This is a genomic window from Bdellovibrionales bacterium (assembly GCA_019750295.1).
GTDB lineage: Bacteria > Bdellovibrionota > Bdellovibrionia > Bdellovibrionales > JAGQZY01 > JAIEOS01.
The window spans coordinates 57,672-109,137 of sequence record JAIEOS010000009.1 but is presented as its reverse complement, the minus strand read 5'-3'; the positions used below and the strand labels follow the sequence as shown (position 1 = coordinate 109,137).

The window sequence follows — 51,466 nt, the reverse complement described above, 5'->3', positions numbered from 1 at the left end:
AGATTCGATTTAAGAAGATAGCTGTACTCAATTCCCGCTAAATATTGCATTTGCATCGATAGATTCTGCATCTCGGAAGCCTTACCCAAAAAGATCCCCGTGGGAGCCACATTCGCACGAATTCTTAAATATTGTCGCGAAGCCAAATTGAAATTAAAGTTAGCTCCCATCAAGACTTTTAATGTGTCCATTTTAAGAAGTTGTGCTCCAGCCACTCCCGCATCGTAAACTAAACTGCCGATAGAACCTTGGGTTCCTATCACCAAATCAAACCATCTCGTTAACGAATATCCCGCGCCGATGTTGAGAACTTTGCGATCGTAACTTTGCTTGGACTGTCCCGCTGGAGTGACGACACTTACGCTGACGGGATTGTAATCAAAGCCAGAATACACATGCATAGTGTCTGTCAATCTTCGCTCGTAATTGATGAAAAAACCTTGGGTGAGAACCGCCTCATACGTCGCCGATCCAAAACTTGAAGTTTGCGAGGCGGTCTGCTGTAGGAAACGAGATCCCAAAGAGAATTTGTTTTTGCGGTCGCCAATTTCTACGACTTGCATTTGAGATTCAACTTGCGACGCCGGAGCTCTTTTTCGTTTCGGTTTAGGTGCGGGTAACGGCTCCGACTTTAAAACGGGCTCGGGCACAGGTTCTGGCTCCGGTTCGACTTTCGCAATTCGCATCTGCGGTTGTTTGATCGTTTTAAAATCGTCTTCGGTAATCTGTACGACGGATCTCTCGCTCTCGGCTTCGAAGTCCTGATGCTCCTCTTGAACGAGCACGAGCTCGTAGTTTCCAGGCTCATTAGGACGCCATTCGTCGTCGTAAACTGGAGTCCAATTCACATCTTCCGTTTTTTTGACATAAACTTGAGCCCCTTGTTTTAAATTGCGAGAGACTGTCACCTTAGGAGCGATTTGTGTCGGAGACGCTTTGTAACTTTCTTTTCTGTAGGAAATGTTCAAACCTTTTTGATTTTCAAGCGTCACCACCACCGGCACCGCTTCCCGTCCGTCTTCGGTTTTTGCAGTAATTCTATATTGTCCCGCCGGAACTTCGACAGACACATCACGAGACTTACTCATAAAGGGCTTATCTGTAACATCACCCGTACTGAGATCTTCGATCTTGAGAGATGTAATGACATCGGTCGCTAGGATTTTAATTTCCTTATTCTTTTTCCCAAGATAAATGCGACCGTTATTTGCCGGGGAAACGATTTTAAATTCCTCTTTACGAATCGGAGGGGCAGTTGCAAAATCCAGTTCCTGATCCTGCTTAATGATTTGCGCAGCCGGTGTCCCATTTTTCTCTTTAACTTCAACGTCTCCGCGCAAAGAGATGACTTTCAGCTTATCGCTCCCCTTGTCCTGAATGATCTTTACTCTGGAATCATTGAGGTTAACAACCATGTCTTTGTTGTTAATTCGAAGAACGATGGACTGCTTAGATTTACTATCAAAAATAAGGGAGCCGAAGCTCATGTCCAACGTCTTAACCCCATTCGGTCTTTCGATTTTAACTAAGCTGTTTTCATTAATTGCAACTTGAACGCCTTCGATATTCAAATTGGCTTTGGCATTTTCGTGAGTGAACACCGTACTCTGATTGACCACATCACGCTTTTGCTTAACGCCAGACCAACTGCTATAGGTATCTTCTTTATACTCGACTGTCCCAGTTGTAGACGTAAATTCACCAATCACTTCGCGATCACTGCCACTGCCACTGAGATACTTATCAAATACGATAAGGCCAAGGCCGAACACCATGATCAAAATGAAGACCACAAATATAGATTTATTTGTCTTTGTTTTATTCACATTTAAAGTCTATGAATTTTAACGGGAAATTTATACTGACCTTCCACAGTTTCTAGTCCAAAAGCCGTCTCTCCTTGAGACAGAGCGACTAAATCCTTAACTTTTCCATACCTTCGCCGATAAGACCTATATGAAAGTACTAACAATTACCGGACTAACATCACTGCTTTTTTTTAAACATGGCCTGCTCTAAGTCGCAAAACGTCGAGCGCGACCTCAATCCGAACAGCTACACTTTTAAGGTTTTGTCGCAAACGACAGCCAAAGCCGATGGCTTTTCGGACCTCACCGTAGAAATGCAAGTCATGGATTTCTATGGAAAGCCCTTGGCAGGACATGTGACGCAATTCACAACTTCGGTCGAAAGCGGAATTAATTATTCCTCATGCAGCCCATCAGATTCTTCGGGCATGACCGTGTGTAAAGTTCGCTCTCATCGGGATGGAATGAAGAGCTTAAACATTCCGTCGACAACTCAAGCCTTGCAAGTGGAATTTGAACCCGCAAAAGACTCTAACGCCATGCTGTTTGATGCCGTGAGCGGCGGGCACGCCAAATTGGCGGCGGGAACGGACACCGTCACCGGCACTGCTGGAAAAGCCTACAACGTTCCTCGTCAGGAAATTCCTTCTATTATGGGTGCCATCCGAACTGACGTTTCCATTCGTCAATAGTCATATCCTGACTTGAGTCTGCTCACGACTTCATTTACTTTGAAGGCGTGAGTCACGAGAGTTCTTTTTTTAATCTGAATCCCGAAGGCGTATTAAAATTCGTGGAAAGCTACGGCTTCACGACGACGGGCCGTTTTATGCAATTGAACTCTTATGAGAATCGCGTGTTTGATATTTTTTTGGAAGCCTCGCCAGAAGCTCAAAAGTACCAGGAGCGCGTTGTTGCGAAGTTCTATCGCCCCCACCGCTGGCCTCATGCCTCCATCGACGACGAGCACCTTTTTCTGAATGAGCTCCATGCCAGCGAAGTCCCCGTCTTGCCTGCGATCGCCTCGCCGAGGGGCCGAACTCTAGAAGATGTCGACGGAATCTGGGCCTGCCTATTCCCAAGAAAAGTGGGACGTATGCCCCAAGAATTTCTCGAGGGAGATTTAGAGCGAGTCGGTCGACTCCTCGCTCAACTTCACAATATCGGCGCTCAACAAAAGGCAAAACATCGACCGACTTTTGGCTCTGACGATCACCCCGGTTGGTCGGCTTTGGAAATCCTTGACGGCTGGATCGCACCGGAAGTTTCTCAACGTTACATCACAGCGGCCGAAACTATTCTCGACTACCTTGAGGACTATCTCATTCCCAAAAACTTTATCCGCATCCATGGAGACTGCCACCGCGGGAATCTTTTATCTGACGGAAATAAATTCTTCTTTGTCGACTTTGATGATTTTTTAAATGGTCCTCCGATTCAAGATTTCTGGATGCTTCTTTCTGGAGATCCTGAAACCGCCTCTCAAGAAATGGATCAACTTGTAAAAGGTTACGAAAGTCTGCGTGAATTTGATGATCGCGAAATCCAATTGATTCCCGCGCTTCGTGGTTTTCGCATTTTATCCTATGCGGCGTGGATTGCTCAGCGTTGGGCGGATCCCTCATTCCCGAGACTCTTTCCCAACTTTAACTCTTACCTCTATTGGGTGGAAGAGGCCGAAGCCCTCGAAAAAATAGCGTGGTCCCTCCGCTAGGCCGGAGTGGCTAAATCCTGATCACCTGTTGTCGAGATTCAACATGTCCGTCGACGTCTCAGTCTGAAACACGGAAATGCCTATAAAATTCAACAGCTTGAGGCTCATTTTTTGCCACCCTTTGGCCACCCTTTTGCAGCTTCCCTGGTAGGGGGACTTTATGCGTATCTTATTAATTCTGATCATGCTCTTGGGGCCAATAGCGTCGATCTTGGACATCTCAAAGCCGCAAACAACGGCAACGACAAGAGGTATCGCTTCCACTGAAGATTACCAAACGTGCAGCTTTGAATCCGGCGAAACTGGAAAAATTAAATTTAAAGGCGCTACAAAAGAAGAAGCCTTCGAAAGAACAGCAAAAGCCTGCTTAAAAGCTCGGATGGCTTTCTACGTTACTTCTCGCGGCAGCGCTCCATCCACCGAACGCCAGATTCTTTTTGCCGAAGATTGTGTGAATAAAACCTTTTGCAAAAGATAAGTGACCCGGCTATTTTAAACTTATGTTAAAAGCCATCGCAGATTTTTTATTTGGAAAAGACGCTAAGATCTTTAACGCCAAAGGCAAAGTGGAGCACGATCTCGGTCCACAAAAGTGGAACAAATGGGGCGAGCGCTTCTCCTCCAATCCCGATTACAATTGGAAAAAACACAAAGGCCGCGAATTCAAACGTAAATAAAAAAAGTACGCCAAAAAAAAGGTACGCCGATCCTTTTTTTAGTTGATGAGTTTTTGGATGTGCTGGAGTAGGATTTTTTTGTCGGTGATTTTTTCAAGAAATTGTTTCTTATGAGCGGCTTCCAGGTATGTCTTCATCTCGGGTCCTGATGACACTCCCATTTTGATGAGATCGTCACCCTTAACTAGGGGTTGAGGAAGCTGACCCGCTTCGAAGTATTCCTTAAAATAATGATCGAGTTTTTCAAAGTGAGCTGCGGTTTTTCCGAAAGCTAAAACTTCCGTGCGCCAGAAGTCCACACTGCCCTTTTCTTTTTGTCGTCCCCAAACAAACAAATCCTCAAGCTGGATCTGATCGGCTTTCACCCACAGAGCCCCACTCTTAATCGTCGCCCAGATTTGTTCTTTTTCGGAGTTAGCGAGCTTCATTAAATCCATTTCCGTCTTTAAGCGAACCTCAGCCTCACCGGGAGATCCGGTCTTTTGCCGCCAAAACCGATAACGATAAAGATAAAGATGCATCCACCCCTGCAGGTAATTCCAGTTGGCCTTATCCGCGCGCTTGATAAAATCCTGCCAAGCTTGCGGGATGGACTTTGGAGTCACCTCATTATTATCAATGCTGAGGTTGTAGTCTGTCATGTCGAAATACATCGCCATCACACCCAAATCTCGGGCGCTTTCAAAAAAAAGTTTTCTAAAATTTCTGGGACTTCCGCTTCGGCCGAGGACCGAGTCGAATTCCATCTTCACTCGCTCCATAGAAATCGAACTGAGGCCGGGCACATTGTTCTTCATCGCTTCGAACGTCTTGGGCTCAATCGCGAATTCGAGGATCGCCGAAAATCTTAAACCGCGAAGGATCCGGAGATAATCTTCTTTAAATCGAACATCGGGGTCACCGACGGCTTTTAAAATCTTGTTTTGAACATCCTCGACACCTCCGACGAAATCCATCAGCTGATCATTGAGAGGATCGTAATAAATCGCATTTACAGTAAAGTCTCTGCGATAAACATCCTTGTCGATAGTGGTGTATTTTACACTTTCCGGATGGCGCCCATCGCTTTTTTGAGAATCTTCGCGAAAGGTGGAAACCTCAAAACTTTTTTTATTGATAACCACCATACTGACGCCAAAACTTTTCCCCACCATCTCGACTCGATCAAACAAGGCTTGAATGTCCTCGGGTGTGGCATCTGTCGCAATATCTAAATCGCCGGAAGACGCCCGCTTTCCCTCGATCAGGGCATCGCGAACACACCCTCCCACAAGAACGGCTTTAAACCCCTGACTTTGTATTTTTTTAAGAATCTCTTCGACTTCGGGCCAATCACTGTGAGAGGTAAAAATTGCTCTATCCATGATCCCAAGTATAGACTATATTCCGATCATGCCAACGGATAATTCTGCAATCCTCTCCCACGTTCTTCGACAACACGGCATTTCTCATTTTGGATTCTCATCTCTCAATGAACCGCTGAGTTTAAGTATTTATCAAAGTTGGCTCGATCAGAATTATCATGGCGACATGGAATATCTCAAAACGCATCTTCCAATTAAACAGTCACCCCAAACAAAATGGCCCCGTGGCCAATCGGCCATTGTGCTGAGCTTTCCTTATAAAAATGAATACACCCCAAAAGACAACCCCTTCCCGAATCTCAATATCGCTAGCTACGCCCGAGGTCCCGACTATCATTTTACATTGAAAAAAATCATGGGATCCCTATGTGAAGATCTAAAAAAAATTTTCCCGGACGAAGAATTTTTAGGTTTCACCGACTCTTCGCCGATCCTCGAGCGAGATCTGGCGTATCGGGCCGGCCTGGGATGGTTCGGAAAAAATTCCTGTATTATCGATCGTCAACGGGGCAGCTTTTTCTTTATCGCCGAAGTGATCACCTCCCTCGAGCTCTCCGGCAACGCATCTCTTGTGAGTGATCATTGTGGCACTTGCCGAAGATGCGTCGAGGCGTGCCCCACAGAGGCCATTTTGCCCAACCGCACTCTCGATGCGACCCGGTGTATCTCGTACTGGACCATCGAGTCCAAGACGCAAGCGCCCGACGCCCTCAAAGAGAAATTCGGCGACTTATTTTTTGGCTGTGATATCTGCCAAGACGTCTGCCCCTGGAATTTGCGACTTCACAAAGAGTCCGCACCGGCGCGGGAGCGACAGAACACCATCGAAGACCTCAAGTGGATTCTGGAGTCTTCGCACAATCAAATTTTAAAGCGGGTTTACGGTACCCCCTTGGCCCGCGCCGGAGCCCTCGGTCTCAAACGGAATGCGGTGATTGTGGCGGCGAACATTCATGCTCAGGAGCTTCGACCCGCGATCCAAGCCTACGTCGACGACGCCAAAATAGGAAAAGTGGCCGAGTGGGCTCTTTTAAAACTCGGCGTTTAAGCCCATTTTTTACGCAAAAAGCACGGCCAAGGTCAGCATTTTGAATTGATCCTTAAAAACCCGTCACTTTATCTCTGATTTAAGTATAAACCTAAGAGATAGAATCTAACTAAGGAGAAGGTATGTCTAAAGCGTGGAAACTTCTGACAACCAAAACCGGTGAAACCGTAAAAATTGATAGCGAAGATTACGATCGCGTGGCCGAGAAGAGCTGGCGGGTCATCTATCGTGGTAAAGAAAAGAAGCCTCTCGTCGTCACAAGTATCCGTACAGGTAGCTCGTCGCGAACGATGTCCCTCGGACAATTCTTAATGAAGCCCCGTAAGGGAAAAATGGCCTATCCTCGCCGCTGGCAGAATGGTCTCGACTACCGCAAAGAAAATATCGTCGTTTGCAGCATGAAGGAACGTCAGCGTATGCTCCCGAAGCGCGCCGAAAAAACCTCCTCTCGCTACCGTGGCGTTTCGTTCATTCGCTCGAAGAGAGTGTGGCGTTCGCGGATCGAAAAGAATAACAAAGCTTATTTCTTAGGAGATTTTGCCACCGAGGATCTGGCCGCGAAAGCTTATAACAAAGCCGCCCAGGAACTTTTTGGCGATGTGGCCTACCAAAATCGCATCGAACCTAAAAACCGACGCAATAAATAGTTTTTATCCACTACAAATAAAAAAAGCCAACTCTAAGAGTTGGCTTTTTTATTTTCCAAAGACAACAGATTACTGAGCCGCAGGTGTGTCTGAAGAAGAGCTAGTTCCGCCACCGCAGTTAAATCCAGCACCTTCAAGATTTGTTTTAATCTTATTTGTGACGGTATCGCAATAGTTCATGTCCACTTTAGCGAGAGCTACAGTTTTATCTTCGCCCGCTTTATTGTAAACAACACCGCATCCACCATCAGTTACATTTAATGTTGTGATTTTGCGAGTATCGCTTTTGTTAGTGCAAGTGACTGCAGATTTTTCTGTGCCGGTGATTGAAGGAAGACCACTGCCATCTGTTGATGGGGTTGTTGTCGTTTCCTCAGTAGAAGCTGTTTTTTGCTTCTTAGACTTTTTCGCAGTCTTCTCTGGAGCTGCATCTGTCGATGTTGTCTCCGCTTTTTCAACAGTCGTTGGAGCTTCTGTCGAAGTTGTTGCAGTTTCTGTTTTCTTTGTTGAAGAGCAGGCTGTAAATGCCACAGCTGCGATGATCAAAATGATAGATTTCATGTTGGACCTCTCGGTTTAATGGTTAAAGTTGCACTCCAAATAATACATTTTACGCCTCTGAAATACAGCTAAAACTGGGCTCCTAATACCGCGCATTACAGCGTCACGAAGGTCGACATCGGCTACTGTTTCTCTCTACACTTTCCCTATGACCTACAGATTCCAACGTGTTTCAAAAATCACACTCCTGTGTTTTGCAGGTCTATGGGCGCTTCTTTTCGCAACCTACAGCGGCGCTTTGACCGGGGAATTTCTTTTTGATGACGAGTTCTTGGTCATTAAAAACACGTTCATTCATCAATGGCCGTCGTGGAAAACCATCTTCACGTCCTCAACCACGATGGGCTCAGGCGGGATCGACTCCTTTTACCGTCCCCTGCAAACATTGATTTATTATTTTGTTTATCAAGTGGCAGGGGCCTCGGTTTTAGAGTTTCATTTCCTGAATATTTTTATCCACGGACTCAATGCCTGCCTAATTTATGTGCTAGGCATCCACCTCCGCTTTTCCCGCCTTGCTTCTTATATCGGAGCCTTAATCTGGATGTTGCACCCTCTTCATACGGAGTGCGTGGCCTACATCAGCGCCACGGCCGACTCTCTCTATGTTTTCTTTAGTCTCGTGGGCCTGATCTCTTTATTCCCGACCTTCTCCGTCAGGAGAATAGCAATGGCTTCGGTATTTTTTGTTCTTGGACTTCTCACCAAGGAGTCCGCCATCGTTTTTCCCGCACTTGCCTTTGTGTCACTTTACGTCAGCCCCGAACGACCCTCTCGGTTTGCCCGAGCCGCCCTCCGAACACTTCCTCTTTGGATCATTGCGTTCACCTACTTGATTCTTCGCAAAACTGTGCTCGATTTTGATAACAGCTTTCAATTTTATGCCACTCCCAATATTTATACGGAAAACATCCTCTTCCGATTTTACACTTTTCTGGCGACGATTCCCGCCTATCTGCAGTTGTTGGTTTTTCCCACAGAGCAACACTTCGACCGACACTTTATGGTTTTTACTGATCCGTTAGCCACTCAGGTCCTGACCGGAGCCGCCTTTCTCGTGGCCGCAACTTTCTACGTGCTGATTCCTTGGCGAAATAAAAACAGAGCCCTCGTGTTTGGTTTCTTGTGGCTCGCCTGCGCCCACTTCCCTCACACGGGAATATTCGTCCCGGTTAATGCCCTTATTCTAGAGCACTGGATGTATTTCCCATCGGCGGGACTCTTATTAGGAGCCGCCTCCGCGTTGGGACTTTGGCTTCAAAAACTTCATTTCGCTTTGAACCTTCCCCGCCTCTTTGTTCCGGTGCTGAGTGTGGTGGCCGCAGCGCTCGTTCTCGGAGCTGAGAGCTATCTCACTTTTCAGCAAAACAAAGTCTGGGCCAACCCTATCGCGCTCTATTCTAACAACATTCGTTATAATCCATCGGGATCGGCCCGCATTTACAACAACCTCGCCATGGCCTATGACGAAGCCGGCCGAGTCTCCGAGGCCATTATGACTTACAAACAGGCCATCGCTATTCAAGACAACTATCCTCAGACCCATCACAATTTGGGTCGATCTTACCTTCGACAAAATAATACCGATGATGCCATCAAAGAATTTGAAACCGCCATCGCTATCGATCCCAACTTTTATCATTCCTACGCAATGCTGGCGCAGGTCTACGAAAAGCTCGGAGATGTCCAAAAGAGCCAAGACTATTATAAAAAGTTTCTAGAGATTCGAAAAAAGTTTTTCCCCTAAGCCGCGGGAAATCGCCGTTTTGCATTCGGCATTTTTTCTTTGTGCTGAAGGATCTTCTGCATCATTAAGAATTGATCATTATGATAACGACGTTGCGAATCAAGAATCAATCCGACTCCGACAAAAACCGCAGAGAGAATCATCAAGCTCGCCGCCAGAATGGCTCTTGGCACCGTCGAGACAAATCCCGTATGCACATAATCCATGATGGGAGCCCAACCAGCGACAAGGCTCAAGCCGACGCAAAACAGAGAGATGAAAAAGAAAAAGTGAAGCGGTCGATAGTCTTTCATTAATCTAAATATAAAACTCAGAATTAAAAACCCATCACCAAATGTCTGAAGCTTCGATTCACTGCCGTCGGGTCGCTCTCGATAGGTGATCGGAATTTCTACGACCGAATAGTTTTTAGAAAGCGCTTGTAACGTCAGTTCGGTTTCAATTTCGAAAGCTTGGGAATGGAGCGGCACTTGGGCCACGAAATCCTTTGAGAACACTCGAAACCCAGAGAGCATATCCGTAATTTTCTGATGAAAAAAAGAACTGACGATTTGGGAAAGCAGGTGATTCCCGAACAGATGAAAACGGCGGAAAGCCCCGGGAGCAAACGTTTTTAATCGTGTGCCCACCGCCATATCGTAACCCCCCGCCCGCAAAGTCTCAATCATCATCGGTGCTTGATCCACGGGATAGGTATCATCCCCGTCGATCATCACATACACATCGGCATCGACCACTCGAAAGGCGTGGCGGATGACATTGCCTTTGCCGCGCAAGGGGGAGAACACAACGGTGGCACCTGCTTTATGGGCCCGCTCTTTCGTTCTGTCGGTGGAATTATTATCGAAAACAAAAATCTGGGATTGAGGGAGAGCTGCACGCGCGTCTTGAACCACCTTGGCGATGGTGATCTCTTCGTTGTAACAAGGAATGATCACGGCGACTTGCATTTTTTAGAACTCCTACTCTGTCTCATTTCGGTATAAATCGGACGAGAGTTAACTCGACTTTGACCTTGCCACTTCTCAGGCCTTACTTATATTAGAACTTTAGGAGATTTTTATGGCAAGAAAAGCTTTGGCTCTGTTCGCACTCATCATCGCGATGCTTGTCTCTATTTACGGTCCTCAGCTTTTCTCCGATGGCGATCTGGAAAAACGTCGAGTGGAAGAAATACTTCAACAGGGGAATCCTGCAAAAGCCAAGGTGATCGACAAACGCATCGAACGCATTCGTCAACCGGCAGAGGGAAATCAGGAAACTCGACTCTTCATCGTTTTAGAATACGAGGGACAGATTCACGAGCAACAATTTCTAAAGGGCTTCCCCGAAGTTCGAAGCGAATGGGAAAAAGTGAAAATCGGAGACACGGTGAACATCCGGGTGCATCCCGAGCATCGAAGCTCTTTCGTCGCACCCGATTATTTGGCTCAATAATATATTTCTTACGAATTTACTCGCCCGCGTCTTCGCTCGGCTGCCCGATCGTGTCGTCCGGATCTTGGGGGTGCGAGGCGCTCGCATTTAAACAGAATTCCTTGAGGCTTTTCATATCCTCTTCGACGCTGTCGGCGTTAAGAAATGGAGTTTCGAAGCTCGGCTGTTGTTTAAAAATATTGAGCATGCTTTGCATGAGAGTGGATTGATAATAGCAGTAGTTGTACTTTGCGACGAGTCCGCAGTCGCTTGATTGCTGGTTGACCGCAAGTTTTGCAGAAAGTACGTCGATCTTAGTGGCCTCGCCATTTTTCTCTTTCTCTTCCACTTCCGCTAAATTTTGCTTTTCGGCTTCAATCTTATCCCAGCATTTAAACTGAGCGAACGCCTGTGTAGACCCAACCATGAACCAAAGAACTAACAATAAACGCATGAATCCTCCCCAAAGAATAGAAGATGGAGATAGCCCAATTCACCCGAAAGGAGAAGCGGGGCTTTAACGATGACATGCTTTGTAAAAATTCCCTAGATTAACACTCTGGGGAATTGAATTTCGCGTCTAGGCAAAATTTTGAGCAAAAATCTGCGCGAAAATTTGGTAGCGGGAGAGGGAATTGAACCCCCGACACGCGGATTATGATTCCGCTGCTCTAACCAACTGAGCTACCCCGCCATCGGTAAAATGAACTCCGTTTGTAGAACTCGTGGCCGTTGGAGTCAAGAATCAATTGCAGGATATGTCCTAAAACTGTTAGTAAAGAACAGTGTTTTCAAGCATTTCCTATTTATTAGCCCTAGTCCTCTTGAACCTCGCGGAAGCCACCGAACCTCTGCCTTGGGACGACTTTTTAGCGCAGATGCAGCAATCGGAGTTCTCCTCTAAACCGATAAGTTCATCCTCCACCCTCCCCCTCAAAAATAACCTGTATCGATCTAAAAATGAGTCTCCTGTGGCCGTGGTCTTCACACCGGGAATGGGCGAACCCACCCTTAAGTATTACGAACTGGCCACGGCCTTCGCTCCCTTAAAGGCCACACTTTATTTTTGGGATCACATCGGACAAGGCTTTTCCTCCCATCAACTCACCGATGATCGCGGAAAAACTCACATCGACAATTTTGACACTCACGTCGAAACTTTAAAAGAGTTCCTCAAGTCGATCCGCTCTCGGCACCAGAAGATTTATTTTGTGGGGCACTCGATGGGAGGTCATGTCGGGTTAAGGCTCCTCAGAGAATCTCCCGAGCTCATCGATAAAGCTGTTGTGTCCTCTCCCATGGTGGATATCCGCCGATACTATTTGCCGATCCCGGCGATTCGAGCCCTGTTGTCTTTTTTAAACCCGACAAACTATATGTGGGGAGCCCCGGTGAAAAAATCAGGACACACCGTTCTCCTCACCCACTCCGAAGAGCGCAAAAAAAACTACCAACGAATTTTAGAGAAATATCCCGAGGTTTTACGTCGCTGGGTGACGGTTCAATGGGTCAGCGAGTCGCTGGCCTCCATCCAAAAACTCAATGCGCCTCAGGCCCGGCCCATAGAAAAACCGATCCTTATGCTCACGGCGGAACACGAAGTCTTGGTGAGCCCCAGTGCACAAGAGGAATTCTGCTCCCAACAAAAGAATTGCAAACGACACCAGATCAAAGATGCTTACCACGAACTCTTCGTGGAAGAAGATCCTCTCCGACAGGAAGCTCTCCGTTTGACGTTGGATTTTTTAAAAAATTAAAAAACTGGCCCCTTACCTTGTGTTTTTAAAACCGAATAGTCTCGGTTTAATATTTGCTCTTTTCACACCTCATGAAAAGACACTGCCCCTATTGCACAACTCAAAGCTGTTCCTCCGAATTCAACCCCAAATCTATCCGTCAGGGACGCTTTTATCGAAAATCAGACTCCCAGTGGATTTTAAGATTTAAATGTTTGAGGTGTAAAAAAACATTCTCCTATGCGACTTTCCATCCCTGCTTTAGACAACATAAACGACATAAAAACTTAGCCTTAAAAAAACTGATCTGCTCTGCGGTCTCCCAGCGACGAGCCGCAAGGATTCTGTCCATTAATCGGAAAACCGTGGCGCGAAAGCTCATTTTTTTATCTCAAATTTCACAAAATAAATTTAAAACTGACTTAGATCAAATTAAGATCCCATTTCAAGTCATTGAATTTGATGATCTAGAAACCTTCGAACACACCAAGTGTAAACCTCTCTCGGTGACCTTAGCGGTAGAAAGTCGAACGCGAATCATCTTAGGTTTTCGAGTCGCCGTCATGCCCGCCAAAGGACGACTAGTTCACAAAGCCTTAAAAAAGTACGGACCTCGGAAGGATCAAAGAACTTTGGCACGGCGAGAGCTTTTTAAAGAATTAGCTCCGAGACTATTCCCCTATGCGACAGTTAAATCCGACTCTAATCCGCACTATGTCTCAGATGTTCAAAAGTATTTTCCCAAAGCGTTTCATGAGCGGCACATAGGTCAACGTGGATCTACAACCGGACAAGGGGAGCTTAAAAGAATCCGTTTTGATCCGCTATTTAGTCTGAATCACACCTGCGCGATGTTGAGAGCGGATATTTGTCGCTTGGTTCGTAAAACATGGTGCACGACGAAGAAGAAAGAACGACTGACGGATCATCTTCACGTGTATGTTAATTTCCATAATGAGAAGTTGGGAATAAAAACAGCCGTGATGGGTGTTTGAATGTTCTTGCATCCTGCAGGTCTTTCTCCCCGCCATCCGGGCGCGGAGACTTTCAATTTAGGTTAGAAAATTTAAAATGGCATCGATTGGAAGGAAGGCCGCTCAAAAATGACCAACGCCATCCGCTATAATGGCTACGGCCTAGAAGAAAAACCACAGCCAAAGGGATCAGTTCTAAAAATTAATTCCGCTCGAGAAGTTTAAAAGTCTGTGGCAGAAGGTCCTTAAACTGCAACTTCTTTTTGATTCCAGAAAGATTGCCGAGATAGACCGGAAAGTCCATGGCCACAAATTCACTAAGGACCTGCAAACACATTCCACAGGGTGTCGCCACAGGATCCTGCGTGTCTGTCACCAAAACCAGCAGTTCTAACTGAGAGTTCAAGCGATGTTGGCTGACCCAATTCCATAGCGCGACTCTCTCGGCACAGACGGTGGCTCCAAAGCTGGCATTTTCGACGTTACATCCAGAAATGTACTGATCTTTCCCTTTAAGTTTAAAGGCCGCGCCCACAAGAAAGCGCGAGTACGGAGCATAAGCTTGGCTGCGCGCTTTTTTAGCAACCTCATATCCTTCTTTAATTTCTTTGGCCCACTCTTCACTCATCATTCTCACGTTAATGTCCCGCAGAAGAACTGACAACAGAAACTCATTTTTTAGTAGATACGCATCACAAAATTAGTTACGGTTATTAGGTCTAGGGGAAATTTGGGGGGATTTTATGACTACGGAACGGTCATTTGTATTTGCGGCTCTCGCTGTCTTTGTACTCGTCTCTTGCGGACCTAATCGCCATTATGTGGAGCCAGCGGCGTCCAATGCGGCCGAACCACTTCCTCGTCTCTCCAACTATTCCAAAACGTCCGACCGAGTGACAATAATGACATGGAACTTGGAGAATCTGTTTGATACTGAGGATGATCCTAAAGTGGACGACGATACTTTCCTTCCACTGGAAGTGAAAAAGAAAATGCCTAAGCACGAAGCCAAGTGCAAAAAAAAGGGGACGTACAGTTGGGTTCATCAATGCCTTGAATGGGATTGGAACGAGTACGCACTTAAACTCAAAATGCAAAGACTCTCCGAAGTGATTCGCTCTGTGAATAACGGCAGAGGTCCCGACATTCTCGTCGTTGAAGAAATAGAAAATTTTAAAGTTCTTGATCGATTGAATAAGGACTTTTTAAAAGGGTTGGGCTACACCAGTTACCTCCAAGAGAATGGCGACTATCGCGGAATTGATGTGGGCATCCTCACCCGACTCAAAGTCACTAACGATCCTTATCTGCAAAAATTGCGATCTCGACCGGGATATATCATGCAAGTGGCACTGCCTGATGGTGAAAGATTAAACGTCATCGGTGTTCATTTCCCCATTGCGCCGACTCCCATCGATGAACGCCTCGAAATGGTGAAGTATATGATCGATTACGCCGATGCTCGAGACGATGAGTACACCCTAGCGGCGGGAGATTTTAATTTTCCCAAAAACGTCGAACAGCATTATGACATTATTAATAAATTTATTCGACCCTTTATGGTGCCGGCTCACCTTTACTGCAAAGATTGCGTGGGAACATTTTACGACTCTTACGATCGCGATTTCTCTTTCTTAGATATGGTCCTCATGAGCAAAAACTTTTTTAAGAAAAAGGCCACTTGGACTCTCGATGTGGATTCGGTTCAAGTTTACGCGCCTTTGCCATTTCAATGGGCCATCGATGATACGCCCGCTGACTTTGACCTTCCCGATATGTCAGGAGTCTCTGACCATTGGCCGATTGTTTTACAAATAGTTAAAACAAATTAAGCGGCGCCAAAACGACCACCTTGCTGCCTTTGGATCGAACCTGTTCCAAAAATGGAATTTTGTACCTAATTTGCCTCGATAACTTTGCGCGTGCTCAATTCGAATGCAACATATTTTGTTTTGACAGTATTTAACCCTCGTCGGAAAGTTTTAGCACAACAAAGAGCAAGAACTGCTCAAGGAGATTTTATGAAAGCATTATCCATTTTCACTGCTTTATTTGTCACGGTCGGCGCCTTCGCTTCCAATTCATCCGAATCGAATATCCCGACTCAACCGCCCATTTCCATCGAACAAAAAACGCTCATCTATTGCGATTACGTCGAGAGCGAAGCCTTCGCACTTTTTATGGATATGTATGTTTACAATGACGAAATCACCGGCGCCTACACTTTACCTGAATTCGGTGTTTTTCAAGGCGATGAGCAAACGGGATATCCCGACTATGTTTGGAACCACACGGAAGAGAAAGTGGAGATCACTCAACAGCAAATGGTTTCCTACACTTATAATTATTTTCTCTCGAAAGATCATCAGACGTTGGCCTTTACTCTTCCGGGCACCGCCGATGGTTTAACCCTCACCAAAGTAGATAATAAAATCCAAGATTTCGAACTCGCCGTAAAAGGTTTAGTCGGTCAAGACAAAACAATCGATGCGACTTTTACTTGTTATGACCCGACAACTAAGATTTCCGAAGAAGAAAATCGCTAATTCACATAACTTCATCAATACACGGAGGATTCGATGACAAAATTCATACTCTTAATCACTTCAATCATTTCTTTAAACGCCTGGGCTCATGTGGGTGGACCAAAACTTCCCCCAAAACCAGGCCCTGTCGGCAAACAAACGATTTACTGTGATTTCAATACCGAAAACTACAAACTCTTTATTGATCTTTACTTTAAATTTGACGCAAAGACCGCGTCGTATACCGATATGGAAGTTGGCGTTTTTCAGAACGAACAAGAGCCAATGTACCCCCACTACTTATGGTCCTACAACATTGCTCCATTTTTTAAATCGGGATTGATCGCCTACACGATCTACAATGACCCTAAGGGCATTCTTACCTTTATGCTTAATGGAAATCAGAACGGCGTGTTTCTTCCCAAGAACAAGGGAGTGATTCAAGACTTCTACGCCCGCGTGCACGGGCAGATGTACTACCCGTCTCACGCCCAATCGATCAATTACGATTTTCTCTGCTACGATCCATCCACGAAAGCTCGTAGCCGCCGTTAATCGTCGGCTACGGCGAGGTAACAGTTCCCTTTTTGAGTTGCGGAGCAATTCAAAAAGGGAACTGTTACCCTAGGTTAAAAAGGAGTCTAGCGTAGATGTTAGACTCTTTGTTTTTATGGGCCCAGGACCACATCTGCTTTACAAAAGGTGGCATCCAAGCTTCACCGAAAGATTCTAAGAAGCGATCGAGAAACTTTTTCTGATCGGGATAGACGACGACATCATAATCCTTAAGCTTCGCCAACTCAGCGGCTTTAAGAATCGCCTGATTTAAAGATCCCATCTCATCGACAAGACCAATCTCAAGAGCTTTCTGGCCGACCCACACGCGTCCTTCGGCGACTTCGCCCACTTCATTTTCATCCGCAAATTTCTTTCGACCCTGCTTCACCACATTGAGGAAAGTTTTGTAGGTCGTATTCACGTCCGATTGAATACGCTGCTGTTCATAAGCCGTCAAATTCCGAGAGCCCGACAACATGTCCGAGGAAGAATGGGTTTTCACTTCGTCAAAAGTGATTCCTAATTTTCCATCGAAAAACTTTTGTGTATTAAATAACAAGCCGAAAACTCCAATGGATCCCGTAATGGTTGTTGGTTCCGCATAAATATAATCACTTCCGGCAGCGATATAATATCCTCCCGAGGCCGCGACATCGGAGAAGGACGTGACAAGGGTTTTTCCTTTTTTCTTAAAGTACTCTAAGCTTCGCCAGATCACATCCGATGCTAAGGCACTTCCACCGGGACTATTCACACGGAGAACGATCGCCTTCACATCTTCATCCCGAGCCAGATCGCGAATGAGAAGCGAAAACTCATCCGAGTAGATCGCCTGAGTCTCGGAGCCGCGACCGGAGTAAATCTCTCCGTCCGCCATAATGACGGCAATGTGCTCATCTTGGGACTTCGACTTGATGTTTTTCTCGTAATAACTCAACCAATTGACCGTACGCGGCTCTTCATCTTCCGGAAGCCCGGTGGCCTTAAGGAGTTTCTGTTCCACCTCTTCGATCGGCGCGAGAAGCGTCACCAGCTTTAAGTTATACGCTTGAGCCGCGGTCGTGACCTTGAGAGTCTCCGCGAAGTCATTGAGCTGCTCCTGAGTAATTTCGGGATTCGATTTAGCGATCTGTGAAGTCACGTGGCCCCAGATCGTGGAATAGATTTCTGTGATCTGCAATCGATTCTCTTCGGACATCTTTTCTTTGGTGATCATTTCTCCGGCGGACTTAAATTTTCCAGCGCGAATCAGATTCGGCTCTACATCCAACTTTTCAAGAGTTTTCTTAAAAAACATACTTTGAGAATATATCCCATCCCACTCAAACTCCCCTTTCGGGTACATGAGGATTTCAGTGGCGGCAGTGGCGATGTAATACAGCTTTTCGTCGTAAGCCTCGGAGTAGGCGTAAATAAACTTTCCACTCTCTTTGAACTTCAAGAGCAAGTTTCGGAACGACTCTATTTTGGCCCAACCCGCATCGACCCAGCGAAGACGTAAATAAACACCCGCAATCTTTGCATCCGAAGCCGCCGAGTTTAACGCCTTCTCTAACTCGTACATACCGATGTCTTTCGACTTTTCTTGATAGATCATATCCTGAATCACGTCCGTCGGAAGACGCCGTTCTGTCAGTCCGCCCTCCACATGAATCACGATAATACTTTTGTCTTCAACAATCCCCGCCACGTCTTTGTACGATTCGGAGGCAATCAGACCGGCCACAACGGAGACCAGAAGGATCATACCGAGAAAGGTCAAAAAGACCACTCCCACCATCGTTCCAATAGCACTGGCTATGATTGTTTTAAAAAAATCCTTCACTGACGACCTCCGTTTTTTTCAATCAACTTTAATAACTGTTGCGACCAAAAAGGGTCGACGTTTAAACAAGGTATAGCCAAAAGATCTATACCTCCAGCTTTGATAAAATCTTCTTTCGCACGAATTTGAATTTCTTCGAGCGTTTCCAAACAATCCGCCACAAACGACGGGACCGCCACCACTAAACGCTGGACCCCTTGGGACACCAGCTGAGGAATCACCTCATCGGTGAAGGGTTGGATCCATGGGTCCCGCCCTAATCGTGATTGAAAACTGACACTGTACTGGGACTTCTCTAACCCCAGTTGAGCCACGATACGGCGAGTGGTCTCAAAGCTTTGAGCTCGATAACAGTTCTTGTTCACTTCGCTGAGTTGATCGCAGCAGGACTTACTTTTAGAGCAATGTCGACCGGTCTTATCGAGCTTTTCCACATGACGCTGAGGAAGACCGTGATAGCTGAACAGAATGTGATCATAGTCCCGTCCTAAGACTTTACCGGCCAGATGTTTTCGAATCAGCTGAACTTCGGAGTCAATATACTCCTCCGCTGCATAAAACGGTGGAACCCATCGAAGTTGAGATTTCACTTTAAGTTTTTCAGCCACCTGAAGCGCCTTCTGCTTCCAGGCCTCGTAAGATGAAAGCGCATACTGCGGATACAGTGGCGCCAGAATGATTTCGTCACAATCCTTAAGTTTTCCAAAAGCATCTTCGATACTGGGATTTCCATAATTCATCCCTAGAGCCACTGGCGTTTGTGGAGAGAGTTCTTGAAGAGCTTTCCGTAAACCCTCGGAATAGACCAACAATGGTGAGCCTTCGGGGGTCCATACCGATTTATAGGCATGCGAGGATTTATTTTTTCGAAAAGGAACGATGATCGCGTTGACCAAAAGCCAGCGAAACCAAAACGGCTTGTCGATCACATAGGGATCCATTAAAAATTCGCGCAAGTAATTTCCAACATCATAGGGCTCGGCACTGTTGGGTGTGCCTAGATTGCCAATCATTATCCCAGTTTTCATGGACTGATTTTTAGGAGATTCGTAGGGATTTGTCCAGAAGTTCGTCGAGAGGATCTTTGGAGACCCTTTGCCTTCGCTCAGGGTGACGGTCAGAATTTAAAAAAATGAGAAATAGTTTGCCACAAATAGCGGATCACGCTGCGGGGAGCAGCTTTATGGCCCTTAAAAAGCTCTTGAAGCTTTTGCTTTTGCGACAGCTCTAAGCAACCAGCGTTATCGATGATCGATTGAACACGCTCAATCGAGGCCCGATTGGGACGGGCATCGAAATGCATCACTTCAAACAGGCCCTGAGCCTGCTCTTTCTGAACAATGAGACCGGTGCGAATCCCATCAAATGGATTCCACTCCACCACCTCACCAAAGGCCGCCACGTGGAGCTTTACTAAGCGTTGATCCTGAGTTTCAAAATAGTAAAAATCCAGATCCTTGTATTGATACCAAAGGCTTTTGATTTCCATTCCGTCCATCTGGATGCTGTCATAGGACAAAAATTGAAGCTTTTGCGCCATGCTTTTAATAGATTCGAGGTAAACTGGAGCTGCAGACATGCATTATTTATCGGCGAAAGTTTACAGTTTCATGAGTTTTGTTGAACTTTAAAGCAAGATGCTAGAAAAAGGGCCATGCACAGATGGTCGTTAACCGCCGAAGGCGAAAAAAAGTTCAACTTTGGTCACCCCTGGATCTTCGCTGGCGACATCAACTCCTCGATTAAATCTTCGGTCGCCGGGCAATTGGTCCAGCTCACAGGACCTCGCGGAAATCTTCTCGGAATGGCCTACGTCAACCCCAACTCCCTCATCACTCTTCGCCGACTCAGCACCGATCCTCAGGCGCAAATCAATTCGGAGTGGGTGAGCGATCAACTCCTGAGAGCCGCTCAATATCGCCATCAGCTGGATCTTGCGCAATTCTCACACCGATTGATCTTTTCCGAAGCGGACAGTCTCCCCGGCCTCATCATTGATTGTTTTTTTACAGAGGACGACCGCCAGATTTTTACCTGCGAAGTTTTAACGGCCGGCGCCGAGATGCTTTTTAAAGAGAGCGAATCTATTTTTAAATCCTTCTTAAAAAAAGCTCACGACTCAGATCTTCCTTACCGCTCTTGGGAAAACACGACCCTTTTAATCAAGCGAGACAACTCCTTTCGTCGTATGGAAAAAATCGAGATCGCTCCCCTTCAAGCCCTCGGGCAGCTAGAAATTGAGAGTTTAAAGAAGGCCAAAATCCGCATTCAGTCGGCCTTTGACGGAAAACAATTCTTACTCTTTGAATGCGATCTCATCGAAGGACAAAAGACAGGGTTCTTTTTAGATCAACGCAATAATATCGAACTTTTTATCCGCCTGCTCAGAGCACAGAAGCCCCAACGCGTGCGCGTGCTCGACCTTTTTTGTTATGTGGGACAATGGAGCGCACAGATTGCCAACGCTTGCCGACAACTCGGAATTGAGTGCGAGGTGACGCCGGTCGATGCCTCGCAAAAGGCTTTGGAGTTCGCCCGGGAAAATATCTCGCCTTACACGTCAAAAATAAATCCGCTAAAGATGGATATCGTTGAAAAGTGCAACGAGCTTCCTCAAGGAGAATTTGACATTGTCATTTGCGATCCCCCCGCTTTGATCAAATCGAAAAAAGATGTCCATGCGGGGACGGCCGCCTACACTAAAGTCAACACAGCCTCTCTAAAATCACTAAAACCTGGGGGCCTTTTTGTCTCCTGCTCGTGTTCTCAGCACCTTGGCGATAAAGACTTAGTGGAGGTGTTAGCGACCGCTCTTCGCAAGTCGCATAAAAAGATGCACTGGCTCGCACGGGGGCAACAAGGTTACGACCACCCCAGTCTTATCGAATTTCCGCAAGGCACTTATCTCAACAGCTGGCAGGGTATCAGTCCTTGCCAAGAGTCCAATTCCTAACTACATTCCCCAACATGGTTTTTTCCGTATCGCGCTTAAAACTGAGCCTTAAAACGGCCGTCCCATTTATTCGGAAGTATTTTGCCGTTTTACTTCTGCTCCAAGCGACCAACTTCTTTTTTGCTCAGTGCTTGGCGTACCTTCAAGAACAACGGATGACATCTCGGGATGATTCTTTGGTGCCGATGATGATCGTGATCGCGCTGGTGGGATTTTTGGTCAACTCAGTCACGAAAGTGATTTGGACCTTACTGGCCTGCCACAATTTTGCGAGAGAAAAAACAATGGACGAACTCGAGTTTGTAAAAAACAAAATTGAGCCCAGCCTCATCGAATCATTGATCGCGTTTTTTCGCGCTGTGATCTACGGCTTCGCCTTCGTAATCCCAGGCTTTATTAAAATGATTCGCTATCAATTTGTGATTTTTATCGTGGCCTTAGAAAAAGATTACGACAAAGGGCAAATCAATGCTCTTAAGTGTTCGGAGCTCTTATCCCAGCGCCACTTAATTTCGTTAACCTTGCTCTTTTTTATCTTTTTAGCATTACTCTTTCCCGCCGGGAATAGCCCCATGGTTTCCTTGGCACCCGTTCGAGTGATTGGACTTGAGATCTTTTCATTTTTTATCATCGCTGTCGAAACACTGTACCTCCTTTATCTCTACAAAGATCTTCGAGCTCAGGTGAAGGAACTCCCATGATTGGCCTTTTTGATTCCGGAATTGGAGGGCTCACCGTTCTCGAGAAGCTCAGAGAAACGTTTCCGAAAATAAAATATTTTTATTTGGGAGACACGGCCCGCCTCCCTTACGGCACCAAATCTCCCGACACCATCCGTCGCTACACCGAGCAAAACATTCAGTTCCTCGCCAAGCAGGGAGTGACTCATATTGTTTCTGCGTGCCACTCGGCCTCCAGTGCACTTTTGCAGTTCAATATTCAAAGCCCCGTGCCTGTATTTAATGTGATCGAGCCCTCCTGCCTCGAAGCCAAAAAGAAGACTAAAAATAAAATGATCGGACTTCTCGCCACGCAAGCCACGGTGGATGCCGGGCAATACCAAAAATTAATATCTCAACCCTTTGTCCTTAAAGCTCAGGCGTGTCCACTGCTCGTCCCTCTTGTGGAAGCGGGCTGGACCGAGGACACCATCACCGACCAAATCATTTCCCGTTACGTCGCTCCACTTCTCAACGCGAATGTGGACACCATTATCCTCGGTTGCACTCACTTCCCTCTGCTTAAAAACGCCATCCAGAAAGCCGTTGGCCCCGGAGTGAGTCTCGTCGATCCCGGTGAATCTCTCACTGCACTCATTCGAGAAAAGGACCTCTCCAATGGCGGAGGTGTCGAACTCTTTTTGACGGACACCTCCCCCCATTTTGTAAAGGTCGCTCAGAAAATCCTGAACGATCCCCACTGTAAAATCTCTCACGTCGATCTCTAAATCCTGGGTGGACTTCTCAACTTGAAATTGCTATGGTCAACGCAATGACACGCGCCCATAATTTTATTTTCGGTTACACAAGAAACAACGTTCCCATTCCGGCATACCGCTTCGGCCATTCTGGAAAACGCATACTGATTTTAGGGGGCGTTCATGGTGACGAGGTGGAAGGAATTCAAGCCGCCCACGGACTCCTCGGTGAGTTTCTCAAAAACTACCCCCTCAAACTCGAAATCACCCTGGTTCCCGTTTTTAATATCGACGGAATGTTAACCCTTCATCGTCGCAACGGTCACGGTGTCGATCTCAACCGAAATTTACCGACGACGGATTGGTCAGCGCAGTTTACTCGCGAGCATTATCACCCGGGGCCTGTGGCCTGCAGCGAACCCGAAAATCAAGCCCTCGTGGAATACATCCAAAGCTTTAAACCGCAGTTTATATTAAGTCTCCACTCTTGGGAGCCTATGCTTAACATCAATGGGGATTGTAAAAAAATCGCCCAGGTGATTTCGTCTTACACAGGTTATCGCGTGGCCGACGATATCGGCTACCCGACGCCGGGATCTCTCGGCACTTATGCCGGACTTGAGAGAAACATTCCTACCCTCACTTACGAAGTGGAGCGCTATCTTCCAGCGAGCGAAGTGATTCGTGTCCATGTTCCAGCAATTATCGAAGGATTAAAAGTTTATGAATCATGATCAATTAAAAGCCCATATCGAAGCCGGATTTATCGCACCCAATGCCGACACCGAAAAATTCGTCGATCACGCCTTCGATCTTTTAGATCAGGGACAAATCCGGGTTTGCGAAAATAAAAACGGCGAATGGATTGTGAATGAATGGGTAAAAAAAGCGATCCTACTTTTTTTCCGTCTTAAAAAGATGTCCGTGATTGAAAATGGCCCGTTCACTTTTGTGGATAAAGTCCCTCTCAAGCAATGGACTGGGGGCGAAGGCGTACGCGTTGTGCCTCAAGCTTTAGTCCGCCGAGGCGCTTTCATTGAGGCCGGCGCAGTCCTCATGCCCTCTTACGTGAACATTGGTGCGCACGTGGGTAAAGGCACGATGGTCGATACCTGGGCCACAGTGGGATCCTGCGCCTACGTGGGTGCAAACGTGCATCTTTCGGGCGGTGTTGGCATCGGTGGAGTTCTCGAGCCTCTGCAAGCCAAACCCGTGATTATCGAAGATAATGTTTTTGTCGGAAGCCGCTCTATCCTTGTTGAAGGTGTTCATGTGGCTCAAGGCGCAGTGATTGGCGCTGGTGTGACGATCACCGGCAGCACTAAAATTTTGGATGTCACCCAATCGCCAGCAACAGAATATAAAGGATTTGTTCCCGAAAATTCGGTAGTGATTCCAGGCACACTCCCAAAAACGTTTGCCGCTGGAACCTACGGTGTCCCATGCGCGTTGATTATTGGTCAGCGGAAACCGAGCACGGATTTAAAAACCTCGCTCAATGATGCTCTTAGAAACTTCGAAGTGTCGGTCTAAAAATGTCGTACAGCCTTTACATAAAAAAAGAGAATTTTAAGTTTTCGTCTTCACATTTTACCATTTTCGGCCCCGATGAAGCCGAAGCCCTTCATGGACATAATTATCTCGTGGGCGTGCGCATCTCTTTTAAAGACATTAATAAAGATATCGATCTCAAGTATGATTTTAACGAAATCAAAAAAGTCGTCCGCAGCTTTTGCGAGCGACACGACGAGAAAATTTTAATCCCCGAGCACAGTCCGTACCTCAAGATTCAAGAGAGTCCTCACTACAAAAATCACACCGAAGTGATCTATGCCGATCGCCACTACTGCTTTCCAACTCAAGAAGTACTCAAAGTCCCAGTGGCCAATATCACGTCAGAGGCTTTAGCGCGCTACGCATGGTCGGAACTGTCTTACCGGCTCCCGAAGGAGCTCACCAAAGTCGTCGTCTTTATCAAAGAGACCGCCGGTCAAACTGCCGCATACACTCAGTAAATCGAAGGGTAAAACTATGTTCTACTTGGGAGCGCAGAAAGGCGCTTTGGGATCACGCTGACATAGATATGTTCGAAGCGCTTCGATCTCTTGCGCTTTCCGTTGGTCCTCGGCTTTGAGCGCCTCAATCTCCATCTTTTGACTCGCAATCTGTCGGGACTGCTGTTCATCGGACTTCACAAGGGTCATAACCTTCCCGTAGATCTCTTTCAAAGCGCCAACAATCGGCGCCACAAGAGGTGCGTAATCGAGACTCAAGAAACCGCTTTCGTTCTCTTGGACGAGTTCTGGATAAACTTGGCGAACTTCTTGCGCGATAAAACCGATTTGTGAGCCTTTTGGTCGAGAAGAATCATTCCACTCAAACGTCACCGGCCGAAGTTTTAACAAATCGTCCAACGAAGAATCTATCGGCTGAATGTTTGATTTTAATCGCTCATCCGACGCACTACACGCAGCCGCCGAATAAGTGATCTCTCCGGTCGTGGTATTGCGACAGACATAATGACCACTTCCATCAAAAGCCATACCATGGACTTCGAGTCCACCGTCCATACGGGCCATCCCACCCGCGACATATATTTTGTAAGCTCCTGGATTTGCCACCCCTATACCGATATTGCCGCTGGCATCGATTCTCATTCTTTCTAAACTGTTCGTATAGAATTGCAGTTGGCTATTGGTGAAGGTTCCTACAAAAGCGGAACCGGAATCCGCTCCGATTGATAACGTCGATGCCGTCCCACTATTGTTATTCAAGTTTATCCGCGGATTTGCCTTACTTCCGATCCGCACATCTCCAACAACATGGAGAGGTTGCGTAGGATTTATTGTTCCAATGCCCACGTTGCCGGATGTACCGATCACCATCGCCGTTAAATTGGTTTCCCCTTTATCTCTAAAAAAGCGGAGATATTCGGCGTTATCTACGCCGACGTTGTCAATTTCCCAAGCTCCTGTGCCAGTACCGTCCATCAAACTAATTTGGCCACCTTCTGTGGCGCTTCCCGCGGCCAGTCTGATATTTTCACCTGTTGAACCTGTATCGCCTTTGATATGGAGCGGGGCTAATCCACTCACCGTCCCGATGCCGACATTTCCGGTAGCTCCAACAGCTATCCCTTCGTTCCCCCCGTCGCCGGAGAGCCAGAAAGATCCGAGAGCAATATTCTGTGAGGCCGTGTGATTTCCCATATTGTCAGAAACTCCGCCAGCAGGTCCGGCGGGAACAAGTTCGGTAACTACAAGATTAGTGTTCCATCCCCCGTGAACGGTTCCCGCTCCGATATTGTCGTCTGTGACTCTCACAGTGACGGTGACATCGACTGTCGGTTTGTAAATCTCAAGAATGGCGGATTTAAATCCCCAGAACACAGCGTCGCCTTCGCCCGTGTACGCCACATGACCAATAAAAGATGTCCCATTATGAAGTTGGTATCCTAAGTACGAGTTTCCATCTCCGAGGTAGGTATCTACGGAAGCCTCAATTCGATAAGTCACGCCCGCTTTAAGATTTACCCCACTCCCCGAGCGCGTCATTCCGCTACTCGTTCGGATTGTATCAAAGGCGATGTCAGATCCTACATTCACGGTCTGATTGGCCGCACTCATCCCTAGCTTGATGTACTTCGGAGACCCATTTAGACTGAGCCATGTCGCTCCCGTGTAGTAATCGACGGTTAAATCGTCAGTATTAAATACCATTAGACCCTGCGACGGCGTCGCAATGGCGTTTCGCTGCGCTCGAGTCATCCGCGGCGGTAAAAATCCCTTTTGAGTGGACGCCACATCAAGGAGGGCCGAGGTGTGAGGAGTTGCTGTTCCTATTCCGATATTACCAGTGGTATCGATATAGAATCGATGAGTCCCCGTCGAAGCTTGATAAATAGAAAAATCTTTAACCCCAGTTCCATTGACATCTTGGATCAAGCCCCAGTCATCGATGAACATCGATGACCGCCGTGAAGTGGCGTGAGTGGAAGGAAGCACCGAGATCGCATTTGAAAACTGACCCGACCCCGTGGCAACACTTAGTGGATTTGCCGGAACCGTTGTGCCAATACCAACGAACCCATTTGTAACCGTCATCACCGGCGTGGACGTCCCATTCCCCGCGAAGTTTAAGTTCCCCGAGGCATTATTCCAAACGTAACTGGGGTTGGTCACTCCGTTACCTACAAGCGCGAGTCCCTCGTTGTAGGTGGCTCCCGAACCTTGTACCCAAAGCTTTGCCAATGGAAAGTTCGAGCCAATACCCACTCTCCCCGTCGAGTCGATGATCATTCTCTCCGAACCCGCGGTGTCAAATCGAATTTGATCTTCATCTGCATTTTTCTCGAGATATATTTTTGTATCATTATCGGAGTCATGGATCACCGTAAAATTTGTGGGAAGAGCTCCGCACAACCAACGGTCCATGGTCGAATCCCAGACGAGAGTGAACCCATTGGTGCACTCAGTGCCCGCGGGCATATAAGAGAAATACTCTGCGGCCGCCGATGAGATCTTGTTGATGCTGACGCTATTGATCTTTGCGTTAGTGATTCCACCATCTTTAACTCTTAAAGTATTGGTCGCAATCTCTAACGTTGTATTGTCGGTGTTGATCGCCAGACTGCGGTCTGCAGATAAATCTCCGCCCCCTGTGAGTCCAGATCCTGTATTTGTATTAATATTTCGCGAGGAGCTCACTCCGCCGCTCGCCCAACCGGTTGAAACATCCTTACAGTTTGCTCCTGTTTCGTCACAAATTTCTAAGGCTCTTATCGTGCCTGCGACATCGAGTAAAGCATTGGGAGTTAATGAGCCAATTCCAACATTTCCATTACGGAGGATGGTCAAACGCTCGGCATAAGTTACCTCCGCGTTATCGAGCACCCCTATCCCGAAATGACTATTATCTTTAGCACGTAAACTCCAGATTTCATCATCAGCTGAAGCAGGTCCCCGATCACGCAAAAGAATTTGTGCGAATCCACCCGCCGCCGTATTCGGATCTTCCACTCGAAGTGTCGAGATCCCACCACCACCGACACCTTGAATATGCAAATTCCCCTGAGGACTAGCTGTTCCAATCCCGATATTGCCGTCGAAGGAGACGTTATTGGTGCCTGACGGCACGCTTAAAACCTGAGAGGCGAGCCCTGGCCGCCATAACGAAAATTCGCTGGTCGACCCAGGACGTCCTACAATGACAACCCCTTCGGCACCACGGGCACCTAAGCCTGAAGACGGAAATGCATCCACCGTTGGCACAAAGCCGGCCGCAGTGGACACTCCACTGACAAGAGTACTCCCGACGACCTCAAGCCTCGCACTTGGATTTGTTGTACCGATACCCACGTTGCTGGTAGGACCAATTCTCATAGCTTCGGCAGAATTTGTTTTAAAAGCAATGACTCCGTCCGCAGGAGAATGGATTCCGCCATCAATATCGCCAGAGCCCCCATAGAACATATAACCATTGCTGCCGTCCGATGCAGATCCTCCAAGAACGCGAATGGCACCATTGACTTCTAGCCTAGAGTTAGGAGTCGTTGTTCCCACCCCCACATTTCCACCATTCGGCTGAAGCACGATAATGCCTTTGGTGGAGTCGCTTGTAGATTCTAGGGTTAAATTATTACTGGCAGCCGTGCCACCGATGAGTGTCTGCCCACCCGAGCGCCCCGCAAGAAGCGCATATTGAGTGTGATCATCAGCGCTGAGCCCTGTGAGGGAACTATGGGCCGAAACACCCAAATCCGTGCTGCAAAGCCAACGGTCGGTCACGGCATCCCATTTTAGAACTTCGTTAGGTGCACATTCGGTTCCGGCCGGCATGTAGCTAAAGTACTGTAATGCCGCACTCGTAATTTTATTAACGCTCACCGAGTTAATTTTCGCATTGGTCACGCCATTATCTTTGATCTGTAAGGTGTTGGTGGCGATCTCGAGAGTCGAATTGTCCGTGTTGATCGCCAAGTTACGGTCCGCAGATAGATCTCCGCCTCCAGTTAAGCCTGATCCCGAATTTGTGTTGATGGCTCGAGTGGACGTGGCCGCGCCGAGGTCACTTGCCGTGGCCCCTGTTTTATCAATTTTACTCCAAGCGATGGCTGCTGCTCCATTGATATCGGCATTGGTAATAGAGCCGTCGACAATCTTTGAGCTATTCACAGAGTCTGGTGCTAATTTTGCTAAAGAGACGCCAGAGTCTCTCACTTGAAGTTGATTCGAACCATTGGTCTCAATGGTAATGCCGTCGGTCACCACCGACAAAATTGACGTTCCACTCGCTGTTCCACCACTCAAAGCGGAGCCCGTGTTGGTCACTATACCGTCGATATCGCCACCAGCTCCCCAGCCACTCGAAATGTCTTTACAGTTGGAACCCAACTCATCACAAATTTCGTTGGCGCGAATTGTGCCTGCCACATCCAACTGAGACTGAGGATTCGAATTATTAATACCCACGTTTCCAGAACCTAAAATAGAGATCCGACGATTGCCGCCGCCATTGGTGTAAAGATGCACTGTCGAATTCGAATCGGATCCAAATCCCACTTCGTTCGATCCATTATTATTAAAGATTCTAAAGCGGGTCGTCGTCGAATACAGTTTAAGCTCGGCACCATTGGCCGATCCATCGTAGATATCTAAAACGCTTCGGCCCGGAACAATCGGTGAAGGAGTGGTCGTGCCCAATCCGACGTTTCCGCCATTGGGTTGCAGTAACACATGCCCTTTTGTGGCATCACTGGTCGACTCAAGAATTAAATTGTTGCTGGCGACTGTTCCCCCACGGACCGTTTGACCGCCCGCTCAGCCCGCTAACAGGACGTATTGGGTATGATCGTCGGCGGATAGACCGGTTAAACCACTGTGGGCCGTAACTCCGCCGGCATCGGTACCGCAGATCCAGCGATCATTGGTGGCGTCCCATTTTAAAACTTCGGCCGGAAGACATTCTGTTCCTGCGGGCATGTAGCTAAAGTACTGTAACGCGGCGCTCGTTATTTTATCGACAGCGACCGCGCTAATTTTCGAGTTCCCAATTCCACCGTCTTTCACTCGAAGTGTGTTGGTATCAATTTCCAAAGTGGTGTTGTCCGTGTTGATGGCAAGATTGCGGTCGGCAGAGAGGTCTCCCCCTCCGGTGAGACCCGATCCCGCATTGGTATTGATCGCTCGAGCTGGAGCCACCGCACCGACATCCGCCGCCGTCGCACCCGTCTTGCTGATTTTGCTCCATGCAATCCCGGCCGCTGCATTGACATCGGCATCGACGATGGATCCATCAGCGATTTTCGAGGAATTCACCGAATCAGCGGCGAGATCCGCTAAAGCAATCGCTCCATCTTGAATTTTCGCTGAGGTCACAGCGTCCGCCCCCAACTTGATTCCCGAGATGCCGCCATCTCTCATTTGGAGCTGATTAGAACCATTGATCTCGAGGGTAAGGCCATCCACAACGACATTCAGAGTCGCATTGCCCGAAGTCACTCCCCCGGAAAGACCCGAGCCGGAATTGGTGACGATCGATTCAATATCTCCCGTGCCTGAACTATTCCCAACCACTTCCGCACTATCCCCGTCCCAGTACATAATTTTGTCCGTCGAGTTGTTATACCAGGTGGCCCCTTTGTTCCCCACTCCGAGAGTTCCGATGAGTGTGGTTTCTTGAGCGTTACTGAATTTCCCAAGGGTGATGGTGGATAAGTTTTGCATCGTCACATGCCCGGTGTTCAAAATTGGATTGCCGTTCATGTTGATATTGCCGGCCATGGTTCCGCCGGCCAGAGGTAACTTTGTCGAATCGGTGATCGAAGAGGGAGTGATCGCCTCCCACTGACTGAGCGTCGCATTCCACGCCAGAACTCGACCGTCACCCGTACCTGCTCCCACGCCTGAGAGATTTAAAAGACTTCCCCCAATGCGAGAGTCCGAATAGTTTTTGGTAGCGGCATCTTGACCCAAAGTCGGATCTGCCAAATTTTTTATCTGCTGGTTGTTCATCGATAAGGGCGTCGTGGGATTTCCCGAAGCCAAATTGAAAAGTGTATTGTAGTTTGTTCCGCCCAACAGGTTTTCCAATTGAGCTTGAGTTATATTTTGACCCGGATTGATCTGTACAAAATTCGAAGCCGTTAAACCTTGAAGAGAGTTGGCGTACCATGCGTAAGGAACTGTTTGAAGGTGGAAGTCCTGAGCGAGCGTCACCGATCCGCCACCATCATTGTAGCTCACCCGTACTTTGCGTGTATGTCCAGCGAGGGCGTTGTAACTTGTACCCGCAGTACAGTAAGTAATTCCCGTAAAGGTGACGCCGTTTCTAAAAATATCGACAAGCGAAGATGTGTCCTCGAAATCCGTCCCCGATCGAATGCCCGCACCTACATTTAAAGAAAAGATTCCTTCGCTCCCCAGCATATTGACGGAATGCTGCTCTTCGAACAACAAGCAGTCGTTGACGGCCGAATAGATGCGAATATTAAAAACCACAGGATTGGCTTCGAGTGGAATTCCTCCAGACTTTGTGATTTGACCCTGATATACAAAGGAGTTGGGAACAGATTGGGCCCACGTCATCGACATCGCCATGAACGCGCTCATGAAAACTAAAATAAACTTGAGTTTCGAAAGTTTAGAGCCCATCAAATTTACAGTCCCGACGATTTTCAACAATTAATGAATTGCTATACAATTCACATAGTTCTTATCGGCAGGATCGAATTAAAAATGAGCGAATTTTACCAAAGTCTGGATCAGTGACGATTCAACTTGAGACATTGCCTTATTAGAGGCCACGAAGGGCTTCTACGGGCTCTAGCTCGGAGATCTTACGAACAGAAATCCAGGTCGTTAGGATGGCAAAAACAATGGCAAATCCCATAACGATAAAGACTTGGGTGGGATCAATGGCCGTGGGCACATTGGTCTCCTCGTAGACTTTGGGTAAAAAACCATCGGAAAACTTTCCAAGCCAAAGAGTCACCACCACTCCCCAGAAGAGCCCTCCAAAAATTCCAATTCCCGAAAGCATGATTCCTATTCCTAAGAACGTCTTTTGCAGAGACTTGGGATCAAAGCCGAGAGCCATCAGCAAACCAATATCTTTCTTTTTTTGAGTGACGAGAAGAGCCATCACGGTCACCAGCGAAAAACTCGCGATCAACGTACTTAAACCCAAAAGAATTCCCACTACGATTTTTTCTAACTTGAGAGAATAAAACAAATTGGAGTTTCGATCTTTCCAACTGTCCACTTTCACCTTAAATTCACTTTGCAAATAGGCCTTCACCGACTCGTAATTGTTGGGATCTGGAATTCTTACCTCCACCGTGCGCTCAAGACTGGCCGAGGACCGGAGACGAGTTAAACTTTCGCCGAGAACATAGAAAAGTTTTCGGGTGTCGATCTCTTCCAAATCGGTCTGTAAGAATCCTTTCACGCTCACCTTCTCGATCGGTGGCATCGCATCTTTGGCGGCCAACAAAGATTCCGGTGGAATCACCACCAAACTGTCACTTTCAAAAAGTCCCATAATGTCAGCAAGTCCCGCCCCCACAATGACTTCTCCGGGCTTGGGATTGTACGAATCATCCAGCAATTGTTTCTTTTGGCGCGAACGAATTTCATTCAATAAAAAAAGTAAATTCTCTTTAGATATCCCCTGAGCGATCCCGCCTTGAACAAAGCCCTCGTCATTTCTTAAAATCACATCCTGGCTTTCGGTCACGTCATACTTATAACCCGGCTGCTGTTTGAGCCACTCCACGGCGGGATGAGTCCTGACGCTTTCTAAAGGCATTTTATCAAAGTACATCACCAGATGAGGCTCCGCGGAAAACCGGCGGGCTTTCATGGATGCATTAAAGCCGTTCATAACACTCAAAATTAGAATCAATGCACCGACGCCCACACCAATTCCAAAAACACACAACCAGGCGATGGTCTTCACCAGCGCACCCGCCCGACGAGAAAATAAAAACTTACGAAAAAAATCGTAACTCATGTGATGAATGTTCTTCATACTTTTTTCCCCGCGACAAGAGTCGCAATCGCTTTCGCTTTGGAAAAAATACGATTCAGCCCAATTTCACTTAAGTAGTTCCCCATAAGGTACACATTATCTCTTTCGATCTCTAGACTCTCAAGAACTCTTTCGAGCTCGACTCCGTACAGCGGTAATGCTTTTTCCCAACGGCTGACTTTATAGTCCAGAGGGGACTCGTGGTTCTTCCAGATGTCCCGACGAACCTCTTGGAGCGCTTTGAGAAGAGCCGAATCTGGCATCTCCATAGAACGTGATGGAGTTTTTCCTCCAAAGATCCAGGTCTCCGAAGTTTCTTCTCGAACCACCCGCTCCCTAAAAATCGAGGAGTTCAACAAAACTCCCAGGGGCTCGACATCGCCTCGCGGAAAAAGAACTCCGAATCCCTCGTGGAGCTTTTGTTGAAAGAACGCCGTGACACTGACAAGATCAACCATAGGCACCCGCGATAATAGCTCGCCTCGGGGATCCCCAATCGTTTTTAGAATGCGACTGGCAGCCTGAATATCGGTCGCGAGAACCGTCGCGGTGGAGTGTCGGTCGCGCTGAAGGCTCTCCGCTCCGTCTTGGGTCAAGTGAAAACGAACGCCCTGCCCTTCGAGAAACTTTTTTAAAGCCGCGGACCACTCTCCCATTCCACCTAAAGGCGCAATGGACCCGCGCAGAATTCCCTTCGGGCTTTTTGTTTTACCGAAAAAGTAATCGAAGATGAGCACAGCACTTAAATCTTCGCTGGTCACTCCGAAAATTCCCTGACAGGCAGGATCCACCAAGAAACGCGTCGTCTCCTCGCCGAGGGACCGATGGGACCACTGTTGAAGCGTCTCATGGGATTTCGGGCTGGCGAAAAACAAATTGAGTTTGAGTCGTAAAACGAATCCGATCAGTCGCAGCGTCGAGCGCCAGCCGATGGGCCACCGAGTGGGCCGATTATTTTTAAGAATAAATCTCTTTCGAGCTTCCGTTTTTTTTTCGATCAGCTGAAGACCGATCTCTTGAGCGACGGTCTCCACCAACTGGTTGGCGAGAACCGCGTTTGCCGCCGTTTCCACCAGCCCATGCTTCTGTCGAAGTGTTTTAAGCTTGCCTCCCACTTCGGAATCCACCTCGTAGATCTCAACCTCACAGCCCTCTTTCACTAAGAAGTAGGCCGTCAGAAGTCCGCTGATTCCTCCGCCGATGACTCGCACTCTCATCATAGCGCTTTCGAAAAGACTTGAGTTTGCGGGGACTTTTCGCGAAGGCGTTGATCAAGCACCATAGCGGCATTCCGTAAAAACGGTTTGCCTTGAGGAGTGATACTCATTTTATGATCCGACACTTCCACTAATCCATCCGCCAGCATTTCCTTGAGATACTCTCGAATATCTTGAGCTTGACCAGCTCGAAGCTCAACGAATCCCTCGGTCATGAATTTTAGAATCTGCTCCCTTTGAACTCGATCATCGGCCGAAAGAACATGTCCCCGCTGGGTGGCGACTTTCTGATCTCTGACCAGTTTTTCGTAAAGCGGAAGGGTCTTTTCGTTCTGATGGAAACACTCTGGCGTCTCGGAGATGGCGCTCACCCCAAGCCCCAAAAGAACTTGCGTGCGATGATCGGTGTAGCCCATAAAGTTTCGGTGAAGGCGACCCGCTTTGTACGCGATGGTTAATGCTTCGTTCGGGAGCGCAAAGTGATCCATTCCAATCTCGACATACCCTGCTTTGAGGAGCATATCGCGACTGGTCTCGTAGAGCTTGCGCTTCTCTTTCCCCTTGGGGAGATCTTCGTCTTTAAACAACTTTTGCGCGGGCTTAATCCAGGGCACAACCGCAAGACTATAAAGCGCGATGCGATCAGGCTTGAGCTCGCAGGTCCATTCGATCATGCGCTTTGCTTTTTCTAAAGTCTGCGAAGGCAATCCATAGATCAAATCATAATTGACCGAAGTGTATCCGATGGAGCGAGCGACCTCGGTAATTTTTTGGGTCATTTCGACGGGCTGAATGCGATTGACCAGACGCTGAACTTCGGGATCAAACTCTTGAACCCCAAGACTCACTCGTTTAAAGCCCAAATCATGGAGAATCTGAAGCTGTTCGGCGGTGGTTCTTCGAGGATCGACTTCGAGAGCCCCTTCAAAATCTTTGTCGATCTTAACATCTTTTAAAATTTCACTGACGAGAAACTTTAAATTCTCCGCCGATAAGAACGTCGGCGTTCCCCCGCCCAAATGGAATTGAGCGAGAGTTCGCTCACGAATTTGGGGAACCTGCTCTAAGTAGGTTCTCCACTCATTGAGGAGGAGATCGACATAGGGCCGCTCGCGATCGTGATTTTTGGTGATCGAGGTGTTGCAGCCACAAAACGTACAGAGTGTTTCACAAAATGGGATGTGTAAGTACAAGGACCATTTTGTCGAATCCTTCGCAAAATTCGATTTTAAAAATCCCACCCACTGCTCGGAAGTGGGATTATCGCTCCAATAAGGCACCGTGGGATAACTCGTGTATCGAGGTGCGGGGATGTCGTATTTATCAAAAAGATTAACTGACACTCATAACCTCTCTGACGATCTTAACAAACGCGCGGACGTTTTCCTCTGGGGTGTTGGGAAGAACTCCGTGCCCTAATCCGCAGACCCAACCTCTCCTTTGGTCTTCGCTTAAAGCTTGAATTGGTTTTAGGAACTTTCGCAATTCCACTTCGAACTCTGAGCGACTTAAAAACAGAAGCTGCTGATCAAAATTTCCCTGGAGAAAGCCGCCCATTTGCGGAAGAAGCTGATCGAGAGCCCAGCGATGATCGACACCGATGCCGCCTAAATTATTATGTTTCAAGAAAGTCTGAACATGCTCGTGATTCGTATGTTTCGTGTAGTACCCTAATTTTTGCGGGAAGGCTTGCGCCAGATCATTAATCACGGGAACCACCAACTCTTTGTAAAGGAGTGGAGACAAATCACCGGCCGAGGTGTCAAGAACCATCACAACTTCCACGCCCCCATCGAGTTGAAGTTGAATATTTTGTTTGAGCAAAGGCACTAGCAATTCACAAAAGGGTTTAAAGAGTGCCAATTGTTCTTTAACATGACGAGCTTCGTGGCTTCCCGCAACGGCGTAGGAGAATAAGGTCCACGGACCACCGACAAAACCGATAAAACTTTTATCCTTGGGAAGACGTTGACGCGTGAGCAAGCAAGCTTCTTTTTGGAACATCAGCTGATCGAGAGCTCGAGGTCCCGCGTCTAATTTTTTTAAATCCGAGGCCGACTGAATATGCCACTCTAATACCGGCCCGGGCTTATAATCTAAACCCATACCCATGGCCTCTAATGGAAACAGCAGATCACTAAAAAGAATAGAAACATCAAAATCAAAATCTTCGATGGGACCCATAGCCACTTCGGCCGCGAGCTCAGGCTTTTTACAAAGATCCATAAAGGAATTCTCTTTGCGCAGTTTTTGATAGTGCTGATGATAACGACCCGCCTGGCGCATCACCCAAATGGGCGGAACTTTTTGCGGAATTCGCTTGAGGGCGTTTTGAAATTTAGGATTCATTTTTTTCTCCCATCCACTGATAACCGACCCCGCGAATAGATTTAATCACGTGGTGATCTTCGTCGCCGAGAACGTTTCTCAAGCGAACAATAATATTATCGACAACACGATGAGACACATTCTCGTCCTCACCGCTCCATAAATCCAAAAGCTCGTCACGACTGACCACTTCTGGAGACTTCTCTATTAATTTTTTTAAAGTTTTTAACTCGCGGTCATTCAGAAAGGTGGTGCCGTTCTTTTGCGAATCCACGGTGCGCGCTAAAAGATCAATCACGATGTCTTTATTGACAGTGATTTGCTGACTCGGCTTAGCCATGAGTCTTTCCAACTTTAATTTGAGCTCTTTAAACAAGAACGGCTTGGGAATAAAGTCCACAGCCCCTAACTCCAATCCCTGCAGGCGATTCTCCGGAGTGTTTAATGCGGTCATAATGACCGCGGGAATGTGAAGCTTTTTAAGAATATCGAACCCAGACCCGTCGGGTAAGTTCAGATCTAACACCGCTGCGGAGAAATCGGAGAATGCCTGGTCCTTGGACTCCTGATGGGAACGACACCACGTGACCTCGTAGCCACTGGCTTTCAATTGATCCCGTAAAGTCTGGCCCAAGTCTCCGTCATCTTCCACCAGCAAGATATGCTTCATATCACTTCCTTGGCGGCCGCATCGGGAAGAGTCAGCGTGACCAACAAAGAATTCTCTTCCGACTTTGCGAAGTGAATCTTCCCGCCGAGCTTTTCGGCCCAATTACGAACAAGATACAATCCGATACCTGAGCCCTTTTGCGAAGGTTGAATCTCGCGACCGAGACGTTCCAAATCCTCCAACTGAACTTTTCCGTTATCGCTATAGATTAATTTTGCGAAAGACTTCTCTTTGATCACTTGAATTCGAGCTTCATCCGCCGAACCATGCATCACCGAATTGCTCAACAAATTTTTGAGAATGCTTTCGATCGCGGGAGCATCGGTGCGCAACCGAGTTTCTCCCTTCAGTTGAATTTTGACTTCGGGCCAGGCCGTGTGAATTCGCCCGACGATTTGCTTAAGATCCACATCTTCGAGCGTGATCCCTCGAGATTCATACTGAGCGACGTGCATACTGTTTTCTAACTGGAGCTCCAAAGCGAGAAGATTCTTTTGAAACTGATCAAATTTTCGAGCGCTGTGATCTTGAGACGTCATGCTCTCACCCTGGAGAACTAAACGCGTGATCGACGTCTTAATGTCGTGACTAAATGAGGAGAAAAAGTGGCTGATGTCATCAAAGCGTTTTTGCTCGCGGCGATAGTAATAGATCAATCCGCTCCCGCCAATGAGTAGCAAAATCACAAGAACTGATCCCTCCATCAAAAGCATCTGTTGATGGCGGTTAAATTGCTCGTCTCCAACGAGGGCATTGAGACGATTGATCAATTGAACACTAAAAATCATCCACCAGATCGCCAAAGCGACGACAAAAATAAGCCAGGCGATGATCAAGGCGAAAAGCCAAGGGCGTGATTTCACACGAAATCCTTTTTACTTCGATGAATCGCTTTCTCGAATTTCTCTAACGATCGAGCTAAAATTTCTTCGGTGTGCGCCCAAGATATAAAACTCACTTCGAATCCGCTCGGAGCTAAATAAATCCCTTCCTCGCGACACGCATGGAATAGGGCTTTAAAATTAGGTCCATGACTTGCGGGGATCTGCGAAAGGTTTGTTGGGTCCTGGATATCGCCTCCGTGGAACCAGAACAATGATGGATAATGGGAAATCTTGAGGTTCACTTCTTCCCTCTTACAGATTCCTTCCAGTTCGCCTTTAAACTTTTCGGTGCGCTTCCCGAGGACCGACCACAGATTCTCTCGCTCGGCTTTTTTCAAAGTCGTCAGTCCCGCGCGCATGCCCACCGGGTTTCCACTGAGTGTGCCTGCTTGATAGACCGGCCCTGACGGAGCCACCATGTTCATCAGCTCTTCGCGCCCACCGTAGCAACCGACCGGGAATCCACCCCCGATAATTTTCCCGTAGGTGACCAGATCCGGTTGAATTCCCGTGATCTCCACCATTCCACCGAGAGCCACGCGAAAGCCACTGATCACTTCGTCAAAGATTAAAAGAGAGCCATGCTTTTTACAGAGCGCACTGATCTTTTCGAGATAGGCCTTACGTTGAATCAGCATTCCAAAATTTGCAGGCAAAGGCTCGATAATGACAGCCGCGATCTCGTGACCTTTTTCACTAAAGATTTTTTCTAAGGCCACCTCATCATCCAAAGGAGCCACCAAAGTATCCCCCGTCACTCCCGCAGGAATTCCGGCACTATCGCTGGCAGATTCTCCGGCAAGCCCACTTCCTGCTTTGACGAGGAGCGAATCCATGTGGCCATGATAGCAGCCTTCAAATTTTAAAATTTTACTTCGACCGGTGGCCGCGCGAGCCAGTCGCAAGGTACTCATGACGGCCTCGGTGCCCGAACTATTAAATCTTAATTTCTCCACCCAAGGCAATTTTTGGGTGATCCACTCGGCGAGCTCAAGGGAGTAGGGTTCACAAGCGCCAAACGTCCACGCCGTGTTGACCATTTCCATCACCGCCTCTTGAACTTCCGGATCGCGATGGCCTAAGATGAGAGGACCAAAGCTCTGGCAAAAATCGATGTACCTTTGGCCGTCCACCGACTCGAGGATGGCCCCTTCGGCCGAGCGAAAGAAAATGGGGGTTCCGCCCACGCTTTTAAATGCACGCACCGGAGAATGAACTCCACCAGGTGCCACCTTGAGTGCCCGTTCAAATAGCTCTTGAGACTTCATGATCGTCGTCCTTTAAGAATGTTTCATTATTTTTTGCCACTGATCAAAACTCAAGGCAATCTCTACGGCACCTTTTCCCTTTTTTTCCTCGAGAATCCTCTCGATACGATGGTAAGTATGCCCGGGGCCACACCAGTGAGTTTTATCGATCAACCAAGGGTATACACTCAGAGCCTGCTCAAAGGAACTCCCACTCATCCAGTAGAAGTTTTGTGTCTGAGGACTCATTTGGGGGCCTTCAGAACGCGGAATTAAATCGTAGGTCTTTATCACTTCCATCGTCGGTGTTTCTTCACCCTGAGAATGAGTCCACTTGCACCAGCGACGTTGAACCAAATCGATCAGACTGGTCAGAAGGTTTTCGTCCTCACCGAGAGATTCACTGCTCCCGGAGATCCACAATCCCCGTCGGGCTAAAGTTTGCCAGGTCTTTATACCGCTCGCCCAGATTAAATCTTTATCGTTATCGAGCTGAACTCCGTCGGGCAAGGCCTCGGCCTTACTCACATAGTGGGCATTACACATTCTCCACTCGGCCGTGATCGCCTTGGGTTTACGTTCAAACCATAAAGCTTGTTTGGGAGTGTCGGGAAAATGTGAAAAGTCACGAATCACTGGCGCAGGATCGGGAGCGAAATCAAAGATATCGATCACTCCGCCACTGTCGGAAACTCCTTGAGCCACGGTAATGGTTCCGTAATTCTTTTTAAGAACACTCACACCGATTTTTTGGTGGCATCCTCCGCCCCAGCTTTGGAGCATTTCCCTTTCACGCTGAACACAAGCAAAAGTATCCGAATGATGAATCGTCCTTAAAAGTTCTTCCACATCCCTTCGCCCTTGCTTGATTTCCACAGCAAGAGCTCCCTGAGCCGCCGCCGGCGGATTCAACTGAACCGGGAGGACCATCCAGCGCAACTGCCCCAGAGCTTGGCGAATCTCTCGACGGACTCCGAAAAATTCATCATCAGCGTCGATATCGTCAGGCTCTTCGGCGGTGGCCATGATGCGATCAATCGCCGCCTTGGCCACCACCAGGCCGTGAGCATCGCCTTCGAGCAACTTGCGAATTCGCGTGGGGATATTTCCTCTCACCGCTTCGAATTGGACCTGCAAATTTGGCCACGGCAACAGTGCTCCGAGATGCCGTTGTAAATTATAAGCTCGACGCGGAGATGATGTCAGGATTCGAATTCCCGGCCCACCTTTAAAAGATTTTTTGACCAGAAGAAGATCGCGCACGTCCTCTCGAGGAAGTGTGGCCACAATCGCTGTGCCTTGGCGCTCTTGAATCGGGAGATCCTTCCATGAATGCACGACCATATCAAACTCGCCCGAGAGTAATCCCTGATGGAAGTCTTCGGTAAAAACACCCTTCTCAGGCATCTTCCAAAGTGGGTCATTGATGTTTTTATCGCCGAGAGATTCTCGAAAATGATATTGAACTTGAAGATCAGGATTTTTCTTTTGAAGCTCTTGGCCCACGGTGTAGGCTTGAATTCGCGCGAGATCACTTTTCCGAGAGGCGATCACCAAGCGCACAGGTCGTCCCATCCGAAGGGGCGAAAGTTCTCCATAAGATCACGCTCACGACCCATCACTTCGATGGCTTTCACAGCGACCGCTTTGACTTTGTTGAGTTGAATCTGATTTTTTTGGATCTGTTCGAAAAAAGAATTCAAATGAACGTACTTTTTAAACTGACAAGGATCCTGATGACTTTCGCCGCGCAAATCAATAACCAACGCGTCCTCGTTACCCACGAGAGAATGAATTTCTTGAGAAGATAATGGGGCGGCCACCAAAATAAATGGCGCCACAAGTTTCGCCTCCGCTAGAGACTTAAGATGAAGGCGTGGAAATTTATCTTGGGGGAGTGTCTGACGAGCTTTATCGATATCGCGAGCGTAGGCCGTGATTTCGTTTTCGTCTTTATAAATCCAAGGGAGAAGTTGCTGCATAAATGCGCCAGCCCCGATCACTTCAACTTCCGTGGGATGCGAAATCATCTTTCGCAAAAGACTTCCGTACGATTGACCTCCGAGATCGGTAAGGTGCTCTTTACGAATCTTTTTGGCGTCAGCCATTAAGGCTTCGAAGACTTTGAACAGCGGCGCCGAAATCGGCGTGGTTTGTAGAAAATTTTTAAACTGTCCAAAAACTTCAGTCTCGCCAATCACCGGGGAATGAAGTCCACAAATGACTTCCAAGATAAACTGGTAGGCGTATCGACCCTTGTAAACTTCAAATCCGGGAGCCAACGCCTCTTCCCCTTCCGACAGCCAACCGAAATAAAGACTTCGGAGACAAGTTTTAAAGTGAGCCAAATCGACCGAGGCGCTGGGCGCGGCTTCGTTTCCCGAAGGGTTCGATTTATGGAAGATCTGAAAGTTGGCTAACATGACTCTTTGATACTACTTGAAAACGTCTTGAGAAGTGTCACAGAAGTGTCATGGTTTTTAAAAAGTTAAAGTATTGCATGAGGCGTTATTGTGCAGCTTAAGTGCTCAAAATTTCGAACAAATTTGACAAGTCTTTGTAAGAGTTACAGGCTGTTAGTAGGGCCCGCGCAACGGCCCTTAAAAAGAGGAGATTTACCATGAAAGCACTACTTTTAATCACAGCACTCGCCTTTGCCCCTGCGGTTTGGGCCGACACTTTAAGCTTCGAAGAGCTTTTGTTCGAAAAAGGTTTTCGCGCCGGTTGTGCGACAAGCACCGCCGAGATTGCCAATATTTCCGATCTGATCGCCAAGGTCAGCCCTTGGGGAAATTGGTCGGGAACTTGGGATGGCAAAGCCATTGCCCTCACCCTCAATAAAGGCGGATCTAAGTTCACCGGCACTGCCACCTACAACGGCTCTAATTACGGTCCTAACAACGTCACTATTTGTGACTACGGTGGCACCTATTCCGTGACGGTCTTGGGATACCAGTTTCCGTTGGAAGTGATCAGCAGTAAAAAAATTCGTCTGACGTCACCGCTCAACTCGAGCGACAAGATCGTTCTCACCAGAAATTAAGAAAACATCTCAGGATGGCCGCGCCGCCATCCTGAGAACTTAAACCAGAGATTTTCTTTCGCTCAGTTTTTTAGAAATTCGCGTGCTCGCAATTAAACACGCCACAATCACTAACACTCCCATGAGCTGCCAGTTGTTGAGCGATTCATGAAATAGAAAATATCCGATCAGCAGGGCCCACAACACGCCCATATAATTATAAATCATCACCGAGGACGCGCGCTCCATTTGATACGCCAATGTCATAAAGTATTGCGCCAGCTGGGTAAAAATCCCGAGGAAAAGAATCAGAATCCAATCTAAGGTGGTGGGCTGCACCCACTCCCTATATGTGGGCCACGCCATCAGGGGAATGGTCATGAGCGGAAAATAAAAAACCACAACGAGGGGATCATCGGTATCTTTGAGACCTCGCACACACGTATAAGCACAGGCAGAAACAAAGGCGGTAATCACTCCCATAAAAGTGAGAAACCAAGAGAGCTCTCCGCTCCATCCTTTGACGAGCACCACTCCACTAAAGGCGATGAGCAATAACACCGCCTGAGTCCAGTGCGCTTTTTCATTGAGAATAAAATGGGCGATCAACACGCTAAACAGCGGTGACATTTGCGACAGTGTGATGGCCATCGCCATCGGCATGTGCTGTAAACAATAAAACAACGTAAATAAAGAAACCGTTCCAAAAAATCCTCGAAGCACCAAAATTTTTATATTTTTTCCCACCACTGAAAGTCCCTTGAGGCGGAGCGCCACATAGCATAAGGAAAGGGAAATCAGTGCTCTAAAAAACACGAGCTCTGACACTGGCAAATGCGGCATGAACTTCACTAGAGTATTGAGGGCCGCAAAAAAAAGTGTGGCCAAAACGAGATATCTTGCTGCCTGTGACATAATTGGGTAAGTATATAACTTATGACGACAAAATTAACCATCGAACTTTACGGCGAAAAACAAGTGATTGATATGGAAGAAGGCGAAACAGTCTTAGACGCCGCCCTTCGCTCCAATGTCGACGCTCCCTATGCCTGCATGTCTGGAACTTGCAATTCTTGCCAGGCCCACGTGGTCAGCGGAACCGTAGAGATGGACGGTGCCGACGCTCTCACCGAAGACGAAATTGCTTCAGGAGAAGTCCTCACCTGCTGCACCAAAGCCACTTCCGAGTCACTACATATTAAATATCCCGAATGATGTTTTGCGACCGACCGTCGTTCACTCACCTACCGGGCTTTGACCGGCGGCGCATAGGCGGTGGGGGCCCAACGAATATAATCGATCAGAACATGGCCGCGACCACGGCCAGGGTTTAGCATATGACCAAACTCGATGGCGGCCACTTCTTGGTTGAGCGCCATTCCCCCAGTAGCTTCTAGGTGTTGATCGTAAAGAATCGGCACAGGATTATTATCAATGTATAGATGAGCATAGAGTTGGCCAGCAGCGCGCACCAAGCGATAGATATGATAACCATTTGTCGCATCGATCGTCGCTGACTGATAGCCGACATCGCGATAACCCACATTTTTAATTCCCAAAGGCAATTCCACTCGGCCCGGCGAAAAGACCATTCCCATGGTTCCTGTTTCATCAATATGAAAAATCGAAAAACCGCGATTCTCTGAATCCTTCATCACTTTTAGCCGCACTTCTAAAGTCACATCGCCGCGTCCAATTAAGCTCGGCACTGAACGCAAAAGACAAGTGGCAGGGCTTCCGTTCACAGCATTGTAGACCATTTTTTTATCTGCGGAGATCGTCCATGCTTCACGCTGACAACCGCCCGCCTCGCTCGAGAAAGATCCAAAAATGCCATAGGGATCTTTGACAAATTGAACGGCATCGAAGCCCGCAGGAATAAAGTTCTCTGATTTATCCGGAGGCAACGGAGTGGGTAGCAGAACGGGCGCACGTCGCTCGGCCATTGGAAAAGATGATCCTGGCGGATAAGCGCCACGGCGGTAGCGAGCGTAGTCTAAAATAAAATGAACGCGATAGGCACTCTCACCTCCCAAAATAAAAATGGGATAGTCTTGATTGGAAAGAGTGTTCGGTCTAAAGCGAGCATTGCCACTGGCGGTGAGAATGGGCGTCGCTGAATCATTCACATATACGTGAAAGCGAGCTTCTCCTGGAAGCTGCACGACACGATAGGTATTAAAATCGCCCACCGTATCAAGCGGTGCCGAGACTTCGGGAAATCCATATCCTCCGGCCTTAATGATTCCCGGAGAAATAAATAAACCGATCACCGATCCATCGTTCATCACATAGTAAAAGTTAAAGGCATCGTAGCCCCCATTATTGAGTCCGCTGTTGGGCTGGAGCTTCATCCTAAATTCAAAAGTGAGTCCCGTTTCCATTCTTAAAAATTCATCACGGCGCCAAAGGGCTCCGCCCTTATGCCAATCTAAAGGGTTTGTCGCTCGATCGATCGTTAGAAAACCTTGGCTAGGTGTATTGAATCTAAATCCGCGTCCCGCTTCGTAATCCTCGAGAGAATCATCATCAATAGGAACATCCCAAATGTATGGAGATGTCGCGTGATCAGCGGCGGTATCTACTCCGTCGTACCAGGACTCCCAAATTCCCGCGGTACGATTCCACAAGTCGTAGCGGTTTAAGTTGAGATACATCATCGTATTCAGATAACTTTTGACCAGTGGATTTTTTTCGATATGAAGTTGGAGCGTTGGCTGCGGCTGCAAATACCCACCGCTACTGTCCAAGCAAACTAATTTAAATTCAGTGTCGAGGGTTAAATGGTCCACCCGGTGAGATCCTTGCGCGGATGGCGCCCATGGAGCATATCCCGTCCTCTGACTATCACTCAACGTCAGAGAACAAGTCGCTGCGTAAACACCACCGCTCCACTGCACAATAACCGAGCCCCCAGGTGCGATGTCTTGCGAAGACAGCGAAAGATGGGGGGCATAAGAGGCCACACATTGATTCCCAAAAGATGAAAACCCCGAGGCACAGGACTTAGTGGGGCTCGCGGCCCATCTTTGCGCATCCGGCAGAACGCTCACCCCGGTTGAGTCCAAGGACCTAATTCCGGACTCAGTGGAAGCAGATTTAAATTGCGTGCAGTTCTGTGCAGCAAAAATAGCGAGAGCTAAAACGCCGAAAGAACTTATTCGAATTAACAATTGAATCCATTTCATACGGGCTAACCTTCGTCCACGCCAATGGTGAGCGCGAGCCAACGAACTCGAAAAAAGTTTGAATGTTTATAAATTTCCAACACTTCACTTATCGACAGATTTACGAATATTTTTAACTTTCTTCGTCAAAGGATGCGTTCCTGTGTCTCGATATGAAACGAACCGCATCGGCTGGGATATTTGTGACTCCAGGAGAGATTTGATTTTCACAGAACAAAAAAAAAGCCTGACGTTTGCCAGGCTTTTTTCATTTAAAACTGCTGTGGCAGTTCTTTATTTTTTCTTCGTAGCAGGACCAGTTTCGTCTTTAACGATCTCAAGAAGTTCAACTTCGAACTTAAGAGCCGCACCTGGCTTAATCACTGGAGGAGCGCCGCGATCTTTGTACGCGATGTCCGCAGGGCAAACGAGAGTGGCTTTACCGCCGACTTTCATTTTTTGAACGCCTTCAGTCCAGCAAGGAATCACACCATTGAGTGGGAATGTTGCAGGAGTTCCGCGATCTCTAGAGCTATCAAACACCGTTTGATCTCTCAAAGTTCCGTGGTAGTGCACTTTTACTTTGTCAGTGGCTTTTGGCGTTTCGCCCGTGCCCGCTTGAGTTTCGCGATAGATCAAACCGCTCTCCGTTTTTTGTGCGCCGGCTTCTTTAGCGGCTTCGTTGATGAAAGATTCAGAATCTTTCTTTTCTTTCTCAGCAAACAGAGCAGATCTCTTTTGAACAAGAGTTCCGACGTTTACGATCTGTTGACGAACATCTAATTCCGGCTTCGCGTCTTTTAGACCGTCCATCAAACCTTTACGGAAAACTTTCAACTCTTGATCAGAAAGTTGGAAAGTCTGTAGTTTTTTACCCATATCCACTGCGATTGAGTAAATTGTTTTTTCGTCATCTGTTTTAGGACTTGCAGTGCCGCCCGAGCAATTCGCGAGAAAAATTCCCGCAACCGCTAAAAGCAATACGTTAAAAAATAGTTTCATTTAGGTCTCCTTAAGTTGCTTAAGTGTAATAATAAAGACCTGAGGGCTAAGAATTCAAACTTATTCTCTAGACATTTAGCAGCGTAAATTCTTAAGATGTCAGGATGACTCGCTCAAAAATAAGGCACTTGTTCTCTGGCATCGATCGACAATCTTGGTCTTGGGCTCTTGCGGACTGGGCCAACTCGGCTTACACCACCACAGTTATTGCCGTTTTTTTCCCCATTTTTTTTAAAGAATACTGGGCCAGCGATCTCAGTGCTTCTCAGTCCACTTTTTATTTAGGACTCTCAAACTCGGCCAACAGTATCATCGTCTTTTTGATCGCTCCTTTCATGGGAACTTTGGCCGACGTGAGCCATAAAAAAAAATGGCTCCTCGGAATTTTTACGACCGTCGGCGCTCTGACGCTCATTCCTTTTTTCTTTATTTCTCGAGGAGACTGGCAAACTGCCATTATATTCTTCACCATTTCGAACATCGGCTACTGGCTGAGTAACATTTTTTATGATGCCCTCCTCGTCGACGTTTCGACCGAAAAGAACATTTCCTTCGTTTCGAGCCTGGGATTCTCCCTCGGATACCTCGGCGGCGGCATTCTTATCGTGATCAACGCGATCATGACGGCTCACCCAGAGCTCTTGGGAATCGAAAATACCGCGCGCGCCGTGCAATGGTCTTTCATCACTGTTTGTGTTTGGTGGATTCTTTTTAGCCTCCCCCTGTTCTTTTTTGTGAAGGAGAACAAGTCCACCGCGCGCGCGCCGCTAAGCGAATCGTTTCGACGATTTCGACAAACCTTTTTACAGATGCGCCAGCATCGCGATCTTTTTTTATTTTTGGCCGCATATATCTTTTATATCGATGGGGTAAATACCATTATCAAAATGGCTGTGGATTTTGCTCTGTCGATCGGCCTCAAATCCAGTGACCTTATCCTGGCCATTATTTTAGTTCAGTTTATTGGATTCCCCGCCACTCTCATATACGCCTGGCTGGCGCAAAAGATTGGCGATAAACCCTCTATTTACGTGGGACTTGCCATCTACTCGCTAGCGACCGTTTATAGCTATTTTATCTCCAATGCGGCGGAGTTTTACGGTCTCGCCATCGTGATCGGTCTAGTTCAGGGTGGACTCCAAGCCATGAGCCGCTCATTCTTTGGCAAAATGACTCCGCGAGATCAAGCCGGAGAATTCTTTGGATTTTATAATATGGTGGGAAAATTTTCGGCCATCTTAGGGCCACTGGCGGTAGGAGCTGTCAGTCTTACGACTGACAACCCACGAGTCTCGATACTAATTGTACTGATCTTTTTTATCATTGGCGGCGCCATTCTTAGCCGCGTCGGCCGCCCCAGAAACGCCTGATCCTTTAATCTGTCCTTTATGGTGGATGTACTCTTCTTGACTGAAGTCGTCCACCTGGATCGCGTCCCAACGAAGCTCAGAGGCCTTCTTCACTTGATCAAACTCTTCCCGAGTGATCACGCCAGCATTGAGCGCCTCTTGATAAATCGTGTCGTTCTTGATCTTAGGAAGCTTCTTCGAACGAACGGCTTTTCGCACCTTGCTCTCGATCTCTTCCGCCTTCTTGACTGCCTTAAATGCGATATCTAGACGAGTGATCGCTTCTTTCGGCTTGTGGTTAGGAAGATAAATATTTTCCGTCAATCGATCGCGCTGAGTGCTGTCTTGCTGAATCAGATCCGCCACTTTGTGCGTCAGACCATCATTGATTCCCGATGTGAATGTATTCATACGGCACCACCAGCTAAATGGTCCTTTGAAAATCCAACCCAAAATCGGAGCATCGATGTTTTGAAAAATACCTTCAAAGCCTTTTTGAATTTCGTTAAACGCGTGCTTCAACGCAAACTCAACAACCGGAAGATCTTCTTTATGCCCTTCGTGCTCGTAACGGCGAATCACCGAGGTCGCCAAATACATCCAACCTAAAATGTCGGCATAACGACCCGTAAGGTTCCCCTTCATTTTTAATTTACCACCCAGAGTTCCCATAGCGATATCTGACATAATGGCAAACGACGCCGAAGCCCATGTCAGTTTTTGATAGTAACGGCGAAGCGGTCCGCCCGGAGTGACCACAAAGTATCCTCGAGTCCAACTGAGAACGATCGAGCGGAAGGTGTTCTTAATGATGTGCCCGATGTGGCCCCAGAAAGCTCTATCAAAGCCTTTCTTATCGCCCTTCTCAACAGCGGCCACCTCGTGATACGCAAATGGATGCGCACGAAGAGCTCCCTGTCCAAAGATGATCAAAGTTCGTGTCATGATGTTTGCGCCTTCAACCGTAATCGCAATCGGAGCCGCGATATAAGCGTGAGACATCACGTTGCGGGGTCCGCGAGAAATCGCGGCGCCACCGAGGACGTCCATCGAATCATTGATCACTTTTCTCATCATTTCGGTGTTGTAGTACTTTGCGATGGCCGTTACGACCGGAGGCTTAATTCCTTTATCCAGTGCTCCCGCCGTGAACTTACGACAAGACTCCATCACGTAGCTCAAACCAACGATGCGCGCGAGAGCATCTTCGACGCCCTCGAGTTTACCAATGTTGACACCAAACTGTTTACGGTTGGTCACGTGGGCCGAAACGGCGCGCACAGCGTATTTACCAGCTCCAGCCCCTTGCGCTGGGAGCGAAATCCCTCGGCCTGCAGCCAAGCAATCCATTAACATTCCCCAGCCTTTACCGCAGCCGGCAACACCACCGACCACGCACTCTTCCACATCAATCACGACATCGTGACCTTGGGTCGGACAGTTAAAGAAAGGGACACCCAATGGATCGTGACGACGACCGATCGTGACGCCTTTCGTGGTCGTTGGAATCAACGCGCATGTAATTCCCAAATCTTCCCCTTTACCGAGAAGATTGTTCGGATCGCGCAATCGGAACGCCACACCCAGAACTGTCGAGATTGCGGCGAGCGTAATCCAACGTTTGTTCCAGCTCAGTTTGATATAGAGCTTTCCGTCGGTGCCTTTATAGATTTCACCTGAGGACTGAATATTGCCGGCATCGCTACCTGCACCAGGCTCCGTCAGAGCGAAACAAGGAATCTCTTCGCCATTGGCAAGACGACTTAAATATTTTTTCTTTTGTGCATCTGTTCCATAATGCAAGAGCAACTCGGCGGGTCCTAAAGAGTTGGGAACCATGACCAACACTCCGAGCGGCACCGAGTGAGTTGAAATCTTAGAAATAATATCCGAGTGAGCGAGCGCGGAAAATCCAAGTCCACCCTCTTTCTCGGGAATGATCATTCCAAACAATTTTTCTTTTTTAATAAAGTCCCAAGCCGCCTTCGGAAGCTCGCGCGTTTCCCAGAGGGACCAGTCATCGACGAGATCACAGAGCTGATCAATTTTTGAATCTAAAAATGTTTTCTCTTTAGCGGTGAGCTCGGGATAGGGCTCTTCCAGAATTTTTTTGAAGTTGGGAGTTCCCGAAAAAAGTTCGGACTCCACCCACACCACACCCGCTTCCAGAGCGGTTCTCTCGGTCTCCGAAATTTTCGGAAACACTTGCAGCTTTTTAAGAAGACCAAGAATGGGTCCCGAAACTAAAAGTGTTCTGAGCATCGGAATATTGAAGATCACCGCAACTCCGAGAGTTACAGCGAGTAACCACACCGGCGCATTGTATCCGACAAGAACCACGCCTGCGAATATCGTCCATAGGATGAGGGGTGCGCCCCAATAACCCAGGACAACCGCAACAAAAACAACTCCAGCGAAACAAGTCCAAAAACAGTCTCCTAAAAGGAAACCAAAGTATGCTAGTAAATCCACGAAGGACCCCCTTAATGTATGGAATTATGGTATTTGAGAAGGGACATTTGTACAACAAATATAAGGACTTAAGGCCTCTTGCCTCGACATATCAAGACTTATTCTTATTAGTTCCAAAATGGGTTATAAGTAAAACTGAATACCCCATATCTAAATGAATAATTTTTGTTTTTTGGCGAGGGTCTGTATACCTAGTCTTGTTCTCGCAGCGAGCACCCCCCAAAAGCTCCTACGAGATTGAGATGCCCCCCATCTCAAATGACCCCCCCAATTAAAGATCCCCCAAAAATCTTGAATTGAACTCTCGGAGTACCCCCTCCGAGAGATTTTTTTTATCCACCCATTCATTGTTCGCCATTATCCCGTACAACGTCCAGTCAGGATTCCATTAGAGATTCGTTAAGAACCATGGGACGCGTCTGTGCGAACTTTTTGAATTTTGTTCTGGTAGAATCGAATTTGGAAAGTATGTGTAGGGAGCTCCCTTGAGCGTGACGCGATCGCCGGGCTTCCCACCGGCGACAAGGGCGCTGAGCCCAGGGATGGGCGTCTCCCGGAAGAGACTTTCCAAATTCGATTCTACCAGAACAAAATTCCATAAACGGCCTCAGCGCACGGCACAAAGGTCTGTGAACAACTCTTGCTAAGAGAATGGTGGGGGTAATTACCATGTCATCATATAAAGAGTTCGTACAGAGTTCGGTTCTTCAACGTCTTGAGCAGATTCGCAATTTTATTAAGTCTATCAATCAGTGTGCACTTTGCGCAGAACCGCTCACTTTAATTCATGAAATCAACCAAGAATCAAACCAGGTGCTTGAGACCGCCCATTGCTCCAAATGCAATATGAACTCTCGAGTTAAAGATCACGCACTTCACTAGTGCGTTGAGATCTCGCCCTCGAGGCTTTGAGCTTCCGCTCACTTCCATTTATTGCTAGAGTTATTTAGAAAAATGTCAAAAACACAGGGCCAGGTTTTTGACACATGCCATTTTTTTGACGGATTTTTTTGAGGTGCAGATTGTCGGGACAAAGAATCGCTTTCATTGTTTTGCTTTTAAACTTACACTCGACTCCACTGTTGGCCGCTTCACCCCAAGCATCGGCA

The 51,466-nt window shown here is 47.5% G+C and carries 47 protein-coding genes and 1 tRNA gene; 23 read left to right on the top strand and 25 right to left on the bottom strand.

Annotation, left to right across the window (positions count from 1 at the left end; translation table 11 throughout):
- Nucleotides 1-1,826 (bottom strand): hypothetical protein (locus tag K2Q26_03350; GenBank protein MBY0314528.1); only part of this gene is annotated, 1,826 nt, incomplete at its 3' end.
- A gap of 179 nt (nucleotides 1,827-2,005) precedes the next feature.
- Between K2Q26_03350 and K2Q26_03345 the strand changes: the two genes are divergently transcribed.
- The 4 genes from K2Q26_03345 to K2Q26_03330 all read left to right on the top strand — a co-directional run bounded on the left by K2Q26_03345 (nucleotide 2,006) and on the right by K2Q26_03330 (nucleotide 4,199).
- On the top strand, nucleotides 2,006-2,500 hold the full coding sequence (locus K2Q26_03345; GenBank protein MBY0314527.1) for a hypothetical protein: 495 nt from the start codon (nucleotides 2,006-2,008) through the stop codon (nucleotides 2,498-2,500).
- Between the two features lie 47 nt (nucleotides 2,501-2,547).
- A complete protein-coding gene (locus tag K2Q26_03340; protein MBY0314526.1) occupies nucleotides 2,548-3,522 on the top strand; it encodes a serine/threonine protein kinase in 975 nt (324 codons plus the stop codon).
- Nucleotides 3,523-3,682: 160 nt separating this feature from the next.
- Nucleotides 3,683-4,000, top strand: a complete 318-nt coding sequence (locus K2Q26_03335; protein ID MBY0314525.1) for a hypothetical protein — start codon at nucleotides 3,683-3,685, stop codon at nucleotides 3,998-4,000.
- A 22-nt stretch (nucleotides 4,001-4,022) separates the two neighbouring features.
- The gene (locus K2Q26_03330; protein ID MBY0314524.1) at nucleotides 4,023-4,199 is read left to right on the top strand and encodes a hypothetical protein; all 177 of its coding nucleotides are present in this window, start codon (nucleotides 4,023-4,025) and stop codon (nucleotides 4,197-4,199) included.
- Between the two features lie 38 nt (nucleotides 4,200-4,237).
- Here the strand turns inward: K2Q26_03330 and K2Q26_03325 are convergent, their stop codons facing one another.
- On the bottom strand, nucleotides 4,238-5,563 hold the full coding sequence (locus tag K2Q26_03325) for a CCA tRNA nucleotidyltransferase (GenBank protein MBY0314523.1): 1,326 nt from the start codon (nucleotides 5,561-5,563) through the stop codon (nucleotides 4,238-4,240).
- Between the two features lie 28 nt (nucleotides 5,564-5,591).
- On the opposite strand from K2Q26_03325, the gene queG reads away from it, so the two are divergent.
- Both queG and K2Q26_03315 read left to right on the top strand, forming a co-directional pair.
- Nucleotides 5,592-6,611 (top strand): tRNA epoxyqueuosine(34) reductase QueG, encoded by a 1,020-nt coding sequence (gene queG, locus K2Q26_03320; GenBank protein ID MBY0314522.1) that lies wholly within the window; start codon nucleotides 5,592-5,594, stop codon nucleotides 6,609-6,611.
- Between the two features lie 122 nt (nucleotides 6,612-6,733).
- Nucleotides 6,734-7,258, top strand: coding sequence for a hypothetical protein (locus K2Q26_03315; protein ID MBY0314521.1), 525 nt, complete (start codon nucleotides 6,734-6,736; stop codon nucleotides 7,256-7,258).
- Nucleotides 7,259-7,327: 69 nt separating this feature from the next.
- Here the strand turns inward: K2Q26_03315 and K2Q26_03310 are convergent, their stop codons facing one another.
- Complete coding sequence (locus K2Q26_03310) at nucleotides 7,328-7,819, bottom strand: hypothetical protein (protein ID MBY0314520.1); 492 nt, start codon at nucleotides 7,817-7,819, stop codon at nucleotides 7,328-7,330.
- A gap of 148 nt (nucleotides 7,820-7,967) precedes the next feature.
- Here K2Q26_03310 and K2Q26_03305 point away from each other — a divergent pair, with 148 nt between their 5' ends.
- Nucleotides 7,968-9,566 (top strand): tetratricopeptide repeat protein, encoded by a 1,599-nt coding sequence (locus K2Q26_03305; protein MBY0314519.1) that lies wholly within the window; start codon nucleotides 7,968-7,970, stop codon nucleotides 9,564-9,566.
- On the opposite strand, the gene K2Q26_03300 is transcribed toward K2Q26_03305, so the two are convergent.
- Entirely contained in the window at nucleotides 9,563-10,516 is a 954-nt protein-coding gene (locus tag K2Q26_03300) for a glycosyltransferase family 2 protein (protein MBY0314518.1), read from the bottom strand. The genes K2Q26_03305 and K2Q26_03300 overlap by 4 nt on opposite strands.
- A gap of 112 nt (nucleotides 10,517-10,628) precedes the next feature.
- Here K2Q26_03300 and K2Q26_03295 point away from each other — a divergent pair, with 112 nt between their 5' ends.
- Nucleotides 10,629-11,003, top strand: coding sequence for a hypothetical protein (locus K2Q26_03295; protein ID MBY0314517.1), 375 nt, complete (start codon nucleotides 10,629-10,631; stop codon nucleotides 11,001-11,003).
- A gap of 16 nt (nucleotides 11,004-11,019) precedes the next feature.
- On the opposite strand, the gene K2Q26_03290 is transcribed toward K2Q26_03295, so the two are convergent.
- Together K2Q26_03290 and K2Q26_03285 are read right to left on the bottom strand one after the other, a co-directional pair.
- Entirely contained in the window at nucleotides 11,020-11,436 is a 417-nt protein-coding gene (locus tag K2Q26_03290) for a hypothetical protein (GenBank protein MBY0314516.1), read from the bottom strand.
- A gap of 163 nt (nucleotides 11,437-11,599) precedes the next feature.
- Nucleotides 11,600-11,676: transfer RNA gene (locus K2Q26_03285), tRNA-Met, on the bottom strand.
- Between the two features lie 91 nt (nucleotides 11,677-11,767).
- Here K2Q26_03285 and K2Q26_03280 point away from each other — a divergent pair.
- Together K2Q26_03280 and K2Q26_03275 are read left to right on the top strand one after the other, a co-directional pair.
- The gene (locus tag K2Q26_03280; GenBank protein MBY0314515.1) at nucleotides 11,768-12,739 is read left to right on the top strand and encodes a lysophospholipase; all 972 of its coding nucleotides are present in this window, start codon (nucleotides 11,768-11,770) and stop codon (nucleotides 12,737-12,739) included.
- A gap of 71 nt (nucleotides 12,740-12,810) precedes the next feature.
- Nucleotides 12,811-13,713: a transposase gene (locus K2Q26_03275; GenBank protein ID MBY0314514.1), complete on the top strand. Its 903-nt coding sequence runs from the start codon at nucleotides 12,811-12,813 to the stop codon at nucleotides 13,711-13,713.
- Nucleotides 13,714-13,894: 181 nt separating this feature from the next.
- On the opposite strand, the gene cdd is transcribed toward K2Q26_03275, so the two are convergent.
- Nucleotides 13,895-14,356 (bottom strand): cytidine deaminase, encoded by a 462-nt coding sequence (cdd, locus tag K2Q26_03270; protein MBY0314513.1) that lies wholly within the window; start codon nucleotides 14,354-14,356, stop codon nucleotides 13,895-13,897.
- A gap of 79 nt (nucleotides 14,357-14,435) precedes the next feature.
- Between cdd and K2Q26_03265 the strand changes: the two genes are divergently transcribed.
- The 3 genes from K2Q26_03265 (at nucleotide 14,436) to K2Q26_03255 (ending at nucleotide 16,772) form a co-directional block, all read left to right on the top strand.
- Entirely contained in the window at nucleotides 14,436-15,524 is a 1,089-nt protein-coding gene (locus tag K2Q26_03265; protein MBY0314512.1) for an endonuclease/exonuclease/phosphatase family protein, read from the top strand.
- A gap of 189 nt (nucleotides 15,525-15,713) precedes the next feature.
- Entirely contained in the window at nucleotides 15,714-16,238 is a 525-nt protein-coding gene (locus K2Q26_03260; protein ID MBY0314511.1) for a hypothetical protein, read from the top strand.
- 33 nt (nucleotides 16,239-16,271) lie between these two features.
- The gene (locus K2Q26_03255; GenBank protein MBY0314510.1) at nucleotides 16,272-16,772 is read left to right on the top strand and encodes a hypothetical protein; all 501 of its coding nucleotides are present in this window, start codon (nucleotides 16,272-16,274) and stop codon (nucleotides 16,770-16,772) included.
- A 64-nt stretch (nucleotides 16,773-16,836) separates the two neighbouring features.
- Here K2Q26_03255 and sppA read toward each other — a convergent pair whose 3' ends face one another.
- From sppA to K2Q26_03240, 3 genes are all read right to left on the bottom strand, one after another.
- Nucleotides 16,837-18,600 (bottom strand): signal peptide peptidase SppA, encoded by a 1,764-nt coding sequence (gene sppA, locus K2Q26_03250; GenBank protein MBY0314509.1) that lies wholly within the window; start codon nucleotides 18,598-18,600, stop codon nucleotides 16,837-16,839.
- The gene (gene hemH, locus K2Q26_03245) at nucleotides 18,597-19,628 is read right to left on the bottom strand and encodes a ferrochelatase (protein MBY0314508.1); all 1,032 of its coding nucleotides are present in this window, start codon (nucleotides 19,626-19,628) and stop codon (nucleotides 18,597-18,599) included. Before hemH ends, sppA begins: the two co-directional genes overlap by 4 nt.
- An 89-nt stretch (nucleotides 19,629-19,717) precedes the next feature.
- Nucleotides 19,718-20,179: a hypothetical protein gene (locus K2Q26_03240; protein ID MBY0314507.1), complete on the bottom strand. Its 462-nt coding sequence runs from the start codon at nucleotides 20,177-20,179 to the stop codon at nucleotides 19,718-19,720.
- A 75-nt stretch (nucleotides 20,180-20,254) separates the two neighbouring features.
- On the opposite strand from K2Q26_03240, the gene K2Q26_03235 reads away from it, so the two are divergent.
- The 6 genes from K2Q26_03235 to K2Q26_03210 are packed head-to-tail and all read left to right on the top strand — an operon-like array spanning nucleotide 20,255 to nucleotide 24,985.
- Complete coding sequence (locus K2Q26_03235) at nucleotides 20,255-21,553, top strand: methyltransferase domain-containing protein (protein MBY0314506.1); 1,299 nt, start codon at nucleotides 20,255-20,257, stop codon at nucleotides 21,551-21,553.
- Complete coding sequence (locus K2Q26_03230; protein MBY0314505.1) at nucleotides 21,532-22,254, top strand: hypothetical protein; 723 nt, start codon at nucleotides 21,532-21,534, stop codon at nucleotides 22,252-22,254. Before K2Q26_03235 ends, K2Q26_03230 begins: the two co-directional genes overlap by 22 nt.
- Complete coding sequence (murI, locus tag K2Q26_03225) at nucleotides 22,251-23,000, top strand: glutamate racemase (protein MBY0314504.1); 750 nt, start codon at nucleotides 22,251-22,253, stop codon at nucleotides 22,998-23,000. The genes K2Q26_03230 and murI overlap by 4 nt, the downstream gene beginning before the upstream one ends.
- Before the next feature lie 44 nt (nucleotides 23,001-23,044).
- A complete protein-coding gene (locus K2Q26_03220) occupies nucleotides 23,045-23,704 on the top strand; it encodes a succinylglutamate desuccinylase/aspartoacylase family protein (protein MBY0314503.1) in 660 nt (219 codons plus the stop codon).
- The gene (locus tag K2Q26_03215) at nucleotides 23,694-24,503 is read left to right on the top strand and encodes a 2,3,4,5-tetrahydropyridine-2,6-dicarboxylate N-succinyltransferase (GenBank protein ID MBY0314502.1); all 810 of its coding nucleotides are present in this window, start codon (nucleotides 23,694-23,696) and stop codon (nucleotides 24,501-24,503) included. The genes K2Q26_03220 and K2Q26_03215 overlap by 11 nt, the downstream gene beginning before the upstream one ends.
- A 2-nt stretch (nucleotides 24,504-24,505) precedes the next feature.
- On the top strand, nucleotides 24,506-24,985 hold the full coding sequence (locus K2Q26_03210) for a 6-carboxytetrahydropterin synthase (protein MBY0314501.1): 480 nt from the start codon (nucleotides 24,506-24,508) through the stop codon (nucleotides 24,983-24,985).
- A 21-nt stretch (nucleotides 24,986-25,006) separates the two neighbouring features.
- Here the strand turns inward: K2Q26_03210 and K2Q26_03205 are convergent, their stop codons facing one another.
- The 11 genes from K2Q26_03205 to K2Q26_03155 form a co-directional block, all read right to left on the bottom strand.
- Nucleotides 25,007-29,704 carry a tail fiber domain-containing protein gene (locus tag K2Q26_03205; protein ID MBY0314500.1) on the bottom strand — a complete coding sequence of 1,566 codons (4,698 nt, stop codon included), beginning with the start codon at nucleotides 29,702-29,704 and terminating at the stop codon, nucleotides 25,007-25,009.
- Nucleotides 29,705-29,788: 84 nt separating this feature from the next.
- Complete coding sequence (locus K2Q26_03200; protein MBY0314499.1) at nucleotides 29,789-31,621, bottom strand: hypothetical protein; 1,833 nt, start codon at nucleotides 31,619-31,621, stop codon at nucleotides 29,789-29,791.
- Between the two features lie 142 nt (nucleotides 31,622-31,763).
- Nucleotides 31,764-32,999, bottom strand: a complete 1,236-nt coding sequence (locus K2Q26_03195; protein MBY0314498.1) for an FtsX-like permease family protein — start codon at nucleotides 32,997-32,999, stop codon at nucleotides 31,764-31,766.
- Nucleotides 32,996-34,219 carry an FAD-dependent oxidoreductase gene (locus K2Q26_03190; GenBank protein MBY0314497.1) on the bottom strand — a complete coding sequence of 408 codons (1,224 nt, stop codon included), beginning with the start codon at nucleotides 34,217-34,219 and terminating at the stop codon, nucleotides 32,996-32,998. The genes K2Q26_03195 and K2Q26_03190 overlap by 4 nt, the downstream gene beginning before the upstream one ends.
- Complete coding sequence (hemN, locus tag K2Q26_03185) at nucleotides 34,216-35,559, bottom strand: oxygen-independent coproporphyrinogen III oxidase (protein MBY0314496.1); 1,344 nt, start codon at nucleotides 35,557-35,559, stop codon at nucleotides 34,216-34,218. The genes K2Q26_03190 and hemN overlap by 4 nt, the downstream gene beginning before the upstream one ends.
- Nucleotides 35,549-36,565, bottom strand: a complete 1,017-nt coding sequence (locus tag K2Q26_03180) for a uroporphyrinogen decarboxylase (GenBank protein ID MBY0314495.1) — start codon at nucleotides 36,563-36,565, stop codon at nucleotides 35,549-35,551. Before K2Q26_03180 ends, hemN begins: the two co-directional genes overlap by 11 nt.
- Nucleotides 36,555-37,214 (bottom strand): response regulator transcription factor, encoded by a 660-nt coding sequence (locus K2Q26_03175; protein MBY0314494.1) that lies wholly within the window; start codon nucleotides 37,212-37,214, stop codon nucleotides 36,555-36,557. Before K2Q26_03175 ends, K2Q26_03180 begins: the two co-directional genes overlap by 11 nt.
- Nucleotides 37,211-38,077, bottom strand: a complete 867-nt coding sequence (locus K2Q26_03170) for a HAMP domain-containing histidine kinase (GenBank protein ID MBY0314493.1) — start codon at nucleotides 38,075-38,077, stop codon at nucleotides 37,211-37,213. The genes K2Q26_03175 and K2Q26_03170 overlap by 4 nt, the downstream gene beginning before the upstream one ends.
- Complete coding sequence (locus tag K2Q26_03165) at nucleotides 38,074-39,366, bottom strand: glutamate-1-semialdehyde 2,1-aminomutase (GenBank protein MBY0314492.1); 1,293 nt, start codon at nucleotides 39,364-39,366, stop codon at nucleotides 38,074-38,076. Before K2Q26_03165 ends, K2Q26_03170 begins: the two co-directional genes overlap by 4 nt.
- 12 nt (nucleotides 39,367-39,378) lie before the next feature.
- Nucleotides 39,379-40,908 (bottom strand): hydroxymethylbilane synthase, encoded by a 1,530-nt coding sequence (locus K2Q26_03160; GenBank protein MBY0314491.1) that lies wholly within the window; start codon nucleotides 40,906-40,908, stop codon nucleotides 39,379-39,381.
- Nucleotides 40,896-41,768 carry a hypothetical protein gene (locus tag K2Q26_03155; GenBank protein MBY0314490.1) on the bottom strand — a complete coding sequence of 291 codons (873 nt, stop codon included), beginning with the start codon at nucleotides 41,766-41,768 and terminating at the stop codon, nucleotides 40,896-40,898. Before K2Q26_03155 ends, K2Q26_03160 begins: the two co-directional genes overlap by 13 nt.
- A gap of 197 nt (nucleotides 41,769-41,965) precedes the next feature.
- On the opposite strand from K2Q26_03155, the gene K2Q26_03150 reads away from it, so the two are divergent.
- Nucleotides 41,966-42,388 (top strand): hypothetical protein, encoded by a 423-nt coding sequence (locus tag K2Q26_03150; protein MBY0314489.1) that lies wholly within the window; start codon nucleotides 41,966-41,968, stop codon nucleotides 42,386-42,388.
- Between the two features lie 39 nt (nucleotides 42,389-42,427).
- Here the strand turns inward: K2Q26_03150 and K2Q26_03145 are convergent, their stop codons facing one another.
- The gene (locus K2Q26_03145; protein MBY0314488.1) at nucleotides 42,428-43,255 is read right to left on the bottom strand and encodes a DMT family transporter; all 828 of its coding nucleotides are present in this window, start codon (nucleotides 43,253-43,255) and stop codon (nucleotides 42,428-42,430) included.
- 48 nt (nucleotides 43,256-43,303) lie between these two features.
- Here K2Q26_03145 and K2Q26_03140 point away from each other — a divergent pair, with 48 nt between their 5' ends.
- Nucleotides 43,304-43,582: a 2Fe-2S iron-sulfur cluster binding domain-containing protein gene (locus K2Q26_03140; GenBank protein ID MBY0314487.1), complete on the top strand. Its 279-nt coding sequence runs from the start codon at nucleotides 43,304-43,306 to the stop codon at nucleotides 43,580-43,582.
- Between the two features lie 29 nt (nucleotides 43,583-43,611).
- On the opposite strand, the gene K2Q26_03135 is transcribed toward K2Q26_03140, so the two are convergent.
- Together K2Q26_03135 and K2Q26_03130 are read right to left on the bottom strand one after the other, a co-directional pair.
- On the bottom strand, nucleotides 43,612-45,555 hold the full coding sequence (locus tag K2Q26_03135) for a hypothetical protein (protein ID MBY0314486.1): 1,944 nt from the start codon (nucleotides 45,553-45,555) through the stop codon (nucleotides 43,612-43,614).
- A 273-nt stretch (nucleotides 45,556-45,828) separates the two neighbouring features.
- A complete protein-coding gene (locus K2Q26_03130) occupies nucleotides 45,829-46,221 on the bottom strand; it encodes an FKBP-type peptidyl-prolyl cis-trans isomerase (GenBank protein ID MBY0314485.1) in 393 nt (130 codons plus the stop codon).
- Nucleotides 46,222-46,640: 419 nt separating this feature from the next.
- Here K2Q26_03130 and K2Q26_03125 point away from each other — a divergent pair, with 419 nt between their 5' ends.
- Nucleotides 46,641-47,906 carry an MFS transporter gene (locus K2Q26_03125; GenBank protein ID MBY0314484.1) on the top strand — a complete coding sequence of 422 codons (1,266 nt, stop codon included), beginning with the start codon at nucleotides 46,641-46,643 and terminating at the stop codon, nucleotides 47,904-47,906.
- Here the strand turns inward: K2Q26_03125 and K2Q26_03120 are convergent.
- Nucleotides 47,835-50,357, bottom strand: a complete 2,523-nt coding sequence (locus K2Q26_03120; protein MBY0314483.1) for an acyl-CoA dehydrogenase — start codon at nucleotides 50,355-50,357, stop codon at nucleotides 47,835-47,837. The genes K2Q26_03125 and K2Q26_03120 overlap by 72 nt on opposite strands.
- A 669-nt stretch (nucleotides 50,358-51,026) precedes the next feature.
- Between K2Q26_03120 and K2Q26_03115 the strand changes: the two genes are divergently transcribed.
- The gene (locus tag K2Q26_03115) at nucleotides 51,027-51,239 is read left to right on the top strand and encodes a hypothetical protein (protein ID MBY0314482.1); all 213 of its coding nucleotides are present in this window, start codon (nucleotides 51,027-51,029) and stop codon (nucleotides 51,237-51,239) included.
- Nucleotides 51,240-51,466 lie beyond the last annotated feature (227 nt).

Excerpts from the sequence above, each read along its gene's own strand:
- K2Q26_03345 (MBY0314527.1), top strand. The coding sequence starts at position 2,006 with ATGGCCTGCTCTAAGTCGCAAAACGTCGAGCGCGACCTCAATCCGAAC.
- K2Q26_03335 (MBY0314525.1), top strand. The coding sequence starts at position 3,683 with ATGCGTATCTTATTAATTCTGATCATGCTCTTGGGGCCAATAGCGTCG.
- K2Q26_03330 (MBY0314524.1), top strand. The coding sequence starts at position 4,023 with ATGTTAAAAGCCATCGCAGATTTTTTATTTGGAAAAGACGCTAAGATC.
- K2Q26_03325 (MBY0314523.1), bottom strand. The coding sequence starts at position 5,563 with ATGGATAGAGCAATTTTTACCTCTCACAGTGATTGGCCCGAAGTCGAA.
- queG (MBY0314522.1), top strand. The coding sequence starts at position 5,592 with ATGCCAACGGATAATTCTGCAATCCTCTCCCACGTTCTTCGACAACAC.
- K2Q26_03315 (MBY0314521.1), top strand. The coding sequence starts at position 6,734 with ATGTCTAAAGCGTGGAAACTTCTGACAACCAAAACCGGTGAAACCGTA.
- K2Q26_03310 (MBY0314520.1), bottom strand. The coding sequence starts at position 7,819 with ATGAAATCTATCATTTTGATCATCGCAGCTGTGGCATTTACAGCCTGC.
- K2Q26_03305 (MBY0314519.1), top strand. The coding sequence starts at position 7,968 with ATGACCTACAGATTCCAACGTGTTTCAAAAATCACACTCCTGTGTTTT.
- K2Q26_03300 (MBY0314518.1), bottom strand. The coding sequence starts at position 10,516 with ATGCAAGTCGCCGTGATCATTCCTTGTTACAACGAAGAGATCACCATC.
- K2Q26_03295 (MBY0314517.1), top strand. The coding sequence starts at position 10,629 with ATGGCAAGAAAAGCTTTGGCTCTGTTCGCACTCATCATCGCGATGCTT.
- K2Q26_03290 (MBY0314516.1), bottom strand. The coding sequence starts at position 11,436 with ATGCGTTTATTGTTAGTTCTTTGGTTCATGGTTGGGTCTACACAGGCG.
- K2Q26_03275 (MBY0314514.1), top strand. The coding sequence starts at position 12,811 with ATGAAAAGACACTGCCCCTATTGCACAACTCAAAGCTGTTCCTCCGAA.
- K2Q26_03265 (MBY0314512.1), top strand. The coding sequence starts at position 14,436 with ATGACTACGGAACGGTCATTTGTATTTGCGGCTCTCGCTGTCTTTGTA.
- K2Q26_03260 (MBY0314511.1), top strand. The coding sequence starts at position 15,714 with ATGAAAGCATTATCCATTTTCACTGCTTTATTTGTCACGGTCGGCGCC.
- K2Q26_03255 (MBY0314510.1), top strand. The coding sequence starts at position 16,272 with ATGACAAAATTCATACTCTTAATCACTTCAATCATTTCTTTAAACGCC.
- hemH (MBY0314508.1), bottom strand. The coding sequence starts at position 19,628 with ATGAAAACTGGGATAATGATTGGCAATCTAGGCACACCCAACAGTGCC.
- K2Q26_03240 (MBY0314507.1), bottom strand. The coding sequence starts at position 20,179 with ATGTCTGCAGCTCCAGTTTACCTCGAATCTATTAAAAGCATGGCGCAA.
- K2Q26_03235 (MBY0314506.1), top strand. The coding sequence starts at position 20,255 with ATGCACAGATGGTCGTTAACCGCCGAAGGCGAAAAAAAGTTCAACTTT.
- murI (MBY0314504.1), top strand. The coding sequence starts at position 22,251 with ATGATTGGCCTTTTTGATTCCGGAATTGGAGGGCTCACCGTTCTCGAG.
- K2Q26_03220 (MBY0314503.1), top strand. The coding sequence starts at position 23,045 with ATGACACGCGCCCATAATTTTATTTTCGGTTACACAAGAAACAACGTT.
- K2Q26_03215 (MBY0314502.1), top strand. The coding sequence starts at position 23,694 with ATGAATCATGATCAATTAAAAGCCCATATCGAAGCCGGATTTATCGCA.
- K2Q26_03210 (MBY0314501.1), top strand. The coding sequence starts at position 24,506 with ATGTCGTACAGCCTTTACATAAAAAAAGAGAATTTTAAGTTTTCGTCT.
- K2Q26_03200 (MBY0314499.1), bottom strand. The coding sequence starts at position 31,621 with ATGGGCTCTAAACTTTCGAAACTCAAGTTTATTTTAGTTTTCATGAGC.
- K2Q26_03195 (MBY0314498.1), bottom strand. The coding sequence starts at position 32,999 with ATGAAGAACATTCATCACATGAGTTACGATTTTTTTCGTAAGTTTTTA.
- K2Q26_03190 (MBY0314497.1), bottom strand. The coding sequence starts at position 34,219 with ATGATGAGAGTGCGAGTCATCGGCGGAGGAATCAGCGGACTTCTGACG.
- K2Q26_03180 (MBY0314495.1), bottom strand. The coding sequence starts at position 36,565 with ATGAATCCTAAATTTCAAAACGCCCTCAAGCGAATTCCGCAAAAAGTT.
- K2Q26_03175 (MBY0314494.1), bottom strand. The coding sequence starts at position 37,214 with ATGAAGCATATCTTGCTGGTGGAAGATGACGGAGACTTGGGCCAGACT.
- K2Q26_03165 (MBY0314492.1), bottom strand. The coding sequence starts at position 39,366 with ATGAAGTCTCAAGAGCTATTTGAACGGGCACTCAAGGTGGCACCTGGT.
- K2Q26_03155 (MBY0314490.1), bottom strand. The coding sequence starts at position 41,768 with ATGTTAGCCAACTTTCAGATCTTCCATAAATCGAACCCTTCGGGAAAC.
- K2Q26_03150 (MBY0314489.1), top strand. The coding sequence starts at position 41,966 with ATGAAAGCACTACTTTTAATCACAGCACTCGCCTTTGCCCCTGCGGTT.
- K2Q26_03140 (MBY0314487.1), top strand. The coding sequence starts at position 43,304 with ATGACGACAAAATTAACCATCGAACTTTACGGCGAAAAACAAGTGATT.
- K2Q26_03135 (MBY0314486.1), bottom strand. The coding sequence starts at position 45,555 with ATGAAATGGATTCAATTGTTAATTCGAATAAGTTCTTTCGGCGTTTTA.
- K2Q26_03125 (MBY0314484.1), top strand. The coding sequence starts at position 46,641 with ATGACTCGCTCAAAAATAAGGCACTTGTTCTCTGGCATCGATCGACAA.
- K2Q26_03115 (MBY0314482.1), top strand. The coding sequence starts at position 51,027 with ATGTCATCATATAAAGAGTTCGTACAGAGTTCGGTTCTTCAACGTCTT.